Here is a 56,796-nt window from a genome sequence, read left to right as displayed (position 1 = left end):
CTACTCATTGGACCGCCGACGGGGCCGGCTCCTGTGCTGCATACCAGTCTGCTATCTGGCTGCCCGTCATGAAGCATACGTTCGGATGACTCTGCAGCAAATCGAGCATCTCTTCGAAGTAGCCGAAACGATGGGGAACGCCCACGAGGTGTGGATGCAGGCCTAGTGCTAGTACCCTGGGGTGCGTTTCGCTTTCACGTTCGAACAACTTTAGGGTTTGTTGCAGGCGCAGTAGGTACTCGTCGGATGCGTGTTTCTCGATAGCCCAAATGATCGAATCGTTCAGTTCGAGGTTGTAGGGCATCTGAAGCAACGCGCCACTTTTGACAGTCATCCAGTTGGGTAAATCGTCGACCATCCAATCGCAGACGTAATCCACGCCGCTCTCGGCCAGAATATCGGGGGTGTCGAAGGTTTCGCGCAAGCCTGGGCTGAGCCAGCCGCGCGGGCGCTGTCCTGTAAAACCTTCGATCTTTGCGAGAGCCAACTCGATGGCCTCTCGTTCGTCGCTCTGGTTGAGAGATTTTTGGTGTACGCCATGCCCGATGAACTCCCATCCTGCGTCAAGCATGGCGTGCGCGGCGCTGGGATAAGCGTCAATGACGCTAGCATTGAAACTGGTAGATGCGGGTAATCCGCGAGCGGAGATCGTATCAATCAGACGAGGTAGGCCAGCGCGCATGCCATAGTCGGCCCAGCTAAAGTTGGGCACGTCAGGCACAGTTTCTTTACCATGGGGCGGCGTTATGATGGTGCGGGGCATGCCCTGATCGAATGACCAGTTTTCCACGTTCACCACAAGGTGCACCATGATTCTGCCTTCTTTGGGTGGGGTAAGCGGCGCACGGTCGTTCGAGAAACGATAAGGAATGCGGGGGTTTGCCATAGTGTCCTCGAGTTTGTATAAATGTTGATTGGAAAGTTCAGTGTCTGATTTGCTTCAGTATTTCGCGTTTCAGACTGTTGAACGCTTCGGTGGTGGTGTCTTCGATGGTGCGCGGCCTGTCGATAGGAACGGTAATCTTCGTGGCGATTTTTCCTGGGCGTGCTGACATCACGTAAATGGTGTCAGCAAGTAAAATGGCCTCGTCGATGTCGTGCGTCACAAAAAGTATGGTCGTTCGAAGCTTATGCCACACGGACAGCAGCAGTTCCTGCATTGATAGACGCGTCTGAGCGTCAAGGGCACCGAAAGGTTCGTCCATAAGTAGTACTTCAGAACCTAGCGTTAGTACGCGAGCAATGCCCACACGCTGACGCATACCTCCCGACAACTGCACTGGTAGATGCTTCAAGAATGCTGACAGCCCGGTAATTTCAAGCATCTCCATGGCGCGATCTTCATATTCGCTTTTAGACTTACCCGCGACCTTCGGCCCAAAGGCGACGTTTTCCCATACGTTTAGCCACGGGAATAGGGCGGCTTCCTGAAAAACGACGCCACGTTCTGGGCCTGGCTTCTGCACGGGTTTGTTATTGACGAGCAACGTGCCCGAGGTGGCTTTCTCGAACCCTGCGATAAGATTCAGTAAGGTGGATTTTCCGCAGCCCGATGGTCCTAGCAGCGCAACAAACTCTCCTGGATTGATGGTGAGGTCGATGTCTTCCAGTGCGCGAACTGGCGTGACGCCAGGATAGGTTTTGTTGATTTTGTTAATCGAAATTGCTGACATGCTGGCCTCAGTGATTTTGCAAAATACGCCACACGAGTACGCGACGCTCGAGTAGAACGATTAATCGATCGCTCAGATAGCCCATGATCCCGATTGAAACCATGTCCGCCAGCACAATGTCCATGCGTCCTACGTAATAGGCATCCCACAGCACGTAACCCAAGCCAGACTTAACAGCAACCATTTCAGATACGATCACTGCCGTCCAGGCTATGCCAAGCCCCAGGCGCAGGCCGGTGAACAGGGAAGGCATGGACGATGGCAGTACGACGCGCAATAACAATTGAGTTGATGAAGCGCCCATCATGGACGCGGCGCGCACAAGGTTTCGCTCGACATCGCGTGCTCCCTGAGTTGTGTTGACAACTATGGGGTAGAAAGCACCGATGAAAATGAGGAAGATGGAGCCAAAGTCGCGAATGCCGAACAATGCTATGGAAAAAGGGAGCCAGGCAGTGATGGGAATGGGACGAAGCCCTTGAACCAGGGGGTCGATTGACAGCGCGGCCAGGCGGCTCCAGCCAATGGCGAGCCCCAAAGGGACGCCCAACAGCACCGCGAGCAAGAATCCCTCTGCCACACGCATGGTCGAATACTGCACATTGCTAAGCCATGTGCCGAGGTAGGGATTTAGCCCCATTCCGGGGTTGGCAAAGACCCAGTCGTACCATGCGTGGCCCACCTTGACGGGTGTGGGGATCACGCCATGCATGCCTGAGTACTGGCCGACAACCTGCCATATAACTAAAAGGGCCACAGGTAGTACCAACCCGATCAGCAAATGTTTTATTTTTAGCAGAGCTCCGCTTTTGCCAGAGGTGTTGCTTACTGTCGTGCTCACGTGTTTACCTCTGTTGTGTGAGTAAGAGGGGGGCGTGGCTCCCCCTGCGGGGAGCTGGTGTTGAAGTACCTGGCATGCATTTAGTTGCCCATTACCTCATTCATCAGTGAAGGATCCCAGACAGTAGCAATCTCGCCGCTCGTATCTTTTGGAATTACGCCGAGTTCGTTGAACACTTTTGCCTGACGCTGGATCTGCGCAAGATCAAGCACGCCACCAAGTTTGATGACTTTCACTGATTCTCGTGTGACGTCGATTGGTAGACCGGTGTACTTGGTGTAGGCCTGCGCAAATGCCTCGGGGTCTTTGGCCAGACGTTCTTCTGCATTTTTGTAAGACCACAAGAAGCATTTGATCGCGTCACGTTTGGTGTCAATAGCATTGCGTGTTGCGGCTAACAGCCCGAGTTCGGCACCCACTGCTTTGGATTGACTGTAGTCAATGCTGTTGACAAAGTAGGCGGTACCATCCGCAACAGCCTGGGATTCAAATGGCTCCCAAAGCGCTACTGCGTCTACATCGCCACGTTTTAGCGACTGAATGAATGCCGTGCCGCCCCCTTGAATGTTAACGGCGGTAAACGAATTGTAGGGAATGCCTTTCTCTGCCAGTGTGGCTGCCCACTGGAACCACACAGCTGAGCCAGGGGCAATGCCGATACGTTTGCCTTTGATGTCATCCCAGCCGTCTACTTTGACGCCGGTGCGCACTACCAGATGTTTGGGCGAGGATGCTACACCTGTAAGGCCAATTAAATTGTTGTTGCCTTGAGCGAGCGCAATCGCCAGATCGGCGGGTCCTACGCCAGCAACATCGACGGAACCTGACAGCAGTGCGGTGCGGGCGTCGGCGTAACGCACGAATTCTGCGCGTTGCACGTTGACGTTGCACTGTTTTAGGTCATCTTCGACAAACACCATCGGTGCAAGATGGCCGACTTTTACATAGCCGATAGTGAGCGTGACGGGTTTATCAAGTGGCGCTGGACGTGGCCCCACGGCGTAACTGGTTGAGGTTGCAAAGGCCAGAGTGATGGCCATACCGATCGTGCTCAGTGCTGTCTTCATGCGTTTCTCCTAAGAGGGGGAGCGGTTAGGCTCTGGGTGGGGGCGCTGCGATTGAGGTGGTGGTCAACGACCCGTGAACTTCGGTCTTCGTTTCTCTTTGAAAGCATGCTGTCCTTCTTGATAGTCCTGGCTGTCGAAGCATGCCTGTACTGCCTGATCGGCCGTGTTTTTGAGGCTTGTTGTTGACTCTTCGATAGCGGAACGGATAGCGAGCTTCGCCGCTTTCAGCGTTAACGGCGCGTTGCCTGCAATGGTTTGCGCAAGCGCTGACACTCTGTCATCGAACTCGTCGTCTGGGTAGGCGTCGTGAACCATTCCGATGCGTTCAGCCTCCTGACCGTTGAAAGTTCTGGCCGTAAAGAAGATATCGGTAGTGCGGGCTGCGCCCAATATGTCTACGGCTCGCTTGATGGCATTCCGCTCATAGCCCAGCCCCATTTTGGCTGCAGGCATGCGAAATCGCGATGAATGGGCGCAATAGCGCAGGTCGCAAGACAATGCAAGCCCAATGCCGCCGCCCATACAGACACCGCGGATTGCAGCAATGACGGGTTTACTGCAGTGGATCAGTGACTGCTGAGCACCAGTTACTGCCTCTTCATATTCCAGCACCTGTGCTGGTGTGTGTCGAAGCGCAGAGAATTCGGATATGTCGGCGCCAGACACAAAAGCCTTAGAACCCTCGCCGCGCAGCACAATGACTTGGGCTTTCGGATCCTGATCGGCGCGTTCAACCCACAAGCGCAGGGCGCGCCACATGGACAGCGACATTGCGTTGTAGCGACTTGCGTTAGAAATCACGATGTTGACCACGGCGGTTGCTTCGTCCAACTCATATCGGATTTCGCCACGCAAATGCTTGGTGACGGGGTTATCTGTCTGCCCGACGTCAGTACTATCTCGAGTGTTTGTCATTACACGGTCCCATCTTTGTACAGGCGGCGAATGCCCTGGTCGTCGTAACCCAAGTCGCTCAGGATTTCTTCGGTATGCTCGCCCCAGCCAGGCGCTGACCGCTCAAGATGAGCCGGCGTGCGTGTGAGGGTGACTGGCTGGGTAATGAACTGGCGTTCGCCGCCTTCCCACGCAGACAGCGTTTTCGCCACACCGAGGTGCTTGACCTGCGGATCTTCAAACACTTGGGGCACGGTGTACACGGGGCCTGCTGGGACGCCCGCGTTATTCAACTGCTCAACCCAATGGTCAACGGTCTGAGTAGAGAAAACATCTTGAATCAGCCCGTTCAGACGTGCCCGATGCTTTACTCGCAGTTTTTCATCCGCGAACTCGGGTTCGCTCAGCCATTCGGTTTTGCCTAGTACATTGCAAAAGCGTATCCAGTTGCCTTCGCCCGATGCACCAAGGTTGAAGTTGCCGTCGGACGCGGCGAACAGACCCATAGGGCTGCTGGTGGGGTGGTTATTGCCCACCTGAATGGGTATGTCGCCGTCATTCAGGTAGCGCGCTGCCTGGAAATCCATCATGGCAATTTGCGAGTGCAACAACGATGCGTGAACCCATTGTCCTTTGCCCGATTGCTGGCGCTCGATGAGCGCGGTCAGGATACCGATGGCGGCATACAGACCTGTACTCGAATCGGCGACCGCCAGACCAGCCCTGACGGGCCCTTGTCCTGGAATTCCGGTGACGGACATTAGTCCGCCCATGCCTTGGAGAATCTGATCGAAACCAGGGCGGTCGACGTATGGTCCGGTCTGACCGAACCCTGAGATACTGGCGAGAATGATGCGTGGATTAATCGCCGCCAGCGATTCATAGTCTAGGCCTAGACGGTTTTTTACGTTTGGACGCCAGTTCTCCACAACTACATCCGCATCCCTAACTAACTTAAGCAATATTTCTTTGCCTTCAGGCTTTTTGAGATTTAGAGTGAGCGAACGTTTGTTTCGGTTCAGGTTCTGAAAATCGCCGCTCCAGCGATCTGCTGCAAACATCGCCTCATTGGGATCAACACCTTTCGGGGGTTCGATGCGAATAACGTCTGCACCAAAGTCGGCCAGAATCCGTACACAGGTCGGGCCAGCCCTCACTCTGGAAAGATCCAGAACGCGAAAAGGTTGTAGGGCATTTGAGGCATGAATGCTAGGCATGTTGCTGGTCTCGACTAATTAGGTTGTGGCAAAGGGCTGGCGGCGCGGTGACAAAGCCTGCTTCGCCATAGTGCTGCCTTTCATGTTGGTGGGCCAAAGCTAGAAGTACTTGTTCAGAATGTGGGCGCCCTATGGCCTGGATACTGACTGGTCGGTTGCGAGCGTCTCGTCCGATGGGAAACACCACGGCCGGAAGACCCAAATAATTGACGAACGATGTCCAGCTGAACAGCCCAAGCAGCATTTGCGGCTTGAACCTCTCTGAGTCGGTAATAACGTCTTCCCAATCGGGTACTCCTTCTGGGAAAACCGGCGTAAGCAGTATGTCGTGGTTCTGTAAATGTGTTTCCAGGAATTTGGCCTGGTGCGTTGGCGCATGGCGTAAGGCGGAGGCATACCAAGGTGCAGGGATGACTGTGCCTGGCAGTGCTGTCGCTCGTGTGATGTGATTGATGCCTGCGCCGGACTGCAAAGCTTTGAAGTGCGTGGTTGCGGCTTCGACATGCATGACAACGTTGGCAAGACGAACCCATTCACTCATGCCATCGAGCTTGGCCGGAGCCACAGAAGAAACAGATTCAGACAGCTCATTAAGATAGTGCTCGATGACCTGCCGCTGGTCATCATGAAGCTGAACGTGTGGGCTGTTATGGGTTACACAGTAAGCAATGCGTGTGAGGGCGGGTAGCTCCAAATCTTGCGAAAGAATTTCGTGCCATCTTGAACTCTGCAGAGAAGAGTCGGTAAGCCGAAAGCCAGGCAAATAGGCGTGGCGCTCGCTTTCTGTGAGGGTTGCCGCTAGAACCTGCGCCGCGTCGCGTGCGGAGCGGGCAAGTATTCCGACGGTATCAAGTGTCGGGGCCAACGGATAACAGCCTTCGGTAGACAATAGGCCTCGTGTGGGTTTTAAACCCAATATCCCGCAGCTGGCAGCAGGAATGCGAACCGACCCGGCCGTGTCAGTGCCCAGTGAGGCGTAGCACAAGCCGGCCGCTACTGCGACGGCTGAGCCACTGGACGAGCCACCCACCATCGCACCCGGAAAGAGCGGGTTCTGAGGTAGGGGTGTGCCGGGGTTTTCGCCTGTTACGCCGCTGGCATATTCTGCCATCGTCAGCGTAGCTAAGACGCTTGCTCCACATTGTTTCAGCCGTTGAAAAAGGGGGCTAGATGGGGCCGTCGGCAGTGAAAGATGATCCGCTTTGGCGCCACAGTGAGGCCTATGTGAATCTATGATGAAAATATCTTTGTGCGCCAAGCCTACGCCGGTCAAGGAGCCTGAGTGGACAGGCTCAACAGAAGACTCGTCCAGGGTGTCGACAATGCTGTGCCAGTGTGTGGGGTCAAGATCAAGCAAAGACCGCTGTGTAGCTAAGGCTTGGGCGATCGACACTTCATCATCCACGATCTGGCGGCGTAATTCGACCAGAGTAGTGGGAAGCGACAAAATCACGAGGTTGCCTCCGGGCATATCTCTGTGGCGGGCGAAAGCCGCTTCAAAGTCTTGGCGAGCGAGGCTAGTTCCGGCTCGCTAACTTGAATATGCTGGGTATCGAGGAGGTGAACCAAGGCAGCGCGCTCGGCTGTGGGCGAAGAGGGACTGCATCCTTGATCTTTTTTTTGCATCAGCGTGGTTCATTATATTTTGCGATGCTGTATTTATATATAATTGCCATTAAGAATACAATCAAATTTAAAATTGTCTAGGGTATTCACCTATCATGGTATTTTTTATCTGCTTAATTTTGCTTTAGGCATTGAGTGAGACTGATGCGTTCAAATGTCCGTATATATAGGAAATATGACACGGCTTCGGTTGTGTAGCTCTCGTTTCAGGCTTAATAATGCGCCCACTTTATAATCACTACCCATGAAGATCAGCGAACGTATACGACAGAGCATTGAAGAGGATATCCGCATGGGGCATTTGCTTCCAGGGGATATCATTGACGAAAATGCCGTTGCCCAAAAATTTGGGGCCTCACGTACTCCTGTACGCGAAGCCCTTCTACAGCTTGAGGCACAAAGCATGCTCATCAGCCAGCCTAGGCAAGGAATGGTCGTGGCAAAAATGGATGTTCGCCAGTTGCTAGCCATTTGGGAGCTGCTGTGCGAAATAGAAGGTGTATGCGCGCGCTTGGCTTGCGAGAGAATGACTGAGCAAGAGATAGAAAAACTGGAAGAGGTACACGTGCAGGCACAGTTGGTTGTCGACAACGATGATGTAGAAGGATGGCGGGCTGTTAATCATGCGTTCCACGATGTTCTTTATCAAGGCTCACGCAACCCCTACTTGCGGCAGGAGATTTTGCGTCTCCGCGCCAGAACCGGCGGCTATCTACAGCACGCCTTTAGCGCATTGGGGCGGTTACATTCATCACAGGAGCAGCATGGCGAACTTTTGGAGGCCATAAAGGCGCGGGATCCAAAGCGTGCACACGAGAAGATGATGGAGCACATTAGCCTGGATCAAGGCGCGCGCGGACTGACCGACTTCATCATCAACCTGCCTAGTTCGCTCATTAATACTTAGCGGTTCAATGCGACGTCTTTTTTTGGATGATCGTGGAAAATTCAAACGAAATATTCAGGAACCGCATCGTCGAGAAGGCGTTAGAGAGCAGTTTCTTCCGCTTGGTAGAAAGATCCGATTAAAAAATGACTATCCCAATGAGTTAATTCGGCTCAGCACCTGTTTGACGCATTAATGCCGAACGTGTTTTGAAGCAATCCGATGCAAGAAGATAGACGCCAGACGCAATGCTAAAAGCTATGTTAGGTCACTGTACTGGGCGACTGTGTTTTATCTAATGTATGCCATTGACTCAGCACGATGTTTATGATTTCCACCAACCCCTGTGCGGCTGGCGAAAGTGATCGGTCGCGTCGACGGTAGATTCCTAAGGTTCGGGTAAGTTGAGGCTTTATTAACGGCACTGAAATCAGGGTGGGGTGATCTTTTACCGGCAAGGCAAGACAGGGCAATACGCTAATGCCAAGTCCTGCTTCTAACATGCCATGCACTGTAGATAGGTGCGAAACTGGAATCGATTTAAAAACCGCAATACGTTTTCGGAGTAGTTCGTCGTGGACGATCTGATGCATCCCGCTTGTTGTGGATAATGCGATCAATGTCTCCCCTTCCAGCTGCCTCCAAGTTATGCTCTGCATTTGCGCTATTGCATGGTCGCGTGTACACACAACAAAAAAAGGGTCTTCCATGCAAGGCTCAAACAGCATGTCTGCATCAAGCGTACTAGGCTTGACCGTCACAGCAAAATCCGCCTCGCCAGCGCGCACTGATGACAATACCTGTGTAGCCACATCATCTTTTACTATGACTTCCAGCGCTGGGTGTTTTTGTGTGCACAGCTGCATCGCTTTTGACATGACCCTGCCTGCTATTGACGAGACACTCGATACGATGACACGCCCTCGCCTTGATTGCACAAGACTTGTCGTATCTAGCATTAACCGATCCACGTCTTCCAGAATGCGTGCAGCACCTTGCAAAAAGGCTGCGCCCGAGTCTGTAAGCACGACGGAGCGTGACGTTCGATCAAATAGCGAGATACCGAGAGTTTTCTCAAGCTCTGAAATAGTACTAGAAAGCGCTGGCTGAGACACATGGATTGACATTGCCGCTCTTCGGAAGCTTAGGTGATGTGCTACCGCCATTGCCGCACGAAGTTGTCTGAGCGTGATATTCATGTATTCATTAATCAGATTGATGCATAGGAAGAATCAAATTGTCTTATTGTTCCGGGGATCTTACTCTTGATACATAATCACCACAACAATCGAGAAGAGGAACACATGTCTGTTTTAAATATTCCGGCGGATGCTAGACGAGCGTTCGACGCATTGAAGAGTGGTGGTATTACGGTGTTTCCCAACGACGTTGGCTACACCATAGCAGGGGGGTCCGCCGGCTCACTTCAGCGCATTTTCGAAACCAAACAGCGAGCTCCCACAAAGTTGAACGCTATGGTGGGAGATATGCAAATCCACAACGATGTGCACATGCTTGACTCACGCGGGCGGGAAATGGTGTCGGCGATCGTGGAGGATTATGATCTTCCGTTGGGCTGTATCGCGCCTTATCGTTCCGAGCATTTATTAATCAAAGCCCTGGATCCGGCCGCAGTTACGGGCAGCACCAAAGAAGGCACGATAGCCATGCTAATTAACGCGGGTCCATTCCATGCTGAGATCTGTAAGCTTAGTCGCGCTGAGAGTTTTCCAATTTTTGGCTCATCGTGCAACTTCACCAATACTGGAACCAAGTTCCGAGTTGAAGATATCCCACAAGAATTGCTTGCATTAGCGGATGTGGTTGTTGACTATGGCCTACGGAAGTTTCACAAGTACCAGCGTTCCGCGACATTGATTAACTTCGAGACGCTGGAAGTGGTTCGAGTAGGATCGTGCTATGAGCTGATTGCAGACGTACTGGCGCGACATTTCAATGTGCAACTGCCGGAAGCGGTTTAGATGCGATGTGACGGATTATTCTCACAACGCCCTATAAAAAAAGGAGACAAACCATGTATAAGCTAACTCAGTCAGTGTCAGTTATTTTCGCGTCCGCAACAATATCAATAGGTGTGTCACTGTCGGCAAGCGCCGCAACCTTTCCGGATAAGCCCGTGCATCTTATTGTGCCGTTCTCGCCAGGTGGTGGAACAGACATTCTAGCTCGCACTATTGCCCCCAAACTGGCTGAAGTGCTGGGCCAGCCTGTCATCATTGAGAACAAGGCAGGCGCCGGAGGCAATATAGGCGCAGCGAGAGTTGTTGAGTCGAAACCCGATGGTTACACACTATTGTTCGGCTCGAATACACTGTCCATCAATGCCTCGCTATACAAAACGTTGTCGTTTGATACTATCAAAGATCTTGATTCAGTGGGGTTGATCGCCACAGCACCGCTAGTTCTCGTGGTGAATCCGAGCACGGGTATTAAATCAGTTCGGGAGCTCATCGATAAATCGCACGCGAATCCAGGCACATTGAATTGGAGCACGCCTGGGGCAGGCACGCCTCACCATTTAGCGATGGCCTTATTCAACAAAAAGACGGGGGCCAATCTAACCCAAGTGCAATATAAAGGGGGCGGGCCCGCAATCACTGATCTCGTCGGTAATCATACTCAGGCAAGCGTACTTACTCTGGCGTCGGTGGCGTCTTACATAGAGGCGGGTCGGTTAACTGCATTGGGTGTTGCGACCACGAACCGCACTAACTTGATGCCGGATGTGCCAACAGTTGCAGAGGCCGGCGTCGAGGGTTATTCAGCCAACCTGTGGTACGGGTTATTCGTGCCTGCCAAAACTCCCGCTGAGATCGTTAACACACTAAATGCTGCGCTCAATGAGGCACTTAAATCCGCTGACTTACGCGAGACATTAAGGCGTCAGGGCTACGAAACACAATCTGGTACACCTGAGCAGCTTCACGAAATGTTAGTTAACGACGTTGAGTCGAGTGGCCAAACGATTGCAGACGCGAATATCCAGACAATTGACTAAACGTTCATCCGGCCACCTGACACGCAGACAATAGCGGCGCTGGAGAATTTTAATGTGCTTGACATTGCTCACGGAATAGGACTCGTTCGCTATGGAACACTGCTGATAGCACATCTTAGTGACGCACAGTTAAAGTCGACACTTCTCAGACACGTGTGGCAATACAACTTTTTTATGCCATTTTCGGAAGATCGGCATACTGTGCGCGTCTATCAATCACTTTGGACAGATGCCCACAGTTTCACAAGTCCTTCCATAATGGGGGGCGAGATTGAATTTCAGTCTGGCAAGAAACTTCGTGCGAAGGGGTAACTTAAGAAATTTTTCCTAATAGCCCATGGGCCTGTTTTTTGCGGCCGTAGAGCCCCGCGGAGCGTTCGTCTGCCATTATGTGGAACATCCCAGATGAGATTCGTAGTGTCGCATCGATACAGTTCTAAGGGGGGAACTAGCGATATTGTGCGCAGACGCCACTGCTACGTATCTGATCCTTCCTGAGCGCCTTGTTAACCATGCTGTCCCGACCAATATCAGGTAATCTATTCTCCTTCCTGTTACGGTGCTGTGCGGCAACATGAAAATACTCCCACATTGGGCAAATCGACACATCGGGCGCTCGCTGCTTGTCGTATGCATAACGCTGGTGGTTGCCGGGTGCAGCCCTTTGCCTGCGCTTACAGATCGCACCGTTTCTACCGCTCTGTCGCAGCAGGAAGCCCAAGAAACAAAACTGGGGCGCACCATCACGGCGCTCGAGGCCAAGCACCCTGACCAAAGTGGCATTTACCCCCTCAATGATCCGCACGAGGCTTTTGCGGTAAGGGCACTGCTCGCGGCTTCGGCCGAGCGCACGCTCGATATTCAATACTATATTTGGCATGACGACCTGACCGGCACATTAATGTTCGATGCGCTGCGCACTGCCGCTGATCGCGGTATCCGGGTAAGGCTATTGCTTGACGACAACGACACGTCAGGGCTGGACCCCACGCTTGCGGCGTTGAACATGCATGCCAATATCGAGGTGCGGGTTTTCAATCCCTTTGTGCCGCGTTCTCCTCGGTGGTTGTCTTACATTACCGATTTTTCGCGCGTTAATCGGCGCATGCACAACAAGTCTTTCACCTCCGACAACATGGCCACTATTATCGGGGGCAGAAACGTCGGTGACGAATACTTTGGTGCCACGCATGATGTGCTGTTTTCTGATCTTGACGTGTTGGCTGTGGGCCCTGTAGTGCGAGACGTCTCTGCCGATTTCGACAAGTACTGGCGCAGTGAGTCGGCGTACCCCGTTGATCTCTTGTTAGAAAAGCCAGACGAGAAAGCGCTGGAGAAGCTGCAGGCTCGAGCCGATGCGTACAGAAGCAAACCCGAGGCCGCCGCCTATATCAAGGCCCTGAAAGAATCCAGTTTGGTCAGCCATTTGCACAGCGGCGATATTGATCTGGATTGGGCTAAAACTCAAATGGTCAGTGATGACCCGGCGAAGGGCCTGGAAGATCTACCGCCCGATCAGTTGATGGCCTACGATATGAAACGTATTCTGGGCGAACCCAAATCCAGCGCTGACCTGGTGTCTGCGTATTTTGTGCCCACCAAGGCGGGCGTTGAGGGCTTTGTTCAGATGGCAGGCCGAGGTGTAAAAGTCAGAATACTGACCAATTCGCTCGAAGCCACTGACGTGGCGGCTGTGCATGCAGGGTATGCAAAGCGGCGTAAACCGCTGCTAGAAGCGGGCGTCAAGCTTTACGAGTTGCGACGCCTTCCTTCGGAAGAGGGCGGGCGGCAGCGCAGCAGCATGTTCGGCAGCTCGGGGTCAAGCTTGCATGCCAAAACATTCTCGGTTGATGACTCCCGTGTGTTTATTGGCTCATTCAATTTTGATCCGAGATCCGCAAAGCTAAACACTGAACTGGGTTTTGTCATCGACAGCCCTGTTCTGGCGAAGAAGATCAGCGAAATCTTCCTCGAGAAAGTGCCTTCTACAGCCTATGAAGTGCGGCTGTCCGAGAGCGGTGATGTCTATTGGCTGGAGCAGAAGGACGGGCAGGTGCTGCGCTATGACAGCGAACCCGGCGCTGGTCTCTGGCGTCGCACCTTGGTGGAGGTCCTGTCTTTATTGCCGGTGGAGTGGTTGCTTTAGTGGGTAGATGCGCTGTACCAGACGAAGGCTGGCCTTATGGTCTACTTGGCCGACAATTGCTGCAATGAACATCGTGTAATGAAATTTGATAGCAAGAGAATGACGTAATGAAAACAGCCTTACCCAACGTTGTAGAGGCAGTGTTTGACGAGCATGGTCGCATGAAGCCCTCAGCCTATTACGACAGGGTCGTCGACGTTATGGAAGAACTGTGCAAGTTCACCCTGCTAATTCGTGACCGTTCAGACTACCTGACCGACCGCTACAGCGAACGCAAAGAAGCAGCGCCCCAAGTTAGCTCAACGCTTATTGCGGCAGCAATGCGTCACGAAGCGGCTGATGTAGCTAGTGATGCGGGTGATGGCGAGGGTGAATAGCTAAGGCGGCAAGATGAGGCTTATGCAGCCAGTGTTTTCGACTTCTGCTGCCATGTTGTCAGTGCCCGTGACGACTAAATGATTATGATGAATCGTTCGTGATGGGCCTCAGGCACCTCCATCGCTTTTCGGTATTGTTCTCATCGTCTATTTCGATATGTCCTAGATAACACTTGTTAAGTTTACCTTTCAGTCTTAAGATAGTAATCAATTACTATCTTTCATAAAGGCAGACCGTGGACACACATTCAAAACATCTTCCCGCCGACGAACGTCGTGCAGTGACTGTCGAGTCTGTCGTGGCGCTTGCTGGTACACAAAACCCCAGCGAGATCACCACAGCGGCAATTGCCAAGCACATGAATCTGACGCAAGGGGCGCTGTTCCGGCACTTTCCAAATAAAGAGGCCATCTGGCAGGCCGTGATGGAGTGGGTGGCCGACCGCCTTCTGGCCCGAATCGATCGCTCTGTAAAAGGTATTGAATCGCCTCTGGCAGCCATGGAGGCCATGTTCATGAGTCATATTGCATTCGTGGCTGAGCATCCCGGGGTTCCCAGAATGATGTTTGGAGAGCTTCAGCGTGCAGAGCCCACGCCCGCCAAAATCGTGGTGCAGGCGTTGATCAAACGCTACGGCGAGCGTCTGAGTCGACTTCTTGACAGCGGCAAAGAAAATGGAGAGCTATCCCCATCACTGGATAACGAGGCAGCGGCCACGCTGTTCATTGGAACTATTCAGGGCTTGATCATGCAGTCGCTGCTAGCGGGCGACGTGGAACGCATTCGCCGCGACGCGCCCAAGGTGTTTGCCATCTATAGGCGCGGCATCGAGAGCGCGCAATGAAAAAACTTCCCTTGCAAGGACGCACACTGGCCCTTTTGGCTGTCATCGTGCCGTTGCTTGTGTTGTTCATCTATGTGGGCTTTCGGTCGGGGCCGCTCGCGCCCGTGGCCGTCACCGTTGCGAACGTTGAGTCGCGCGCACTGCAGCCCGCGCTGTTCGGCATCGGTACGGTCGAGGCACGCTATACCTACAAAATTGGGCCAACATTTGCCGGCCGTGTCAAAAGTCTTGATGTACATGTAGGGGATCAGGTTAGCGCTGGGCAGGTGCTCGGTGAAATGGACCCGATCGACCTCGATGACCGTGTGCGTTCACTGGATTCTGCCCTCAAACGGGCGCAGGCCGTATTGCGAGAGGTAGAGGCGCGTCACACCTATGCCCTCAGCCAGGCCAGCCGCTATAAGAAGCTTTTCGATGCCCGATCGACCAGCGAGGAAACCCTCTCTACCAAGCGTCAAGAGTTGAGTGTTGCTGAAGCGACGCTTTCGGCCGCAAGAGAAGATCTCGTCCGCACGCGCGCTGATCGTGATGGGGTGACGGCGCAGCGAAACAGCATGCGCCTGATCGCGCCGGTGGATGGTGTGGTGGCGCTGCGGGATGCCGACCCGGGAACGACGATAGTCGCCGGGCAGGCCGTGGTAGAAATCATTGATCCCAAAAGTCTTTGGGTCAACGTACGTTTTGACCAAATTAGTGCCTCTGGGTTGGCAGGTGATCTGCCGGCGCACATTGTGCTGCGCTCGCGTGATGGCCAAACTTTGAAGGGCAGAGTGCTGCGTGTGGAGCCCAAGGCTGATGCGGTCACTGAAGAGATGCTGGCCAAGGTGGTGTTTGACGCTCCGCCCGAGCCCTTGCCGCCTATAGGAGAGTTGGCTGAAGTTACGGTTGATCTTCCGGCTTTGCCCGCTACGCCTGTTATTGCCAATGCAGCCGTGCAGCGTGACGGCGACAAGATCGGTGTCTGGCGTATTGCCGATGGCAACTTGCATTTTGTGCCGGTCAAACTCGGTGCGACCGACTTAAATGGCCTGGTGCAAGTGCGTGAAGGCCTCGCGGTGGGCGACCAGATCGTGCTCTATAGCGAACAAACACTCACAAGCCGAAGCCGCTTCAATGTCGTTGACCGCATATCAGGAGTGCCACAATGATTAGCCTGGCTGGGCGCGACATACTGCATTCATGGGGAAAGTTTGTCTTTACGGGCATTGGCCTGGGCCTGCTGATTGGCGTCACACTGGTTATGGCGGGGGTGTACCGCGGCATGGTGGATGACGGCAAGGCCTTGCTCGACAACAGTGGGGCCGACCTCTGGGTGGTGCAGCAAGACACATTGGGCCCTTACGCTGAGCCTTCAAGCGTAAACGATGATGTGTATCGCACTGTTCTGGCCATGCCGGGCGTGGCCCAGGCCGCAAATATTACGTACCTGACCATGCAGGTGCGCAAGGGCGACAACGACGTGCGGGCCATGATTGTTGGCATTGCACCTGGCCAATTGGGGGCGACCCCTGGCTGGCCGCCGTATCTCGTTGCGGGTCGTCAGATCACGCGAGGCCACTACGAGGCTGTGGCTGACATCGCGGCCGGCTTCAAGCTGGGCGAGCGTATAGTCATACGCCGCAATCAGTACACCATTGTAGGTTTGACCCGACGCATGGTGTCGACCAGCGGCGATCCTATGGTGTTTATTCCGCTCAAGGACGCGCAAGAGGCGCAGTTTCTCAAAGACAACGACGCCATCTGGCGCAGCCGACGCCGCACTGAGGCCAACCCGGCCTTCAATCGACCCGGTGTGCCAGGTTTGCTCGAGGCCGTGATTGCCTCGCAAAGCACTAATGCATTTGTTAACGCAGTATTGGTCACGCTACAGCCAAGCCATGACCCCGATGACGTGGCCCAATCTATACGACGCTGGAAGCGTTTAACCGTTTATACCCGGGCTGAAATGGAGGGCATTCTTGTTGGCAAGCTTATCGCCACTTCGGCCAGGCAAATAGGCATGTTTCTAGTGATCCTGGCCATCGTGAGCGCGGCTATTGTTGCCTTCATCATCTACTCGCTCACCATGGACAAAATACGCGAGATCGCGGTGCTAAAGCTTATCGGCACGCGCAATCGAACCATTGCGGCCATGATTATGCAGCAGGCACTTGCCCTGGGCGTTATCGGTTTCGTGGTCGGCAAAATCACCGCGACCTTCTCCGCGCCCATATTTCCCAAGTACGTATTGCTGATGCCAGTCGATTCCATCGCCGGTTTCTTTGCCGTTCTTTTGATTTGTGTACTGGCCAGCCTGGTCGCCATACGCATGGCGCTCAAGGTCGATCCGGCTGAAGCCATTGGAGGTTGAGATGAGTGGTCGAGGAATTCGCATCGAAGGCGTGCGCAAGCGTTACGGCCAGGGCGACACGGCTGTAGACGCTTTAAAGAGTGTGGACATGCTGGTAGCACCGGGCGAAGTAGTGGGTTTGATTGGCCCTTCAGGGTCGGGCAAAAGCACGTTGCTTAAATGTCTGGGCGCCGTCACTGACCCGACGGGCGGTCGCATGACGCTGGGTGACGACGTTATCTATGACGATGGCTGGAAGGTGCGTGATCTGCGTGCGCTAAGGCGCGACAAGATTGGGTTTGTGTTTCAGGCACCGTATTTAATCCCTTTTCTTGATGTTACTGACAACGTGGCGTTGCTGCCGATGCTGGCCGGCGTAAACAATACAGAATCGCGGGCCAAGGCGCTGGAGCTACTTACTGCACTTGATGTGCAACACCGTGCACGTGCCATGCCTTCGCAGCTTTCTGGTGGGGAGCAGCAAAGGGTAGCCATTGCTCGTGGCCTGGTGAACCGCCCACCGGTGATTCTGGCCGACGAGCCCACGGCGCCGCTGGATTCTGAACGCGCTATGGCCGTTATACGCATTCTTAACGAAATGGCACGCAAGTATCAGACCGCCGTCATTGTGGTGACTCACGATGAAAAAATCATTCCTACCTTCAAGCGTATTTATCACATCCGCGACGGTGTTACCCACGAAGAAGTTGGCCAAGGGTTGGGTTTCGAATGATACAGCCAAGGGATTTCAGGAGCGTGACATGATCCGCAGCAACGCTGGCACCTGTTCAGACATAGCCCTCAGGATGAATGAACCTCTTTCGCAGGGTGTTTCCATTAAGCACGCCAAACTATCCAATCATGCAGTCAGGCCGGCGCGCCGACCTGCCACATCGTTACTGCTGGCAGGTATGGTGGCAGTGGGTTTGGCGGGCTGTGCAGCAGGGCCTGACTTTCAACGCCCGGCTGCTCCCGAGGTGGTGCAGTACACGCCGGCATCTGTGGCAAGCCAAACCGTGTCCGCGCCTACGCAATTGGGCCAAGAGCAACGTCTGGTAGACGTAACGTCAATCGAAGCGCAGTGGTGGCGTAGTCTGGGTTCTTCTGCACTCAATCAGTTGATTGACGACGCGTTTAAGGCTAGCCCTACGCTGGCGGCAGTTAGCGCCAATTTGCGCGAGGCACAAGAGCGTTTTGCTGCGCGTGAAGGCTCGACGTTATATCCCCAGGTGGACGCGGCGCTGGCGGGGCAGCGCCAGCAAACCAGCCCCAGCGGCCAGGGATTAAGCGGAGATACACGCCAATTTAGCCTGTATAACGCCAGCGTCGGTGTGCATTACAACTTTGATCTGGCTGGCGGCAACCGTCGCGCACTCGAAGCCCTTGCCGCCCGTACCGACTACCGTCGCTATGAACTGAACGCTGCGCGCCTTACCCTGGCTGGAAATATTGCCACCGCCGCCATCACCCGTGCGCGACTTGCCGCGCAAATGGAAACCACGTCTGCGATTTTGAATGCGCAAGATGAACAACTGCGGATGGCCCGTACGCGTGTGCGACTCGGTCAGGCCACGCCCGATGAGGTGTCAAACCTGCAAACCGAGGCAGAACAAACCCGCGCCGAATTGCCAGCCCTGCGCAAGCAGCTTCAACAAACCGAACATCTGCTGTCAGTGCTGGCCGGGCGCTCTCCCGGTGCGGGCGGCATTCCGGCGTTTGTGCTGAGTGATTTCACGCTGCCTGCCGAGCTGCCGTTGATCGTGCCGTCAGAACTGGTGCGGCGTCGGCCAGATATTCAGGCGGCTGAGGCCTTGCTGCATGCCGCCAATGCTGACTATGGCGTGGCAGTTGCCAACCTGTACCCACAGCTAAATCTAAGCGCTAATATTGGTTCTCAGGCGTTGACCACGGGGGCCCTGTTCGGTGCGGGTTCAGCTGTATGGAGTCTGATTGGTCAGCTCACCCAACCCTTGTTCAATCCAGGGCTGCCCGCTGAAAAGCGTGCTGCGCTCGCTGCATTTGATGCCGCTGCTGCCAATTATCAAAGTGTGGTGCTGGAGTCTTTACGCGATGTGGCTGACACCTTGCGCGCAGTGGAAAACGATGCGCAAACGTTAAAGGCGCTTGCCGCTGCCAATGCCGCCGCACAAGCTTCCCTGAATTCGGCACAACGACAATATCAGTTGGGTGCCACCAGCTACCTTGCATTGCTCATTGCGCAGCAACAGGCGCAAAAGGTGCAGATTAGCCTGGCTGCAGCACAGGCACAGCGCCTGGCCGACAGCGTGGCTTTGTATCAGGCGTTAGGGGGTGGGGCGGACGAGGCAGTTGAATCGACGACACGATGAGAGAAGCACCCTTAGTGTGGTGACTGTCTCAGTTGCAGGACTGGAGCGAGGAAAATACAGGGCATCTTGTGTGCTGTTGGCAATGTATTACTGTGCCCTCCACCCCAATGATGCTAGATCCAACACAGATTGGCCGGCTATTGTTCGATTTTGCCGTCGGCGATGGCTATGTCCTTAAAGCCGTCTTTATCGTGGAGGACGAATACGGCATCCATACCCCGTTCCTGCGCCATTTTAACGCCCGCCTCTTCACCCAGCACCAGCAAGGCCGTGGCCCAGGCGTCTGCCAGCATGCAGTTTGATGCAACCACAGAGACGGCAGCGAGCCGGTTTGAGACGGGTTCTTGCAGCGCACTGTTCATGGTGTGCGTGTACGACTTGCCCTCATGCTCAACCCAATGGCGATAGTCGCCCGAGGTTGCTATGGCTGCGTCGGAAAGCGTCATGACACCCATTACTTCACGAATATGGCGGACCGGCTTTTCTATGGCTACAGACCACGGGTTGCCATCGGGTTTCATACCGCGTGCGCGCACCTCGCCGTCAATACCCACCAGATAACAGGTGATGCCAAGGCGCTCAAGGCAGCGGCCAAGTTGATCGACGCCGTAACCTTTGGCGATGCCCGAGAGATCCAGTGTGATGGCCGCTCGTTTGCGAGCCTGAAGTCGTTCAGGCGCTAACTCCAGAACGTTGGTGGCGGGACGGTGAACATTACTCCGCAACGAGTTAATTTGATGTGTATCGGTGTGCCCTTTACCGGGCCCAAAGCCCCATGCCTGCACCATACTCCCCACGCCGATGTCGAACGCCCCTTGCGACTGTCGACTGACCAGAAGGGCAGTCTCGAGTACGGTGAATAGTTCTTTTGGCATAGTCAGCCATTCGTTTTCAGGCGCGCTGTTCAAGCGGTTCAGATCAGAGTCTGGCTTCCAGTTGGACATCTGCCTGTCCACAGCGTCTACCGCTGCAAATAGCCTGGCGTTGACGCAAGCCTCATCGAGGCCTGCTGCGGCATAAAACACGGCGCTGTATCGGGTGCCCATAGTTTCGCCGTGCAGGCTGTAGCGTTGCAAGGTGTCTGCCGATAGGTCGGGCACATTAGAAAACGTCTTCACGATAGCGTCCCTGTAGTTTGAGGGTTTGAACGTCCAGACCCATAGGGGCGAGGATCTCATTAATGGCCTGCATAATGCTGGCAGCCATGGCACGGCTGCCGCACACGAGGATCTGTGCACCGCTTTCTATCAATTGGCGTATCTGCGTTGCATCGCTCAGAACACGATCCTGTACATAACCACCCTTTTTAATACGCGAGAAGGCGGCGCTCAGTTGGGTCAGGCGGCGATCGGCTAGGTAGTTGTCGAGCTCCGGTTCGTAGAGGAAATCAGAAGCAGGATCGCGTCCTCCCCAATACAGATACATAGGGTGCTTGTCTGTGTTGTTGCGTATGAACCCAGCCAAGGGGCCAATGCCCGTGCCTGCGCCGATCAAGATGACAGAGCGCTCACCCGACGCGGGGCGGAAATCGGGGTTGTGCTGGATAAAGGCAGTTACGTGCTCGCCAACATGCAATCCATGCAGCATGGTTGAGCAAAGTCCGCCCGTTTGCTTGCGTACACAGATTTCCAGGAACTCATCTTTTGAACCGCTGGCCAGCGAATAAAAGCGCGGCACGGGGCTGCCCGGTGGCACAATGCCGACCAGATCACCCGCTTCAAAGCGCGGCAGGCCGTTGATGCCGAGTTTGCGAAGAATTGTAGACACACGGCTTTGAGGCGCGGTGGGCCCAAATCGCAGAATACTGGTGGGTGCCTGCACTTCTTCGCCGTAGTCCACACGGCTGATCAATACCAGCGGCTGCGTTGGTGGAGGCGTGGGCACATAGTCTAGAACCAGGTCAAGTTGAAGCAGTGCGCCCACGGTCTTTCCCCAACGGGTGAATTCCTGTGATGATTGCCGGTCGATGGTTTCCAGTTCAAGCAGCGCTTTCCATCCGTGCTCAAGCAGGCCGTTTTGTGCATGCTTGGCGAACTGACAAAACTGAGGAAACTGACGGTCGCCAAAACCCAGAACGGCAAATGCTGGTTTTTGATCTCCTGAAAATTTCTCGAGGCGTGCCATAAACTGGTTGGCTGAACTGGGTGCGTCTCCGTCGCCATAGGTTGACGTCAAAATAAACAGTTGTTGCGCCTGACGGTAACGGCTGGCCAGTTGGTTCATGGGCGCGGTATGCACGCGTTTTCCTGCCTGGCTCAGCGCATCGTGCAAAGCTTGGGCAAAGCCCCAGGTGCTGTTGTTTTCGCTACCGACCAGAATGACAATGTCTGCAGATTGTGGGTCTATGTTGCCCGCAAGGCGGGGTATGGCGCGGCGACGTTGCCACCAGATTACGACCCCAGTAATGCTCATAAACGGCACGCTCAGCGCACAGAGGCCGAGAATGATGCCCAGCCACCACAGGCCTTGACCCGTATGCAGTTTGTAGATTAGTTCGTAGGCCTTTTGGGTGCCATTGTGTGCCTGATAGGATACCAACGCGCCAGTTGCCTGATCGATATAGCCGTCACCCTGCGCAGTATGTAAAGAATAAGCATCTTCGGGGTGCCCGGGAGACGGGTAAACAAGCTCACGGAAGTCATTCAGTTCGACAGCCTTCAGGGCGGGCATAGCGCCAATGGGCAGCGCTGGCCCCGTCGCAAGTTCGGTAGGAAAGCTGGGCTCATCCTGAATGCCATCGGATACCAGCCCAAAGGTTACTGCCGACATGTATATGCCAGTGAGGGCAGAAAGTAGTAACCCCAGCGCCACGATACGTGCCAATTCAGCATGCCAGCGCTGACTGAAATTGCCACGCAGAGGGCGAGCCAATTGTCGCCATCCACCCTGGCGTTTGATCAGCAAGGCAACGCCCGATAAACACATAATCAGCATGACGACAGCGGCAAGCCCTGCCACGGCTCGCCCGGTGGTGTCCAGAAAGAACGAGCGATGAAGGTTTTTCATCCAGCGCGTAAATGATGACGCGGCATAGGGGGCGATGCCTTGTCCGCTATTTGGGTCAACCTGAACAGCATCACTTTGACCATTTTGGGTGTAATACACGATCACCGCACCCGACGGTGAGCGTTGTATCTGCTCCACGCCGGTGTAGTGTTGCCCCACCCGTTCGGCCAATGTGGCCACGCTGGTCTGGTTATTGGCAGCTGCCGGCGCACCTAGTCTCTCAAGGACCGGGCTGGTCGAGAGCACAACACCAGTAATCGCCAGCACCACCAGCAATAGGGCAGCAATAAGGCCTGGCAGGGAGTGAGTCTGGCGCAACATGATGTAAATCTCCTTTGTGGGGGGGCTAGGTGAGCCTTTCGGCCCGCCAGCTGGTGTCAGTAACCGTGGGAGGCCTACGGTTACATGTCATAGGTAAACGACTGAACATAGCCGCGTCCTGCCGTCGGTTTGCCTGCACCTGCAGCCGTCAACGGAGCACGCACTTCTGACGGAAAGTCGCGCTCATCTTCCACTGCGGTATCGATGCGTATCTCGTAGCCGGCGTCGATGAGTGCATCGGCAATGTCGGCAGTTACCTTCAGCGTGCCTCCGCTACCTACGCTCGCGCCACTTACACCATCGAACTCGCTTGCTTTCATGCCGCTGCCGCGTGCCCAATCGCGCAAATTCTTGTAGTACTTGGACTTCTTGCCCGATACCCAAAGTGTTTTCTGGTAACGACCTTGGGCGTCAGTGACGTAAATCGCCATGTAGGCGCCATCACCACTGTATTTTTTCAGTTGTGTGGTCAAGGTAACGGGCTTGGCCTGAACCAGGCCAGGCAGCACGAGGGCGCTGGCCAGACAGAGTGAAAGTGTGATTTTCTTCATAATGATTCTCCCGATTATCCGTAACAACAATGCTGTTATCTGGCTTCCTGATCAGGGGTTTTGTCCAGGTATTCAGCCGCGTCGCCGCCACCTTCCTTGAACTTGATTTCCAGTTTTCGGATTTGCAATGAGGCCGGTGAGTATTTGGCTTCGAACTTATTTCCGTTCTTGTCCACACCCTTAACCTCGTAGCAGCCGTCATCAACCTTGATGCGATTTACTGTCCATCCGTGTTGCTCGAGTTGTTGTCGCAATACTTCGCGTGGCTGCCAGTCAGCGACGGGGTCGGTGCAGTAGTCATCGGCCAGGGCGGTGCTGCTTATAATCAGGCCAGCCAATGCGGCGCCTGCAAGAGTGAGTGGTTTCATGAGTAAAGTCTCCTTGGTCAGTGTGTGAGGCAGAATGTAGAGCCGCATCCTGACACCACCCTGAAGCCCACGCTTTATTCAGACTAAACTTGTTAGAACCGAATGGTGGTGCTTGATGGGGCATTCTGAAAAAGGAAGAACATGCGGGTACTGTTGATCGAGGATACGGTCGGCTTAGGGCAGGCCGTGCGCGAGCAAATCGCCGACGATGGCCATGCTGTTGATTGGGTGCAGCGACTCGATCATGCCGCGCTCAGTGTTAAGTCAACCGTTTACGACCTGATTCTGCTCGACTTAGGCCTGCCTGATGGGCTTGGGCTTGATTTCTTGCGCAACCGGCGTGCTGCAGGCGATCTCACGCCCGTCATAATTTTGACTGCCAAGGATCAAATCTCGGACCGCATTGTGGCGTTAAATGCTGGTGCAGATGATTACCTGGTCAAACCTTTTGATTTGAACGAGTTGTCGGCACGGGTTGCCGCGGTTGCACGGCGCTACACAGGTAACCCGAATCCGCATATTCAGTTGGGTGAGTTGCGTATCAATATGGTCGATCGCACGATTCAGCGTGAAGACAAGACCATCGATCTGAGTGCACGTGAATGGGCCTTGTTTGAAACCTTTGTGCGGCGCCCCGGGGCCTTGTTCTCAAAATCACAACTTGAAGAGCGACTGTATGAGTTTGGCGCGGAAATCGAGAGCAACACCATAGAGGTGTACGTTAGTCGTCTGCGCAAGAAGCTGGGGGCTGATGTTGTGGACACTGTGCGGGGTGTTGGATACCGGCTGGGGTCTAAATGAAGGCTACAAAAAGCCTGCAAAGACAGCTTGTATACGGCCTGACACTGGGTATGGTGGTGCTGTGGCTGGTCGCAACGGCAGTCTCAGGACTGGTGCTGCGGCACGAACTGGATGAGGCGTTCGACAATGCGATGCAAGAGACAGCGCAGCGTATTTTGCCCCTGGCTGTCATGGAAATTCTTAACCGTGAAGAGGGTACAACGGCCCAGCAGGTTGCATCGCTCAATACGCAGCAGGATGGCTTTACCTATCAGGTGCGCGATAAGCAGGGCAATGTGCTTTTGCAATCTCAAGGAATAAGCGCGACAGAGTTCGGCAACCAACCCATCCTTGGCTTCACGACAACGACGACGCACAGGTTGTACGGTGCCAGTGCTTTAAGCGACACGGTTTTCCTGCAACTGGCAGAGCCGCTTTCGCATCGCCGCGAAGCGGCCCTGGATGCCGCCATCTCGCTGCTTTGGCCTTTGGCTTTTCTGATCCCGTTCAGCCTGCTCGGTATCTGGCTGTTTGTGCGTTTCAGTTTGCGCGGCGTGTTGTCATATCGCCATGCGATTGAAGCACGTGGCGCAGGTAATTTGTCCCCCATTCATACAGAAGAGTTGCCCACAGAAATTACACCGATTGCGGATGCCGTTAACCGTTTGATTGAGCGCTTGCGCAATGCACTGGAAACTGAGCGACGGTTTACGGCAAATAGCGCCCATGAGCTGCGCACGCCTTTGGCTGCAACGCTGGCACAAGTTCAGCGCTTGCGGCGTGAAGCGCCTGAAGGCCCACTGCAGCTTCGCGCGGCTCAGATTGAGGCATCTCTAAAAGAATTATCGCGTTTGTCAGAAAAATTGATGCAGTTGGCCAAAGCCGAAGGAGGGGGGCTGCTGTCCGAAGTGCCCCAAGACCTGGCGGTGCTTTTGGGTCATGTGGTGCATGATCTGCAGCGAATTGCCAATAACCCTATCCACTTGACGTTGCCATCGACCGGCGCGGTGTTTTCTCTGATAGATCCTGATGCTTTCGCCATTCTTGCACGCAACCTGATCGAAAATGCGTTAAAGCACGGAGCGGATGGCTCTGCGGTTGAGGTTGGCCTGTCTGATGGGGCTTGCTTTAGTGTGGTGAACGCGGGCCACATTGTGCCAGCATCCGAATTAACACAGCTGACCCAGCGTTTTGTGCGCGGTGGAAGCCGCGCCGAAGGCTTTGGTCTGGGCCTGGCAATCGTCTCTACCATTGCCCAGGGTGTTGGTGCTGAACTCACTGTTGCATCACCCGCGACCGGCAGGGCTGAGGGGTTTGAAGTGTGTGTGCAGTTCGCTCGCGCATCGTCTGAAGCAATTTGACGCGTGTGAAGTTTATCTCCCTAAAGTCGGGATCACTCTGAAAGCGTAATGGCTTGCCAGATCTGGCTTCAACGAGCAGCCAGCACATCAGAGCCGATTGCGATGAACACTGGCAAACTAGCTCTGATGATAAGACACCTGCACCTTAAGGCTTTCCATAAAATTGTTTCAAGAACGGCTTGCGAAAACTCTGATGGCACGCCAAACAGGTTTGCTGCACTTTGGCAAATGCATTGATGACGGCTTCTCCATCGCCGCGTGTGGCGGCTTCTCCCATGGCAGTCGCTTCTTCATGAACCTGAACGTCGAATCCCCGAAACTTGCCCGCATCTTTGCCAAGCCAGGTCACAATGCGTACTTTTTCCTCGGGCGGCGGCTCGGCATGACGGGCGATCTTGGGTGCCAGTTCGGCTACGAGCGCCCAATCTTCGTTGGAAATGGCCCCCGTAACGGCTTGCATGTCTTGCCCGAGTTTTTCCATTACGCCTTTCAAGGCCATGGGGTTTTCAGGCGCTGCCGTTTGTGCGCTTAGGAGCGTAGTCGTGCTGACCAGCGCCACTAACACGGCACAAGCAAGCATTGATGCAGGTTTGATGGCGTAGCCCATGAGTTTTCCTTGGTTGCCCGTGAAAGGCGCAAGTAATGTACGGATGTATGTCCGCCTTGCGCCATGACGTAATTCACCCAAAGCGGGTGCTTGCGGTGTTTGCCAGAAAACATTAGCTTGCGACTTCAAAGGTAAGGACAAGAAGCCTGAATGTGAATATGGCCTTTATGCCAGGCGATTACAACTTGCGCTGCATTGCGTCTTGCATCGGCTTCGTTGCCTTGCTCAGGTTAGCGGCATAAATATCAAGCATCTGCCAGCTGTAGTCACGCATAAGATCGTTTACCCGACGCAGGTGCTCGACCATGCGCTCAGAGCTTTCACGCAGTTGTTGGTTGTAGGCACCTAGCGCCTCACCTGGTCGGCCGCTGGCCGCTGGCGTTGCAAATACCTTGGCACCTTGCTGTGCCTCTACCTGCAGCAGTCTGGTTTGAGCTTCCCAGAGCTCGCGGCTCATCGTTGTCATCAGCTCAGTGGTTTGGGCAAGCATATTGGTGGCATGCGCTTGCGCCTGGGTAATGTTGGGCGAAAATAGCGCATTGATAGGAAAAATCTGGGCTTTCGCTTGGTTTTCTGCGGACATGGCGTCCTCCATAATAGTGGGACGGATGCCGTTGGGCTGACTTCTGAGCACTGATCCGTCACTTTTGACTATAGCCCCCTTATCGCAAATCGGCTTGATTCTAATCAACGAGGCTGCAAGTTCAGTGGGTGGGAGCTTGTAACAAAAATGTTAAAAATCAGTAGCTTATCTAATCAAGCCATTGTTGTATGCATGACGTGTATGCAGCACTGGCGGCCAGGGGCAGTCGTCTTCCGTGCGCGGTCGAGTTAAGATGATTCCTTTCGCTTAGTCTTCCTTAAATACAGTAACGCTGTACACGTTAGCCAGGGAAGGCATTGCCATGCTGTCTGGGATCTATTCCGGCATTACCAAGACAATCCGCATGTAACCGCCTAGTCGGACCAAGCATACAAATGACCCCAACGGCCACAGATTCATCCATTGTAAAAACTGATTTTCTTATTGTTGGCGCAGGCATTGCGGCCGTTGAAGCCGCACGGGCGCTACGACAGGAAGGCGCTGATGGGTCAATAGTTATCTTGGGCGCAGAAACGGGCTACCCCTATAACCGTCCGCCACTGACCAAGCGGTTTTTTAGTGGTCGCATGACGCCGGAGCAGTTGTTAATGGAGAAGCCAGAGTTCTTTGGCGACAACCGTATCGACTTGCGACGCGCTACAGAGGTGAAATCTGTTGACCCGTTCGCACATATCGTCATCGACAAGAAGGGTGTGGCGTATGCCTACGGCAAGCTGCTGCTTGCTACAGGTGCCCGGGCAACTCGGCTGCATGTTCCTGGGGTAGGGCTAAAAGGTGTTTTTACCTTCCGCACCATGGCTGACTCGTCGTTATTACGTCAGTGGGCTGAAGCCAATCAAGGCCCGGTGGCTATTGTTGGTAGCAGCTTTATTGCCATGGAACTTGCGACGTCGCTCCTGGCGATGGGCCTGAAGGTTACGTTAATAGACCGTGCGTCGACGGTCTTTCCCAGAATCCATTCCGAGACCTTGTCTAAATATTTTCTGGAGCGCAGCAAACGTCACGGCATTGATGTTTGGAGTGATACATCGGTCAAGCAGATCTACGGGCCCGAAAAGGTCAGTGGGCTTGTGACGAAGGACGGCCGCAAACTCGATTGCGTCACCGTTATTATTGCCATTGGAGCCACGCCGAACACAGACTACCTTAGCCATTCAGGCATCGAGGTTGATGACGGTGTTCTGGTCGATGAGTTTCTGCAAACCAACCAGGCAGATGTGTTCGCGGCGGGTGATGTTGTCAGCTACATGGACAGGTACGGCCATCGTCATCGTGCCAGACACTGGGAAAACGCCCGCAAGCAGGGGCGTATTGCGGCCAAGAATATGCTTGGTCAGCGCGTTCCGTATAACAGTGTGCTGCACTATTTTTCTGATTTTCTCGACTTCAGTTTTACGTTTCTTGGCACGAGCGAGAGTGCTGATCGTCGTATTGCACGAGGAAGCCTTGCTGAAAAATCGTTTGCCGAGTTTTATATACACGCAGATCGAGTTATAGGCTTTTTCTCGACCGGACGGCCTCCGGAAGAAACGCAGGTTGTCGAGACGTTGATTCGCGATCAGGTCGACGTCAGTGCCGCTTATGCACAACTTGCCGATGCCAACGCCGACATTACCGCATTGGCAAGAGAAACTGTTCTCATACTGCAAGGCGGTGGAGCCTTGGGCGCCTTTGAGTGCGGGGTTGTGCAAGCCATGGATGAGGCCCGGATCAAACCCAGGGTTGTTGGGGGCGTATCCATCGGCGCGATTAATGGCGCCATCATCGCCGGCAATCCACATAATTACAGCGCTGCCCTAAACGCCTTCTGGAAAGACATCAGCGTAGAGGGGCCTCAAATGGCCCCATCTTCCCTGGCCAATGCATTTGCGGTGGGGGCTACCATGACCATGGGGATCCCCGATTTTTTCAAACCAAGGTGGCTCTCGCCTGTTGTTCGTGAAGAATACTGGCCTTCTCAATGGACCAGCCTGTATGACGTTAGCCCGCTCAAACGATTGCTCGAAAAATACGTTGATTTCCCCAGTCTTGCTGAGAGCCCGATCAGGCTGATCGTTACCGCCGTCGAAGTCGATAAAGGCGAGCTGGTCGTGTTTGACAGTCGTACCGATAACATTACAGCTGAACACATCATGGCCAGCGGCAGTCTTCCACCCATGTTTCCATGGACAACCATAGACGGGCGCCACTACTGGGATGGTGGCATTATCAGCAACTCGCCGCTTGAGCACGTACTCAATCGCAGCGGTGCTGACAATAAACAGGTCTTTGTGGTGAACCTTTTCCCAGGCGAAAGGCCTCTGCCCACCAACCTTTCTGAGGTGTTTACGCGTCGTGACGAGATCATTTATGGCGAACGTGTTCGCAATGATAGTCAGACGCTTGAATTGACACAGGACTTTCGGGCGTTGGTTAACGAGATCATGGCCACGGTTGATCCTGAAGACGCCGCACGGCTGCGGCAACGACCACGCTATGTGCATTTAATGGGCAGGGAGTCCACAACGTCCATTGTCACCATCGCGCGTGACGGTACAGCCAAAGAGCCCTTTGCGGCACACTATGATTTTTCTGCGCAGGGAGTCAGCCGTCAGCAGCGGGAAGGGTATCTGACGGCGCAAAGATGCCTGGCTTCGCTGGATCCACGTGCCGAGCGCGTCGATGCTTGAGCGCTTCAAATCCAGCGATTACGTCCAACAATTCTTCGGTAATCGCTGACTGCCTGGTGGTACGGGTGGTCGACGCTAGCTCATCGAGCTGGTCATCAATGTTTTTTTCAGCCTGCTGCATGCGGGCGAATCGGGCTGCGTTTTCGGTTACCAGTGCCTCGGCACATGCGTAAAACAGACTGGCAAACAGGTAATGACGCAAGAGGGCGGCCAAAATAGCTGTGGGTGTCGTGTCAAAATGCGGCAAGCTGCGGGAAGTCCACGGGCGGTTTGTTAATGCCACCAGTACCTCTGGGGCAAGCGGCAAAACCTGACGCAAGACGGCGGTCTGTTGTCCATGGGTCTTGCGCTCGGTAAAGGCCAGTGTCACGGTAATGCCGTGTGGCTGGTCGGCGCGCACGGCATCTATGCGTGTTATCAGGTCACTAACTACCCTGCCCAGGCCGTCGACGCTGGCGGGTGTCAGCAAGGCGCGCTCCGTTTTCAAACCGACGTCATGGATGGCGTCCTGCATCTCCGCGCCTATGCAAAGAATGGCGTGCTGTTCATGTGTTGCCAGGTGGGCAGCCAGGGTCTGGGCAACAGTCTCGTTGTAATTGCCGCAAAGGCCTTGATCCGAACCTAAGGCCACGACTACCGGCAATGCCCTGGCGTCCGCTGATTGCTTCAGAGCGCCATGAGCCTTGGCAAAGGCGTGCAAACCGTCCAGTATTGTGTCGCGCCAGTCATTAATTGAACGTGCTGCCTGTTCGTAGGGGTAGCGGTTAATGGCCGACAGCGTCTTCATGGTATGAACAATGCCACGAATGCCCTGCATGGCTTCGGTGCGACGCACCAGGCTTTCAAGCGTCTGCGTCATGGTCGCCTCGTGCTGCCGCCGCCAGCTCCAGAAACAGACGGCGATCGGCGTCTGTGAGGGTTTCGTTCTTGGCAATACGGGTGGAAATCTCCTCGACGGGTGCTTGCTCCAGTGCAACAATTAAACGCTCCATGCTGCGCACAATCAAGGTTTCTGGCAGGCCATCAAAACAACCCTCGGTGGCGGCGGTGAGTATGGCGAGCTGGGTTACCGCATTCAAAGGCTGGCGCTCTGGCTGACGCAACACCGCGCGCACGGCTGCGCCGCGAGCCAGCCGCGCCTCAGTTTGTGCGTCAAGCCGCGTCCCAAAACGCGCAAAATCTTCCAGCTCTTCGAATTGCGACAGGGTGACACGCAAATTGCCGGCAATATTGCGAAAGGCACGCGCTTGTGCTTTGCCGCCAACACGCGATACCGACACACCCAGATCAACCGCCGGAAACTGATTGCGACGCACCAAGCGCGGAGACAAATAGATTTGCCCATCGGTGATGGAAATAAGGTTGGTGGGAATATACGCCGACAGGTTTTCTGCTTGTGTTTCGACGATGGGCAGGGCCGTGATAGACCCACCTCCGGCATGGTTGGCAAACTGGCCGGCACGCTCCAGCAGTCGGGCATGCACATAAAAAATATCGCCCGGGAATGCCTCCCGTCCTGGCGGACGGCGCAGCAACAGAGACAGTTCGCGGTAGGCACGCGCATGGTGGGTCATGTCATCAAGCACAACCAGCACGTCATGGCCTTTATCAGAAAAGCTCTCAGCAATGGACATGGCCGCATAGGGTGCAATAAATGAAAGGCCTGGCGCATCCTCGTCACCAGAAACCACCACGACACTGCGGTCTTGCATACCGCCTTCTTTTAGCGCACCCACCACCTTGGCCACGGCGTCACCGCGTTGGCCCACAGCGCAATAGATGCAGATGACATCGGAGTCCTTCTGATGCAATATAGTGTCAACCGCCATCGACGTCTTGCCGGTTTGCCGGTCGCCAATAATGAGTTCTCGCTGACCCAGGCCTACCGGCACGGCGGCATCCACTACCTTGAGGCCTGTCGCCAGGGGGCGGGTGACCGGCGCACGGTCCAGTATGGGCGCAGCCCTGGCTTCGACAGGCCGGGTGGGCCCAAAAATAGGCGCTCCACCATCAAGCGCAGACCCCAGCGCATTAACCACCCGGCCCAGCAACGCCTTGCCCACGGGGACGCTCACCACCTTATGTGTGCGGCGTACCTCTTCACCCACGCGCACGCCAACATAGGGGCCAAGTAGTGCAACACCCAGTCGCCCAGGCTCCAGATCAAGCACCAGACCACGCATGCCGCCGGAAAACTCCAGCATTTCGTCGGATACTGCCCGGGCCAGCCCCGTGACCGTCGCAATGCCGGCACCCACCTGCGTAACGCGGCCAACTTCTTCAATACGGAGCGGTGGTGTGGGTGCCTGGACGAGTGTTTCAATCAGACAGGCAATGGGGTCGGTGATGGAATCGTCGATGGACGAAGTCACGGAGCCAGAATTTTTGCCAGGGGTTAGGTCAGGGATGGGTCCAGGGACTGGGTCAGGGATAGGGTCAACCACGGGATCAGCCACCGGATCAATGGCAGACCCCGCCGTTGGGTTCTTGGTAGCGCTAACTTTTGGTGAAGCAGGCAAACTGGAGTCATTCGGCTGCATTAGCCGCTCCCTTGGCATGGCCCTGGCTGGCAACCTGGTCGTCAACCATTTGTGCCAGCGACTCTACATAGCTGTCGAGCGTCCAGCTAACTTGGGCGCCGCCGATGCGCATGATCAGACCCGGGGATTGCGCCGGGTTGGTTTCAAAGCGCAGTCTGACGCCGGGAAGTGTTTCTGATATCTGCTTGGTCAGACGTTCGCGCGCGCCATCAGAAAGCGTATCCTGAGTGATCACAATGGCTATCTCGGCGCCGGTGGCAGCAGCTCGTAGCTCAGTGCCAGCCGCCTTGATTTGCTGGCCTGCGTGCATCACGATCTGCTCCTCCAGCGACTGATCTGCCAGATCGCTGAGTGCCTTGTGCAAGAGTGCCAGCAAGGCCTGTGATCCCGACTTTTGCAGCATGGCGGCGAACCGTCTGGCCTCGGCCTGCCTCTCGGTCGCCGCAGCCACACGTTTCTCACTCATCTGTTCGCGAGCCTCTGCGATTAATTGGCTGCGCGCTTTTTCTGTGTCGGCGCGCATAGCTTCAAGTACGCCTGATTGTTCAGATTCAAGCGCGGCCCGTCGCTGTGTGAATTCGGCCTTCTCGGCTTCAGCCAAATCTTGCACACGCTTAGCTTCGCCCATCTGCCGGCTGATCTCCGCTTCTCGTGCGTCAATACCGTCAAGAATAGGCCGATAGAGAAATCGCTTGAGCAGCCACACCAGCACCAGAAAATTACCGATCTGGGCCGCGACGGTGATCCAGTCGATGGACATGAGCGTTAACCTCCGGCCTTCTGTGCGGCAAGTAGCGCGGCGTTCCAGAACGGGTTGCCAAAGATCAGAATCATGGCAACCACGAAACAATAAATGGCCGTCGACTCAATCATCGCAAGGCTGACAAACAGCGTTCGTGAGAGGGTGGCAGCGGCGTCGGGTTGTTGTGCGATGGCTTGCAGTGCAGCGACCGCTGCGCGGCCTTCACCCAGAGCCGGGCCGAGAGCACCGAAGGCGACTGTCAGGCCCGCAGTAAAAATAGAGATAGCGGCAATAAGACCAAGATCAGTCATGAGGCGTCCTTTTTCTTGCTTGGATGTTGTGAAGGGTCGGCCATGGCAGAAGAGATATAAACAGTTGCCAGGACGGCGAAGATATAAGCCTGAATCACCCCGGCCAGCAGACCCAGCATTTCCATGAGCACGGGAAAAAAGAAAGGGGCAACGCCCAGCAATATCGCGACGATCACGGCACCACTCATGATGTTGCCATACAGCCGAATGGCCAGCGACAGCCCGCGTGTTACCTCGCTGATCAAGTTAAACGGCAGCATGATCCAGGAAGGTTCCACATAGGTTTTCAGATAGCCACGAACCCCACGGCTGCCGATGCCAAAAATTGGCACTGCCACCAGCACCGCCAGCGCCAGTGCCGTCGTGGTGGATAGCGAACCTGTTGGGGCGTGAAAGCCGGGCACGACGGCTAGTACATTGGAAACGAATATGAAGAGAAATAGCGTGCCGGAAAAATACATGACCTGCCGCGCTGGCCTGCCGGTAATCTCGGTAATCTGAGCCTGTATGCCCTGAACGATGACCTCCAGTGCCGTGCGCCAACGTGTAGGGGGCACGTCGGCGCGCAGAGAGCGAGTCATTAACCAGGCAATTCCGGTCAGAATCGCCATGATGATCCACGTAAAGAAGATGGTCGCGTTTATCGGGATGCCCGCTACGGTAAAGACAACAATCGCATCCGGTGTCAGTTCCATTACCCCCCCCCAGATTGCGTTGCACGCAGACGGCTGAGCAATATCGTGCGCAGTACGATAAACGCAGCCGCAAACCCAACCGCCCCAGCAATACCCAGCCAGGCTGCCGCCAGCCATCCGCCTGCCAGCAGCGCCGCAATTCGCAACGCGGCACTGGAAAGCAGAACGACTACCGAGTTGGTACGCCGCAGAGCCAGTTTCATACCCCAGGCCAGACCTGCGAAAAACAGGGCGCTGAAAACCAAGCCCACCAGCATACCGAGCAAAAACCCACTCCAGTCAATGTTAATCATTGATCTTGGCCCTCTTTGTTGACCCATCCCCAGGCAATCATGGCGCCCACCACGACACCTGCCAGAATGAGTGCAATCGTCCATGAAAAATGTTGCGGTGCGACGCGGTCAAGCCAGTGCCCCAGGAAAGCACCGCCCACCGTGGGCACGACGACCGACCAGCCTATCATCCCGAATGTGCCTATGCCTCGCAATGGACTGGGGCCGGGGTGGTCTCGCATTGCCTTCATCCGCTTCGCGCGTCGATCGATCTCATCGCTCACCTCGTGTCTTGGGTCGGTCATGGCTGCATTCTCTTAAATTGCCCGAGTCGGCGCACCATATCGGCTTCAAGGCGTGAAAGGGCGCTGCGAGCCACACGCTCATCGTCCTCGGCCTCGATGAAAGTGTCGCGAACCTTTTTATGCAAGGTTTCAAGATCATCGCCCAGCACGCCGCGCCGTACGACCACCGACACGTGCTGGTCTCGTTTAACCAACAGGCCTTCGTCTATGCCGAAGAAGCGTTCTGTGCCGTCTTCGGCAACCAGCACCAGAACAGACGGCACCAGTGCAGTGACCAAATCAGCATGGTTGGGCAAGACACCGAAGCTGCCTGCCTGCCCATCGGCACGCAAGCGGCTGGCCAGCCCCTGATACAGCACGCGTGAAGGCAGGCGGATGGTGACATCCATGCAGGTCGCTTGCGTCATGAGGCCCCGTCCTTGAGCTCTGACAAGTTGCCAATCATGTAATACGCGCTTTCGGGGGCTTTGAATTCGGTCTGCTCCAGGATAGTTTCACAGCCATCCAAGGTGTCGGCCATGGACACTTGCCTTCCCTCAGCACCCGAGCCCGAACTTACGGTCACGAAGGGTTGGGTCAGAAATCGCTCAAGCCGCCGCGCACGGGCAACTGTGGCGCGATCTACCGACGAAAGCTCTTCTATGCCCAGCATCGCGATGATGTCACGCAATTCTTCATACTCTGCCAGGGTGCGGCGCACACCCCGTGCAATCTCATAATGCCGCTGCCCAACCACAGCGGGCGTAAGCATTACCGAGTTTGATGCAAGCGGGTCAACTGCCGGGTAAAGCCCTTCGCTAGCTCGCTTGCGCGACAATACGACTGAAGCGGACAGATGCGAGAAAATATGCGCGGCCGCAGGGTCTGTGAAATCATCCGCAGGTACATACACAGCCTGTATCGACGTGATCGCGCCTGCCTTGGTCGAGGCGATACGCTCCTGTAAGGCAGCAATCTCAGTGGCCATGGTGGGCTGATATCCCACACGCGACGGCATCTGGCCCATTAGCCCCGACACCTCGGAGCCAGCCTGAACAAAACGGAAGATATTGTCGATCAGCAACAGTACATCTTGGCCTTTTTGGTCACGAAAGTATTCGGCCATGGTCAGCGCCGTATGGCCTACGCGAAAGCGCACACCGGGCGCTTCGTTCATTTGCCCAAATATCATCACCATCTTGTCGCGCACACCGGCCTCGCCCATTTCGCGATAAAGCTCTTCGCCCTCACGCGAACGCTCGCCAATGCCGCAAAACAGGCTGACCCCCCGGTAATGTTGCACGGTGTTGTGAATAAGCTCGGTAAGAAGCACCGTCTTGCCGACGCCAGCCCCACCAAACAGTCCTGTCTTGCCACCGCGCTCTATGGGCGAAAGCAAATCAATCGCCTTGATTCCGGTTTCCAATACTTCAGCAACCGGCTTGCGATCAAGTAATGTTGGCGGGGCTGCGTGAATGGAATGTCGCTCTGTACCTGTAATGGCTGGCAAGCCGTCGATAGGGTCGCCAAACACATTGAGCATTCGACCTAATACGATATCGCCCACAGGAACCCTGATGGGGCCACCCGTGGCCTGAACGACGGCTTCTAGCGCGAGCCCCTGGGTAGGGGAGAGCGCAATGCAACGGACGGTATCGGCACTTTCCAGTGACGCAACTTCAAGTGGCAGTTCGCCTACGTAAAGTAGATCATTAATGCGTGGCACCAGGGTGTCGAAGCGCACATCTACCACCCCACCTCGAATCGCCACGACCCGACCCTGGGCAAGTTCAGAAGCTGACGGATGATCAGAGGTCATCCGCTCAAGCACAGTCATGGCAACACCAAACAGAATGTAGTTGCCCTTAGTTAATCAGAGTGGGGTTGAATGAATATTGAGCTAGATCAAGTATTTACCCGATTGTATGGATACTGCAGAGTGGTGAACGCATCCGCACCTGCTAACTCTCCTGCACCTAGCATGTTGTTGGGGCCATGATGGGCAGTGCGCAAAAGCGGTTTGCTCGAGTTGGGCACCTTTCTGCCGATAAACGATGACCAGCAATACTTTTCTAAGTCAACCTGCTGTCTAAGAAGGCCTGGTCGACTCACGCGTCATAGCGCTGCGGGCCACGCCCTGTTCAGAACACTTTGCTTGTGTTACATCAAGCCATGGAACCGCGAATGTTATAGACTTGAAATAGGTGTTACACAATAACCACGAATGGAGGCTGCCAATGCTTGGACGTATTGCTCTTGATCTATCCATCGATGCCAATCTTAAACGTCGTGTGCAGGCGGCCGTCAAGCTTGCCGCACAGCATGACGCCGAATTGATCGGTATCTGCACCGACCCACCCGTTCCGCAATACTTGTCAGGGGGTACCGCCTCCGCCGCTGGTGTACTCAACTCGCTGCTTGCCCGCATCGACGAAGACAAAATCCAGGCCCGCGACATGTTTCTGGCCGAGGCAGCAGCGGCTGGCGTTAAAGCACAGTGTCGTATGCCCAAAGGCCCCGTGGAAGAAGTACTGGCAACGCACGCTCGCCTGTGCGACCTGATGGTCATGAGCCAAAACAGACAGCATGAGTCATCATGGTCGATTCCGTCCACCATGGCCGAAACCGTCATCATGACGGCCGGCCGCCCGGTGTTGATGATTCCGTTTGCAAATATTGCTGATTACCCTATCGGGAAGAATGTGCTGTTCTGCTGGGACTACGGCCGCAGGTCTGCCCGTGCGCTTGCCGACGCAGCACCGATTCTTTCCCAGGCCTCGTCATTGACCATACTGACGGTAGACCCCCAACCCGCTATGCTGAGCGAGCGCGATGTACATCCCGATGACCTGCTGGCTTACTGCGCTGCACACGGTTACCCCGTGCCAAAAGAAGTCACGAAACTGAGCGAGCATATGAATGTGGGCGACACTATTCTCAACACCGTGACTGATCATGGTTGCGATATGGTTGTCATGGGTATCTACAACCGTAGCCGCGTGCGTGAATGGATACTCGGAGGCACCTCTAAAACCTTGATTCAATCGATGACAGTACCGATTATGTTTTCGCACTAGGGGCGTTTGAGAAATTTGCGAGTCGGTTAGATGTTGAGGGGGCCATTGTGGCCCTCTCTTCGTCATGTTGCCTTTGTGGTGCGGGTTGTGAGCAGTTCAAGGTCGCCAAAGTGTCCGCTACACATCGGGCCTGCCGTTTGGTAAGGTCATCAGAATGCAGCAGGCAGCGAAGGACAGCACGCAATGTGGGGGCTGATAATGTTTGCATGACTAAGTGCGTACGGCCCGACGATACATGCAAAGCCAGACCTTGGATGTCTAATGTATTAAGGCTGCTGAAGTCTATCCATGTTGGCTTAAAGAACACGCCTCCTGGCACGCCGATAAAATGCCCCGCTCTTGGCGGACCGACATTGCATGCAGGGTTCTCGCTCTAGCCGTTAGGTCGCGAAGTAAACACTGCAGTAATTGGATCACCACCAATATCGACAGCTAAAACCAGAAAGTATTTTTTATGGCACTTCTTGATGATGCTATCCAAGTAGTAGCACTCGTCTCGCCAAATCTGGCCCGAAGTAACTTGTACCTTAGCCATTTGCCTCAGCGGCACTACGGGCCGCATGCAGTGCTGCCTTGTACATCTCTTGTTCGGCAGCGATGGCAAGTAGTGCTTCGCGGCCAGGCTCATCATTGCGACGAGTGCGCCATCAGTTAAGCTTACGTGTTCAGCTTAAATAACAACATGAACGATACCTTCCTAATCATCACTTTCATTGCTGTCGGCGTAAGTACTACGGCTCTTGTTTTTTGGGGATTGTTCCGGCTTACGCGTACAAAGTTGCAGCGCGCGGGTGTTTCGGAACTAACTTCGTCAAAAGACGCGGGTGTTTCAGAACTAACTTTGTCAAAAGATAAGGATGGCGTAAACGTATTATTGGTTGCTGCATTTGCAGGTTGGAAAGCGATCCCTTGGGTGGCTTGGGCTCATTCAGATATCAGCCCGTTGCTGCTTCTTCAAAAGCATCACGTTACATGCCGAGTGGTTCGCAAACGACGCCATGCTTATGACGAAATTGAGTATGTCGATTTTCGAAAAACACTTGGGACGACGAACATAGTTCTTGTCTTTAAAGAAAAATTGACAACATTCTCTGGCAATACAGCAAATGCGAAATTGGCTGCAGAAGCACTTGAAATATTTCGGCAGAAAGGGTGTCGGCTCTCGCAACGCGCTCAGCAATTACTGGAGCAGAACGCAATGGATGGTTCGTTTTGAACTGGCCATTACTGGCCAGCCCATCGCATATTCACACCATGCTGTCACGTTGCTACCGCCGCCTGTCGGCGTCTGGTCAAACGAATTAGCAGTGCCGCTGCCACGATCAGAACGCTGCCGACCACCAGCAATTCAACCGGCCCATACGGAATGTGTTTACCACCCCCCGGTATGGCAAACGCTAGCCCACCCATGCCCATTAACAATCGCCCCAGCCAATCCACCGGGCTATCGCGGAAATCGCCTACGAAAGGCAAATAGCCTTCAATCGCATAGCCAATGAAAAAGATGCCAATAAAGGCCGTGGTAATGGCCCACGTTACGGTCCAGGCAGACCCCTCGAGTATCAGTGCCGGATTGAGTACAAACAGAAACGGCACGAGGTACATGGATATGCCCAGGAAAACCGAACTTAATGCCACCTGCATTGGGCGTGCGCCAGCGATACCGGCTGCCACAAACGAGCCTATGGCAACTGGCGGGGTAATGTATGAAACCATGCCCCAGTACATGACAAAAAGATGGACTGCCAACGGGTTGAAACCAGAATTTATGAGAGATGGAGCAAGGACAATTGCCAGGAAGATATACACAGCAGTAATTGTCATCCCCATGCCAAAGATAAAACTTGTCATCGCACCCATAACAAGCAACACGTAAACATTGTCTCCGGCAAGAAACACCAGATCGGTTGCCAGCGTGCCCGCCAGCCCCGTCACGGAAAGCGCGCCAACAATGAATCCAACCCCCGCAAGTAAGGCAGAAAGCTCAACTAATGCGCTTCCGACTCCAGTTATTAATGTGGCCAGGCTTTTCAGGGTAAGTCGATATCGTTTGGAAATTTGATTAATAACTAACAGCACAACGGTTGCATAGAAAGGCGCCATCGCTTCGCGTTGCAAGACCACCAGCATCCAGACCAATACCGCGAAGACAAAAATATAATGCCATCCTTCGATGAGGGTTTTTTTGACGGAAGGCAGCTCAGCCTTGGGTAGGCCCCGCAGCTTGTGACGTGCAGCGTAGCCATCAATCTGAATAAACAGGCAGAAGTAGTAAAGCAGGGATGGAACCGCAGCGGCCACCGCAATGGTGACGTAAGGTATGCCGAGAAACGATGCCATTACGAACGCCGTCGCGCCCATGATGGGTGGCATGAGCACGCCGCCCGTTGACGCACAGGCCTCAACCGCCCCAGCAAAGCGCGGTTTGAATCCAGTGCTTTTCATGGCGGGGATTGTTACAACCCCCGTGGTAAGAATGTTGGAGACCACACTGCCGCTGACCGATCCCATGAGCCCACTGGCAAATATGGCGACCTTGGCGGGGCCACCACGCACCCGCCCAAACAGTGCAAATGACAGATTATTGAAAAAAGGCGCGGCACCGGTAAATTGCAATGTTGCGCCGAACATGACAAAACCAATGACGAGGCTGCCAAAGGCTTGCGTCGGTATGCCAATCACACTCTCAGAGCTGGCAAAATGGTAAGCACTTGTGGTTGAGAAGTCTTGCGGAAAACCGGCAATCGGGCCAGGCATGACTCCAGCAAAAATTGGGTATACAGAAAACAAGGCAACAACGACAAAAACGGCAGTGCCGCCGGCACGACGTAGCGCCTCCAGGATCAGGATCCAGCCAACGGTGGAAATCCATACAACATGAGGCGGTGGAGAAAATTCCCATCCCTCTTCAACAATCTGCTGTCCATGAAAGGCAAAATACATCAGCACGGCCAGTAGCATGACAAAAGCCGCTGCGTCGTACCATGGCACATGCTCGCGTGCCGCCTTCGCATTCATAGGCAAGATCAGGAACACCGCACTTGTCAGCAACGCGCACAGAGAGTACAGATAAGAGTTCTCGAGGATGGGGCGCCCGGTAAGGTGCAGATTAAGAATTTGATTGATCGATAGCACGATGGCCAGCGATGTTACCGTAATCAAGACTATGCGCCAGAAGCCTTTCAAGGGCCGGTAACGCGACTCTGATTGTTCGGCTTTTTTGACTGCGGCCTGAGCCTTCATCTGTTCAGCGTCAGTCATGTCTAGCTGCGTTTTTCTTCTCATTGATTCTGTCACGACGCGGGCGCGTCATACCTCATTCAAAGTGTTCGGAGAACCTGGGTAACGCTTGCTGATTGTCCCTGCGACGTTGCCGTGTCACATTAAACTGAAATACAGCGGCAATCCAGACTGAATAAATTCTGGACGTAAGCACGCAGACAGCAATGGTACTGAACACTGGGTATCTCGAATTGTCAGTTTGCGACATGCCGTAGGGTACTCATCGCTTTCGTTTGATAGTGGAGTGTTCAAGACGGCCGTGTGATGAACATGAGCCGCAGCGCCGGTCAATTGTGACCGGCGCTGGGTACACAGCTTCAGTTCAGTGAAATACCATACAGAACCAGTCCATATCGCAGGCACTTAAGTTAGCCCAAGGTATGCACTAATTATGTCGCCGCCGCATCAACATGGGGTTACCAACTTTCCACCGCGACATCAAAGCCCGCTGCCCGCAGTGCGTCAGCGCGCGCTTTTTGCCACGCGGTCATGTGCTCCTTCGGGTCAGTATCTGCTTTCAGGCCTTTCCATGCCTTGGCTAATACTTCTTGCCGTTTGATGAGGCTATCGTTGTGCTTTTGATGTGCCTCTGTCCATAGCCCTTTTTCCTTGAAGAAACGGATTGCGCCTTCGTGGTAGGGGATCACCCACTCCAGGTTCTGATTTTCAAGTGCCCATCCGCTTGAGCCCGGTGCTGCGTCTTTATAGTCGGGATACGCATCCACCATCGCCTGCATCATCGCGTAGACCTCGTCGGCTTTGCGGTCGGCCATCGTATGAAGAATTGGATACGGGTAGGCTGAGGTCTCGACACCGTGGTCTTTTGACAACCCGGCACCTTCAGTGGCAAGAACGGGGACGAAATAGGGCGCATGGGCTTTAACACGCTCCCAACCTGCTGTATCTGACTTGGGTATCGTTGGCCAAACAAGGCCCCGCGGTGATTTCTCAAGCTCGTAAGCTTTGCCGGACACGGTTACGCTGAACCCGACGTCTACCTGGTCATTGACGATTCCTGCCAGCGAGGCACCATAGCCACCGAATTCGACTTTTTCGACATCATCCCATGTCAGGTTGGCAAACTTTAGCAATGCAGAGATGTTCTGATTAAGGGCCGGGGCACCAACAACCCAGGCGACGCGCTTTCCTTTAAGGTCGGCAATGGTTTTTACACCCGTGTCGGCCGCCACAATCACGGTTAGCGCCTGGCTTGAAATGTTGGTCATAAGCAGGCGCAACGGCTGTGGCCCCCACGTTTCTGCGCCGAATTCGAATAGGCCTTCTTGGGCCATGTAAGAGCCCATGCCGTTGGCGACGAAATCAAGGCGTCCGGCTTTCAGCGGTAGCAAGCGCGATACGTCGTTTTTGCCGGGGATAACGCGCAGGTTGACGCCGTATTTGTTTTTGAAGGCACTGCCTATAGCAACAGCCTGGTTGTATCCCCCCGAGCCAACGTCGTAGGCGCTCCAGGCCAGAGTTTTGGGCAAATCAGGTGCGGCTGCAAATGCAGCTTGTGCGATGAGCGCGGTCGTAGCCAATAAGGCACCTGCGGTAGCTAACTTGAATTTCATAAAGTGTCTCCTCTTGTGAAAATCGACGTATACAACCGGGCCAGCAAAGCGCTTTCTGAAAGCGCATTTATCATTCAATTTTTAGAGCGTGACCACAATGGTTGCAACGATTGTTTTTATAGATTCCCCAGTCTTGGTGCCAGGGGTTTTGGCAATGATTCAGAGCGAACACTAGCATAATTGGGCCGTGCAGGCTATTTTTTTGAGCTTTTGAGTGGCGTACCTAATAGAGTCGCGCATCCCCATGCCCAAGGCATGCGGTGAGGCCATTATGTGTTCGGTATTAAATAAGGTTATCTTCGGCTTGACTCTTTTTATGTGGTGGTAGATAGCTGCCGTTATCTGGTGTGGGCTCAGCTAAGTCCCTGACTGGTTTCGTTGCGGATTCATCCGAGTCAAAAGCCGCAGTAATGTTCTGGCCACCATAGAGTATTCCGAGAATGGTCACAACCTTGTCGTTCACGGTGAAGGCTATGATCGTACGTTTTTTGTGATGGGTTAATCGTAGCCCCGGTCGGATGTCTTCTCGTGCCACGCCACACATCGGAAAGCTGGCCAATCTCTCGCAAGTTGAAACGATGGCGTCTGTATAACGCTGTGCTGTTAGTGGTGCACCCTGTAGCGCAATGTAGCGGTACAGCGCCTGTAGTTGTTGTTGTGCTTCAGGAGTGAAGACAACGGTATACGTTGACATCAGCCCGCCTTGTGTGCCTTTTTATATTCGGCGGTAAGGTTCGCGCGCACATCCTGAGCTGAAATACTGCGTGTTGGGTCTGCCTTGATTGCATCGTACGCTGGCGCCACTTCATTAAGTAACCAGTTTTGTACCGCCTGGTCGCGGGCAAGTAGTGCTCGCAGACCATCGCGGATGACTTCACTCTCGCTTGCATACTCTCCAGATGAAACTTTGCCGCGCACCAATTTAGCCATCTCATTTGGTAGGGTAATGCTGAATTGTTGTGTGGTTCGCATGGAACTCTCTAGACTTGATTGAATAGGATTTAATCATACTGAAGTATGGTGCGTCGGTCTATCTCCGGACGCGGTTGGTGCACGCTTACTCGCTACATTACAGCTGATCAGGCTCAGCACCAAAAGCTGCTTAGGGGGCCGCGATCAGCAGTTTTCTTGGAGGTTTGTAACGTCCTGACCCCTCCCCAGCAACGAAGCGGGCCTTCCTCTTCCTGGGCTGAAACAAACGATTGACACAGGCCGAAGACCGTGGGAAGGTTCGACGGAATCTTTCCCGAGGATAATCTGATGTCTGAACGCAATCTTGCCACGCTTGAAACACCGTGCCTGTTGTTGGACGAAGCGCGTATGCAGAATAATATTGATCACATGCGTGGCCGAATGCAAGCGCTGGGCGTCAGCTTCCGTCCGCATGTCAAAACCAACAAAAGCATCGACGTTTCACGCCGGCTAATGGATACCAGCGAAGGCCCCATCACGGTCTCGACCTTGCGCGAGGCAGATTATTTTGCCAGCCATGGGGTCAAAGACATTCTTTACGCCGTGTGCATTGCTCCCAATAAGCTCGCGCATGTATCACGTCTTCTGCAAGAGGGTGTGCAGCTCTCCCTGATTCTGGACAGCATGGAAGCCGCGCAGATGCTGGCTGATGCTGCACCAACTATGCAACATCCTCTTGATGTGCTGATCGAGATCGATTCAGACGGCCATCGTTCAGGGCTCGTCCCCGATGCACCGGAGCTTACCGAGATTGCTTGCTTTCTTGATGCCGCCGGGGTCAACGTGAAGGGCGTTCTCACCCATGCAGGCGGTTCTTACGATTGCCGCTCCGTCGAGGCAATACGGGCCATGGCTGAACAAGAACGGCTGGCGGCCGTGACCGCTGCCAATCGTTTGCGAGCTGCAGGCTTGGCCTGCCCTGTGGTGAGTGTCGGGTCGACACCCACGGCGCTATTCGCCGAGCATCTTGAAGGCGTCACAGAGGTCCGGGCAGGGGTTTTTGTTTTTTTCGACCTTGTGATGGCCGGTTTGAACGTATGCCGCACCGACGATATTGCGATCAGCGTGTTGGGCACAGTTATTGGCCACCAGGCTGCCAAAGGATGGACAATCATTGACGCAGGATGGATGGCAATGTCGCGCGATCGCGGTACCTCCGGGCAGGTCACTGACCAGGGGTATGGTCTGGTTTGCGATGAAGAAGGAAGGCCATTAGAGGGTTTTATTCTTGTGGGCGCAAACCAGGAACACGGCATCATCGCGCATCGCTCAGCAGACCCATCAATCAGCCCGCAACTGGCAGTCGGCGATCAAGTTCGCATTTTGCCCAACCATGCCTGTTCGACGGCGGCGCAATATGCCGAGTACAACGTGTTAAATAAATCTAACCAAGTCGTCGCCGTGTGGCCACGGTTTAATGGGTGGTAATGAGCAGATTATGAAATCGACAGATTCGCTTAAATCGACAGATTCGCATGAGTCGAAAGATTCACTTAAATCGACAGGTACGTTTAACTCGACAGATGCACTTAAATCGATAGATTTTCCGAAATCGATAGACTTGCGTAGTGATACGGTTACCCGGCCCAGTTCAGGGATGAGAGCCGCCATGGCCGCCGCCGAAGTCGGTGACGATGTGATGGGTGATGATCCCACGGTTAACCTGTTGCAGGAACGGGCGGCTGCACTCTTTAATTATGAGTCTGCGCTGTTCGTGCCCTCGGGTACCCAAAGCAACTTGCTTGCACTCATGACCCACTGCGATAGGGGCGACGAGTTCATCGCGGGGCAAGAAGCGCATCTTTACAAGTACGAAACCGGGGGTGCGGCTGTGCTGGGTAGCATTCAGCCACAGCCGATAGCTCATGAGGCGGATGGCACGTTGGCGCTTGAAAATATCCGGCGCGCGATTAAGGCAGATGACGTTCACTTTAGCCGCACGCGATTGCTCGCATTGGAAAATACCTGGCAAGGCCGGGTACTGCCGCTGGATTATGTGGCTTCGGCCACGGCGCTTGCACATCAAAAGGGTTTGTCTACACATCTGGATGGTGCCCGCGTCGTGCATGTCGCGACAAAACTCGGCATCAGTCTGCCTGACGCTGTACAAGGGTTTGATAGCCTGTCGTTTTGTCTTTCCAAGGGCTTGGGTGCGCCCGTCGGCTCGCTTCTGTGCGGAACCGAAGAGTTTATTGGACGCGCGAGGCGTTGGCGCAAAATGTTGGGGGGCGGTATGCGCCAGGCCGGCATTTTGGCTGCGGCAGGCTTATATGCTTTGGATCATAATATTTTACGCCTGCAAGAAGATCATGAGAACGCCACCCGGCTTGCCAGCGGCCTTGCCGATATTACGCAAATCACCGTGCGGCAGCCTGAGACTAATATGGTCTATGTTGATATTCCCGAGCCCAACTGCGCGGATCTTGCAGTATTTCTAAGAAAGTGCGGTATTTATGCCGGCATCGCACCGACTACCCGTCTCGTAACGCATATGGACGTGACCACAGCCGACATCGATGAAACCATCGCTGCGTTCAAAGAGTTTTATTCAGAGGTGTTTAGCCGAAAAGCTCGCTGTGCGAACCAAGTCGAGCCAGTCTGAGCGTGTCTGGATCAGACTTGCGGTAGATGAGTAGCAGATCAGGTTTGACATGGCATTCACGGTAGCCTGCCCAATCGCCGGACAGGTCATGATCGCGGTGCCGTGTTTCTAAGGGCTGGTCGGTTGCCAACAGAATTAACACTGACTTAAGCGTGTCATCTAGTGTGGCACGGTGTCGTCCTTTGGACTCACGCTTGTCATCTCGTTTGAAGGCCGATTAGCGATCAATCGTCCGCATGCAGGTCAGTCATCAGTTCGTCAATGCTGGAAAACGTCTTTCCTTTACCTGCTTCTAGCTCGGCAATAGCTTTTTTTGTTTTGACGTTCGGTACCTTAACGTCGAAGGGGAGGCGGTGTTCGTCGGCGATGCGCAGCATTAGTAGACGGATTGCATCGGATATCGTTAACCCCATTGCTTCGAGCGCACAGGCAGCACGCTCCTTGGTGTCTGTGTCTATGCGAGCGCGGACGTAGGTGTCGGCGGTGCTCATGGTGATTCTCCGAAAATGGCATGTAAGACTAGGTTGTAGTCACAATAGAACTACATTACAAGAAGCGCGTCACTGTTGAAGTTTCTGCGCGTGGTCGGTGTTCCAGGCATTTTCGCCCATTTCGGGTGGCGTTTAGCCCCGAGGCGCTCAAGCGCGCTGTGCTGTAAGCGCACAGTTGCAACAGCGCAACGTGCTCCACGCGTCAAACCAGGCTTAGTTTCCCGGCCAAATAAATTCCACCCGAATGCCACTGGGCTCGAAGCACATCATGTGCTTCGCAGGGCCTAGCCCCACCTGTTGCGGTGCAAACTCTATTGGCGTCCCGCTTTTTTTCAGACGCTCGTGAACTTCGTTTAACGAGGCTTCGCTTTCGACGAGTAATGCCAGATGATGCAGGCCCACATTGCTTTTTCTATCGAATGGCGTAGCTGGCAGCCCTTTTACTGCCCATAGCGTCAGCACGACACTGCCGTCGCCCACAAAAATGGCTGGGTACTCGTTATTTCTGCGCAACTCTTTCCATCCGAGAATGGAAACAAAAAAGGCCGCACTCTCTTCAATTTTTGATACGGTGAGCCCGATGTGATTGGCGCCTTTGGTGATGGGTGTGGTCATTATTCCCTCATGCGTTGAGTCTGTTGCTGACGCAACTGTACGCCTTGATCTGACGCGCAAATTGGGCCAGTTGCCCCACAGCACGGATAAAACGAAACCCAAAATTCACCGCTGTGGCCTATTCCTTAAATCTCAATTTACAGCGTTTTGCATCGGCGCGCTGTAATTCTCAGCGGTGGTGGCGCTCCGCGCCAAGCTGGCGTATGCAAACAGAGAAATGGGTTTGGAGAAACAGCTGAATCTCAAGCGTGATAAGGACGTAGTCGCGCTACCGTCGAACGGGATGGTAGCGGTGTCGATCGATATGAACGCGTTGTTATGGCTCAGAAAACATGAACACACTTCCCCGTGCGGAGATTAATGATTCAGAATCTGCCCCAAGAAGCTGCGCGTTTTTGGATGTGTTGGCGATGTAAAGAATACTTCGGGTGGTGCCTGCTCGACGATATTGCCGTCAGCCATGAAAATGACTCGGTCGGCCACGCTTCGGGCGAATCCCATTTCGTGAGTGACGCACAACATGGTGATGCCATCGTCGGCCAACAAAATCATCGTATCCAGAACCTCTTTGACCATCTCAGGGTCCAGTGCCGAAGTGGGTTCATCAAAAAGCATGATCTCTGGTTTCATGCATAAGGCTCGTGCAATTGCGACGCGTTGCTGCTGGCCACCTGATAACTGGCTGGGGTATTTGTTGGCCTGATCAGGAATACGCACGCGCGAAAGGTAATGCATAGCCACTTCTTTTGCCTCGGCCTTGCTGGCTTTCTGGGATCGTATTGGCGAGAGGGTGCAGTTTTCAAGCACCGTCAAGTGCGGGAACAGGTTAAATTGCTGAAACACCATGCCAACGTGCCGACGAATTTTTTCGGCGTTATGACGGTTGGCGGTAATATCGATCCCCGCGACAACGATATGACCAGACTGAATGCTCTCGAGGCCGTTGATGCAACGAATAAGGGTAGATTTTCCCGAGCCTGAAGGCCCGCAGATCACAATACGTTCACCGCGAGCGACATTTAGGTCGATACCGTGAAGCACCTTAAACTGGTCGTACCATTTTTCCACGCCGGAAAAGGTAATAATGGGCTGTACGTCTGTCATCGAAGCGTTATCCATAATGACGCGCGCCGCCGGCGCGCGTACTGAGCCGTTTGTATTAGTTCGACGGGTTGGTGACAGAGGCGGGCAGGGGCATGTCAAGCCATTTTTCGAACGAAGCATTCAGCTTGCCGCTGGCCACTTCAGAGGCTATGAATTCGTTCATGGCCTTGAGCAGTTCTGGTCGGTCTTTGCGCATTGCGATGGCCATTACTTGTTCGTTGATGACATACAGAACCTTGAATTTACCTGGGTAGCGCTTTTGAATACTCGCGGCTATCACGGAGGACGTGCCCACAGCATCGATCTGCCCTACCAGCATTGCCTGCAAGGCTGACGCATCATCATCAAAACGGTGCAGCTTGGTGTCCTTGGGTGCCACTTTGGTTAACCCGATATCCGTCGTGCTCGCACGAGGCACACCGATTCGGTAGTTAGGAAAGTCTTTGGGTTCGGATATTTTCACATTGACCGGCCCAAGCAACACCATACTTGCTGCCGAGTAAGGGTTGGAAAACTGAACCTGTTCTTTTCGCTCGGGGGTAATTGCCAGCGATCCCACCACGACATCGACCTTGTCTGTTAGCAGGAACGGGATGCGATTGGGGCCGGTCATAATGACGAACTCCAGATTCAAACCAAAATGCTTGGCCAAAAGCTTGGCTACATCTGCATCGTAGCCATCGGGCTCGTTTTGGGCAGTGGCAGCAGCATAAGGCGGCCAATCAACAAGCACACCCACCTTGATGGCGCCGCGGTCCTTGACGGATTGCCAGTAATTGCCAGAATCGGCGGCATGCGATGCGCCGGCCGATGCTATGAGCAGCGACCCCATCATTGGTACGAGGCAGCGCTTTAAAAGCTTCTTCAGAAAATTGTTATACATGGTTATCTCCTTGAAATTATCGTATGTACATACTTATGGTTGAGTTACGCGTCTTAGCGTAACGACGCAGAAAGGCGTCGCTCCAGACGACGTGACCACTTTGACAACGGCCAGCAAATGCAGAAGTAAATAAATGCCACCAGCGCGAAAACTGGCATCGGCGAGAACGTCGAGTTGTTGATAATCTGTGCAGTACGGGTTAATTCAGAAAAGCCGATAATTGCGGTCAACGAGGTACCCTTGATGATCTGCACCATAAAGCCCACTGTTGGGGGCACCGCAATTTTCGCCGCCTGCGGCAAAATCACATCTTTAAGTCGATGAAAGGTCGACAAGTTAAGTGCGTTTGCCGCCTCGACCTGACCCGCTGGAACGGCCTCAATGCAGCCGCGCCAAATATCGCCCAGAAATGCGCTGGTGTTAAGTATCAACGCCACCCCAGCCGCAATCCAAGGGTTCACCGTTATGCCAAGTACTGGAAAGCCGAAGAAAACCAGAAAGAGCTGCATCAACAGCGGTGTGCCCTGGAAGACCATAATGAATGTCCGTGCCGGCACAATTAACCATTTGGACGGGGATGTGCGTGCCAAGGCAACGATTAGCCCGCCTATGGCGCCTCCCGTTAGAGCGATAGCCGCCAATGCCAGCGTCCAGCGGGCAGCAAGCACAATGGTCCACAGGTCGGTCACTGAAAGTTCACGCATTTCAACGACCCTCCGGGTAGTACAAGAAACGACGCCACGCCAGCCTGAATAGCCCCATGAACGAAAGAGACAGAAGAAAGTAGATAATCGTCACCACAATATAGATTTCAAAGCTGCGGAACGTTAGCGACTGAATATTCGCAGCTACTGAAGCCAGATCGTCTGCCGAGATCGTCGAGACTATGCTTGACGTAAGCATTAGCAAAATGAATTGGCTAGATAAAGCAGGAAAGATTTTTCGCAATGCGGGACGTAGCACGATGTGAATAAACACCTGATAACGCTTGAGGTTCAGAGCCAGGCCGGCCTCCACTTGTCCTTTCGGAATCGCTTCGACCCCAGCACGCAAAATTTCAGTGGAAAAGGCGCCCAGATTCACAAACATGGCTACCAGTGCAGCGGTCGTCGCCGACATTTGCAGCCCCACCGTGGGCAGTGCAAAGTAAAAGAAAAAGAGTTGAATCAAGAAGGGCGTATTTCGAATAGTCTCTATGTACGCGTCAATAAACCAATGCAACGGGCGTATCGTGCTGCTCTTGCCCCATGAGCAAAAAACGGCGATTAAAAAGCCAATGACCATGGCGGCCAGCGAAAGCTCAATGGTGTTTATTGTGCCGGTCAATAAAAGTGGCCAGGCGGCAAAGACAGCATCGAATTGAAAGTGATAGTTCATGCGGCTATCCGACCCAATCAGCGTCATCGTGCGCTACCAACTCATTCGGGCGGGAGGTGCTCATCCCGTCCCGAAGTGCGTTGGTAAGGCAGTCAGTCAAGTAACGCAGCATCCCAAGCGGATACACGCTGGCTTTGTTCACCCAGGCCCTGTATACCCAACGTGACCGTATCGCCATCTCTCAAATAGACGGGCGGCTTTTGGCCCAGGCCTACTCCGGGTGGTGTGCCCGTAGAAATCAGGTCACCCGGGTACAGCGTAGTGAACTGACTGATGTAGTGAACCAACGATGCAATGTTGAAAATCATTGTTCGCGTGTTGCCGTTCTGGTAGCGCTTTCCGTTGACGTCTAACCACATATCGAGGTTTTGCGGGTCGCCCACTTCATCAGCCGTTACGAGCCAGGGGCCGATTGGGCCGAACGTATCGCACCCCTTGCCCTTGTCCCAGGTGCCGCCACGCTCAAGTTGATACTCACGCTCGGACACATCGTTGATCACGCAATAACCAGCCACGTATGACAAGGCGTCGTCCATCGATACATAGCGTGCCTTGGTGCCGATGATGACACCAAGCTCGACTTCCCAGTCTGTTTTAGTGGACGTGCGTGGCAGCACAATGGGATCATTAGCCCCTGAGGGTCGAGACCATTTGTTGAAGAGAATGGGTTCCTCTGGCACGTCGGCTCCCGTCTCGGCAGCATGATCGCTATAGTTCAGCCCAACGCACAAGAATTTGCCTGGGGTGCGCAGTGGCACACCAATACGCCCCGTGTCTGCGACCTTTGGCAGTGTGTTCGGGTCTATGGCACGCAAGGCAGCCAGACCAGCGGGTGAGAGGGTCTCGGCAGTGATGTCGTCGATCACTGATGACAGGTCTCTGCAGATTCCGTTGCTATCGAGCATTGCCGGTTTTTCTTGACCCACTGGGCCAAAACGAAGAAGTTTCATGTTTTTCTCCTGCTGAAATTAAAAATGACGTTAGTTTGACCAGCCACCATCGATGATCTGGGCTGTGCCCGTGGTGAATGCGGCCTCGTCAGAAGCCAGGTATGCCGCCAGTGCAGCGATTTCAGCTGGCGAGCCAATGCGCCCCATGGGCTGGCGAGCGATAAACGCGTCACGCACCTGGGCCACGGAAAGGTTTTGTTCTTTTGCCTGGGCTTCAATACGGCCAACCAGTGACGGGGATTCGATGGTGCCCGGGCAAATCGCATTACAACGAATTCCTGCGTTGACGAAATCGGCCGCAATGGCTTTCGTCAGCCCAATGACGGCCGCCTTGGTGGTCGCGTATACAAAGCGGTTCGATACCCCCTTCAGGCTGGATGCGACGGACGACATGTTGACGATTGATCCGTGCTGTCTATCCAACATGCCTGGCAATACTGCGCGGCACATTTCGTACATGGACGATACGTTCAGTTCGAACGAAAAGTCCCACGCCTCGCGGCTGCACTCCAATATGGAGCCACTGTCGACGAAGCCCGCGCAGTTGAACAGCACATCGATGCGACCTAGGCTTTGAACCAGCGCATTGATTGCCTTGGTATCGGTGACATCCAGGCGTAATGTCTCGCACCCCTGTAGCCCTTGCAAGGCAGATTCATTGATATCGGTAGCGATGACTCGTGCACCTTCCTGTTGGAAGCGCAGCGCTGTTGCTCTGCCGATTCCGTTTCCTGCCGCCGTCACCAATGCGACTTTGTTTACCAGACGTCCCGTCATGATGCTCCTTGATTTATCGACAATCGGTCAGACTCATTCCACAAAAAAGCCTGCTCGCTGACCGATCGGGCATGCATGGCTACTACTGCTACTTTTTCTGGGTATATATTCAAATTATGTTTTGTATATAAAATAGAATTTCTTATTTAGTATGAAAGAATGATATCGACAAAAACCCAATAGAAATAGGGCTATTTATGAATATTTGGTAAGTGATTACCCGTATCTCTAGTGAATACCCTAATAAAATCATTTTATTTAATTTCATCTGTAAAATAGTTATTTTACGTTAGAGGTTAAACAGGCAAGAGCGCTTAATGTCCTCGCCTTTTTTCACAGAAAACATTCAATGAACCCAAATTCAGACCGCCTGCCGCCCTCAACGCCGCAGGGTGATACAGCGACGCGTTACAACGCGCCCGCCCTGGAAAAAGGGCTAGATATACTCGAAGCGCTCAGTGGTTCGTCAGAGGGCTACACCCTAAATCAACTGGCTAAGGCAATGGATCGCAACGTCAGCCAGATATTTCGCATGGTGGTTGTCATGCAGCGGCGTGGCTATATCCAAGCCGACGACAATGACCGCTATACGCTGACGCTCAAAATGCTTCGCCTCGCACACCAGCAACCGCCCATTAAACGCATTACACAGGCGGCGTTGCCCTTGCTCAACGAGCTGTCCGAACGTACGCGACAATCTTGTCATCTGGCCGTATATGAGCAGGGTCGAATGGTCGTGGTGGCGCAAGTAGACAGCCCTGAACGATGGTCCTTCGGATTGAAGCTGGGTTCGCTTATGGGCCTGACAGACACGTCGTCCGGGCATGTGCTGCTTTCGTATCAGGATGAGATCGGGCGATCGCGCATGCTTAACGACCATATCAAGATTGAAGGTGAGCTTGAAATGGATCCCGGGCACCTGTTTTCGCTGCTGGCCGACGTACGACGCGTTGGCCATTCTGTCATGCCCAGCATACAGATCCAGGGGGTTACCAACGTGGCGTTTCCGGTTCGGGGCCTGGGGCAGCAGGTCGTTGCTGCAATCAACGTACCTTATGTCGCCCGCATAGATGGTGGGCCATGCCCATCCATTGAGCAAGTAAAACTGGTGCAAATGGACATATGCAGGCGACTGTCACACCAGTTGGGCGCTGACGATACCTCGGAGGCATAGCGCCACGTATTTCGGGCTACCAAATTCTTCACAGCAGTACACTGGTTTATCAGAATGATGAACACTAAATCAGCGGGAGTACCTGCCAAATGACACCTAACCGCAACCAAATGGTCACACTCGCCAGGCGACCACAAGGCAAGCCCCAGCGCGAAGACTTTCTACTGGTAGAAGCCGTGATCCCTAAACCGGCTGATGGCGAGATGCTTATACAAACGCTGTACTTGTCGGTTGACCCTGGCATGCGCGGCATGATGGAAGAGCCCAAGTCGTATTCAGCCGGCTTTAAAGTGGGGCAGCCACTCACCGGCCGTTCTGTCGGCCGCGTTGTTGTGTCGCACCATGCGGATTTCGCCGCGGGCGATTTCGTCTATGAGCGACTGCCCTGGCAGCTTTACTCTGTTTCCGACGGTCGCAAGGCCAAGAGGGTGGATCCTAACGTCGCGCCGCTGTCCACGTATCTGGGTGTGGTGGGTGTTCCGGGCTTCTGCGCCTACTTCGGGCTTAAAGAAATCGGCAAGCCTCGCGCCGGCGAAACCGTGGTTGTTTCTGGTGCCTCGGGTGCTGTCGGCATGACGGCTGTGCAACTGGCAAAGCTCGAAAGCTGTCGGGTAGTGGGCATCGCTGGCGGTGCAGAGAAGGTGGCTTACCTGCGCGATGAGCTCGGGCTAGACGCGGTCGTCAACTACCACGCCACCGATGACTTGCGCACAGCGCTAGACCAGGCTTGCCCAGACGGCATCGACGTGTATTTCGATAATGTTGGCGGTGATATCACTCAGGCCGCGCTGTCGCTGATCAACCACCACGCACGCATTGTCATCTGCGGGCAAACTTCGCAATACAACCACCCGTCAGAAAGCGGCAAGTTTGCGCCAGAACGGTTGATCCAGAAAAGCGCGCTGATGCAGGGCTTTGTGGTGTATGACTACGAAGATCGCAACGATGAGGCCGTCGCCCGATTGGGTCAATTAATCAGGGACGGCAGACTGCAGCATCGCGAAAACATTATTGAAGGCCTGGAAAACGCGCCGCAAGCATTTATTGATTTGTTCGAAGGGAAAGGTTTCGGCAAGCAGCTCGTCAGGCTTGCACATATTACGGAGTAGGGCCCGGATCCGTGATGCATGCGTCGTTTTATGTTCAAGAGGACGGTAGCGTTAGGTTGTTGACATCTTGGGGAAAGACACCTAACTTGGGTCTGATCGTTTGAGTTTCCTAACGCAGAGGACACGGGCATGGCACGAACCGTCTACGCGCTTGTGGTTGGCATTGATAAATACCCCGCACCCGTGCCCCCTTTGGCTGGGTGCGTAAACGACATTGAAGCGTTTGAGTCGTTCCTGCATGCGTCAGCGTCGACCGAGGGGGCACAGATCGAGGTCAGGAAGCTCGTAGACCAACAGGCGACACGCGCGAACATTATTGCGGGTTTCATCGAACACCTGAGCCGCGCCGGCCCTGACGACGTGGCGGTGTTTTACTACAGTGGTCACGGTTCTCAAGAGTACACGCCGCCAGAATTCAGTTACCTTGAACCAGATGGCCTGGACGAGACACTGGTGTGCTACGACAGTCGCCAGCCAGACCAGTACGATCTGGCCGACAAAGAACTCGCCAAACTCATTGCCCATGTGTCCAGGAACAATCCGCACGTATTGGTCGTCCTCGATGCTTGTCACTCGGGCTCTGGAACTCGGGCAGTTAGCGAAGCGTTGCAACTGCGAGTGCGTCACGCGCCCGCCGATACGCGATTGCGCGATGCCAAGACCTTCCTGGTGACGCCCCATGAAGTTTCGCAGCTGGGCGCGCAGGGCTTTGATGGGCGTGCCAGTAAGCAATGGCTGTTGATACCAAACGGTCGTCATGTCGTTCTTTCTGCCTGCCTAGACGATGAGGAAGCCAAGGAAACATGGGTTGACGGGCAGGTGCGAGGCTGCTTTTCAAGCGCTTTGATGCAGGCTGTTCAGTCGTCAGGCGATGCGATTACCTATCGCGACGTATTCAAGCGCACGAGCGCGCTCGTGCGTCTTCGCAGTAGCCGGCAATCGCCAGTAATTCATGCCACCAACGTCCAAGATCTCGACCGACCGTGGTTAGGTGGAGCAATTGGTCGACACGCGGCATACTTCACCGTTTCGTACGACCGTAAGGCTGGCTGGTTGATCGATGGCGGTGCGGTGCACGGCATAGCGCCAGTAACCGAAAACGAGACTACCGTCTTCAGGGTCTTCCCGTCTGCCACGTCGTCCGAAGCACTTGCTGACGTCACTCGTGCGATCGGTCTGGCCACGGTGTCAGAACGCTACCCTGGAAGGAGTTGGGTTGTGCTCACACTCGATAGTGTGGAACCCGATCCTGAACTGACCTACAAGGCCGTCATCATCAGCCTTCCGATTGCGCCGTTAGGTGTCCAGATCTGCGGCGAGGCAATCGCGGCCGCGAGGCTGCGCACGGCGCTCACGGAGGGGGGGCCCGGGAGGCACTCGATATTTACGGTGGAAGAGAGCAAAAAGGCGCCAGAGCTGCGTGTTACCGCGACGCAGAACGGCTATACCATCGCTCGTATTGACGATACGGGTGATCTCGTGAGCGAGGTGAGCGGTACCGACGATGCGAGTGTCTGGCTCGTGGTCGAACGACTGGAGCACATCGCTCGATGGCTGCGCGTGGCGGCACTCGATAACCCGGCAAGCGCGCTACCGCGCGATGCGGTAGCACTCGAGGTTTTCACTGTCGACGATAACGGAAACGCAACCCTGGTATCAGCTGATCTTGCCCAGCAACCGATCCGGTTGAATTACCACCTGCGCGACGGGGAGCGCATCGCGCCACGGTTCAGACTGCGCGTTACCAATCGATCTGCGCGCCGACTCTTCTGCCTGCTTCTCGACTTGCCGGACACCTTCGGCATCTTCACCGGCCTGCTGTCGGGCTGGATTGAACCTGGCCGCGAAGCCTGGGCAACCTTCACGAATAGCGACGGTGTCCTCGATCCGAACATCCCGCTCACGATCCCCGACCACCTCGTCGATCAAGGTAAGACCGAATTGCAGGACATTCTCGCATTGATCGCGAGCACGGAGGAGTGCGATCCCGCGTTGCTTTATCAGGACGATCTGGACGTACGCTACGTGCAGCCCCCAACCGCGAGCAGGGGTGTAGCATTCGATAACACGCTGCAGAACATGCTGGGCCGGGTCCAGTCGCGCCATGCGGGGCAGGCACAGGCCAGGGTAATTGCCGACTGGATCTCGACAGCAGTGACGCTCGTCGTGCACTGTCCTCACGACGGTGTCGCGATTCCTCCGGTCGGCGAACTCGCTCAGTTGCTGCCGGGTGTTTCAATTTTGGGTCATGCTGCGTTCCGGGCTACTGTCAGGTTGGCGAGTTCGCTTTCCACCAGCCGTGATCCCACGCTAAGACCGGTCCGTCCCCTACCCCCGTGGCTCGTGGATGACCCCACCGTGGTTCAGCCGTTTGCGTTATCGACAAGTCGTGGTCAAGGTGGTGTACTTGACGTGTTACAGATCGAAGGTTTC

General features: G+C 54.4%; 54 protein-coding genes and 2 pseudogenes (1 of these 56 cut by a window edge). 20 read left to right on the top strand and 36 right to left on the bottom strand.

The window, feature by feature from the left end; all coding sequences use genetic code 11:
* Positions 1-4: 4 nt before the first annotated feature.
* From FQ179_RS11055 to FQ179_RS11025, 7 genes are all read right to left on the bottom strand, one after another.
* Positions 5-886, bottom strand: a complete 882-nt coding sequence (locus FQ179_RS11055) for a polysaccharide deacetylase family protein (protein WP_149397347.1) — start codon at positions 884-886, stop codon at positions 5-7.
* Between the two features lie 37 nt (positions 887-923).
* Complete coding sequence (locus tag FQ179_RS11050) at positions 924-1,673, bottom strand: ABC transporter ATP-binding protein (protein WP_149397346.1); 750 nt, start codon at positions 1,671-1,673, stop codon at positions 924-926.
* A 7-nt stretch (positions 1,674-1,680) separates the two neighbouring features.
* Positions 1,681-2,514 carry an ABC transporter permease gene (locus tag FQ179_RS11045; RefSeq protein WP_255474950.1) on the bottom strand — a complete coding sequence of 278 codons (834 nt, stop codon included), beginning with the start codon at positions 2,512-2,514 and terminating at the stop codon, positions 1,681-1,683.
* Positions 2,515-2,594: 80 nt separating this feature from the next.
* Positions 2,595-3,581, bottom strand: a complete 987-nt coding sequence (locus FQ179_RS11040) for an ABC transporter substrate-binding protein (RefSeq protein ID WP_149397345.1) — start codon at positions 3,579-3,581, stop codon at positions 2,595-2,597.
* Positions 3,582-3,644: 63 nt separating this feature from the next.
* Positions 3,645-4,496, bottom strand: coding sequence for an enoyl-CoA hydratase (locus tag FQ179_RS11035; RefSeq protein ID WP_149397344.1), 852 nt, complete (start codon positions 4,494-4,496; stop codon positions 3,645-3,647).
* On the bottom strand, positions 4,496-5,692 hold the full coding sequence (locus tag FQ179_RS11030; RefSeq protein ID WP_149397343.1) for a CaiB/BaiF CoA-transferase family protein: 1,197 nt from the start codon (positions 5,690-5,692) through the stop codon (positions 4,496-4,498). The genes FQ179_RS11035 and FQ179_RS11030 overlap by 1 nt, the downstream gene beginning before the upstream one ends.
* Positions 5,685-7,145: an amidase gene (locus FQ179_RS11025; protein WP_188074584.1), complete on the bottom strand. Its 1,461-nt coding sequence runs from the start codon at positions 7,143-7,145 to the stop codon at positions 5,685-5,687. The genes FQ179_RS11030 and FQ179_RS11025 overlap by 8 nt, the downstream gene beginning before the upstream one ends.
* 417 nt (positions 7,146-7,562) lie before the next feature.
* Between FQ179_RS11025 and FQ179_RS11020 the strand changes: the two genes are divergently transcribed.
* Positions 7,563-8,225, top strand: coding sequence for a GntR family transcriptional regulator (locus FQ179_RS11020; protein WP_149397341.1), 663 nt, complete (start codon positions 7,563-7,565; stop codon positions 8,223-8,225).
* Between the two features lie 242 nt (positions 8,226-8,467).
* Here FQ179_RS11020 and FQ179_RS11015 read toward each other — a convergent pair whose 3' ends face one another.
* Positions 8,468-9,403 carry a LysR family transcriptional regulator gene (locus tag FQ179_RS11015; RefSeq protein WP_149397340.1) on the bottom strand — a complete coding sequence of 312 codons (936 nt, stop codon included), beginning with the start codon at positions 9,401-9,403 and terminating at the stop codon, positions 8,468-8,470.
* A 105-nt stretch (positions 9,404-9,508) separates the two neighbouring features.
* Here FQ179_RS11015 and FQ179_RS11010 point away from each other — a divergent pair, with 105 nt between their 5' ends.
* The 9 genes and pseudogenes from FQ179_RS11010 to FQ179_RS10970 all read left to right on the top strand — a co-directional run bounded on the left by FQ179_RS11010 (position 9,509) and on the right by FQ179_RS10970 (position 19,268).
* Positions 9,509-10,186, top strand: coding sequence for a Sua5/YciO/YrdC/YwlC family protein (locus tag FQ179_RS11010; protein ID WP_149397339.1), 678 nt, complete (start codon positions 9,509-9,511; stop codon positions 10,184-10,186).
* Between the two features lie 53 nt (positions 10,187-10,239).
* The gene (locus tag FQ179_RS11005; protein ID WP_149397338.1) at positions 10,240-11,223 is read left to right on the top strand and encodes a tripartite tricarboxylate transporter substrate binding protein; all 984 of its coding nucleotides are present in this window, start codon (positions 10,240-10,242) and stop codon (positions 11,221-11,223) included.
* 574 nt (positions 11,224-11,797) lie between these two features.
* Complete coding sequence (locus tag FQ179_RS11000) at positions 11,798-13,369, top strand: phospholipase D family protein (RefSeq protein ID WP_149397337.1); 1,572 nt, start codon at positions 11,798-11,800, stop codon at positions 13,367-13,369.
* Between the two features lie 143 nt (positions 13,370-13,512).
* A pseudogene (locus tag FQ179_RS10995) lies at positions 13,513-13,746 on the top strand (arsenical resistance protein ArsH); the annotation flags it as partial.
* Between the two features lie 236 nt (positions 13,747-13,982).
* A complete protein-coding gene (locus FQ179_RS10990; RefSeq protein ID WP_149397336.1) occupies positions 13,983-14,591 on the top strand; it encodes a TetR/AcrR family transcriptional regulator in 609 nt (202 codons plus the stop codon).
* Positions 14,588-15,739: an efflux RND transporter periplasmic adaptor subunit gene (locus tag FQ179_RS10985; RefSeq protein ID WP_149397335.1), complete on the top strand. Its 1,152-nt coding sequence runs from the start codon at positions 14,588-14,590 to the stop codon at positions 15,737-15,739. Before FQ179_RS10990 ends, FQ179_RS10985 begins: the two co-directional genes overlap by 4 nt.
* Positions 15,736-16,941 carry an FtsX-like permease family protein gene (locus FQ179_RS10980; protein ID WP_149397334.1) on the top strand — a complete coding sequence of 402 codons (1,206 nt, stop codon included), beginning with the start codon at positions 15,736-15,738 and terminating at the stop codon, positions 16,939-16,941. Before FQ179_RS10985 ends, FQ179_RS10980 begins: the two co-directional genes overlap by 4 nt.
* 1 nt (position 16,942) lies before the next feature.
* The gene (locus tag FQ179_RS10975) at positions 16,943-17,653 is read left to right on the top strand and encodes an ABC transporter ATP-binding protein (RefSeq protein ID WP_149397333.1); all 711 of its coding nucleotides are present in this window, start codon (positions 16,943-16,945) and stop codon (positions 17,651-17,653) included.
* A 103-nt stretch (positions 17,654-17,756) separates the two neighbouring features.
* Positions 17,757-19,268 carry an efflux transporter outer membrane subunit gene (locus FQ179_RS10970; RefSeq protein WP_370459870.1) on the top strand — a complete coding sequence of 504 codons (1,512 nt, stop codon included), beginning with the start codon at positions 17,757-17,759 and terminating at the stop codon, positions 19,266-19,268.
* Between the two features lie 137 nt (positions 19,269-19,405).
* Here FQ179_RS10970 and FQ179_RS10965 read toward each other — a convergent pair whose 3' ends face one another.
* The 4 genes from FQ179_RS10965 to FQ179_RS10950 all read right to left on the bottom strand — a co-directional run bounded on the left by FQ179_RS10965 (position 19,406) and on the right by FQ179_RS10950 (position 23,514).
* Positions 19,406-20,386 (bottom strand): FAD:protein FMN transferase, encoded by a 981-nt coding sequence (locus FQ179_RS10965; protein ID WP_255474948.1) that lies wholly within the window; start codon positions 20,384-20,386, stop codon positions 19,406-19,408.
* A complete protein-coding gene (locus FQ179_RS10960) occupies positions 20,370-22,595 on the bottom strand; it encodes a PepSY domain-containing protein (protein WP_149397332.1) in 2,226 nt (741 codons plus the stop codon). The genes FQ179_RS10965 and FQ179_RS10960 overlap by 17 nt, the downstream gene beginning before the upstream one ends.
* An 80-nt stretch (positions 22,596-22,675) precedes the next feature.
* Complete coding sequence (locus FQ179_RS10955) at positions 22,676-23,146, bottom strand: DUF2271 domain-containing protein (protein WP_149397331.1); 471 nt, start codon at positions 23,144-23,146, stop codon at positions 22,676-22,678.
* 35 nt (positions 23,147-23,181) lie between these two features.
* Positions 23,182-23,514, bottom strand: a complete 333-nt coding sequence (locus FQ179_RS10950; RefSeq protein ID WP_149397330.1) for a PepSY domain-containing protein — start codon at positions 23,512-23,514, stop codon at positions 23,182-23,184.
* Positions 23,515-23,655: 141 nt separating this feature from the next.
* Here FQ179_RS10950 and FQ179_RS10945 point away from each other — a divergent pair, with 141 nt between their 5' ends.
* Together FQ179_RS10945 and FQ179_RS10940 are read left to right on the top strand one after the other, a co-directional pair.
* On the top strand, positions 23,656-24,315 hold the full coding sequence (locus FQ179_RS10945) for a response regulator transcription factor (RefSeq protein ID WP_149397329.1): 660 nt from the start codon (positions 23,656-23,658) through the stop codon (positions 24,313-24,315).
* Positions 24,312-25,655: an ATP-binding protein gene (locus FQ179_RS10940; RefSeq protein WP_149397328.1), complete on the top strand. Its 1,344-nt coding sequence runs from the start codon at positions 24,312-24,314 to the stop codon at positions 25,653-25,655. The genes FQ179_RS10945 and FQ179_RS10940 overlap by 4 nt, the downstream gene beginning before the upstream one ends.
* 145 nt (positions 25,656-25,800) lie before the next feature.
* Here the strand turns inward: FQ179_RS10940 and FQ179_RS10935 are convergent, their stop codons facing one another.
* Both FQ179_RS10935 and FQ179_RS10930 read right to left on the bottom strand, forming a co-directional pair.
* Positions 25,801-26,262 carry a cytochrome c gene (locus tag FQ179_RS10935; RefSeq protein WP_255474947.1) on the bottom strand — a complete coding sequence of 154 codons (462 nt, stop codon included), beginning with the start codon at positions 26,260-26,262 and terminating at the stop codon, positions 25,801-25,803.
* Between the two features lie 178 nt (positions 26,263-26,440).
* Positions 26,441-26,845 (bottom strand): hypothetical protein, encoded by a 405-nt coding sequence (locus FQ179_RS10930; RefSeq protein ID WP_149397327.1) that lies wholly within the window; start codon positions 26,843-26,845, stop codon positions 26,441-26,443.
* A gap of 395 nt (positions 26,846-27,240) precedes the next feature.
* Here FQ179_RS10930 and FQ179_RS10925 point away from each other — a divergent pair, with 395 nt between their 5' ends.
* The gene (locus FQ179_RS10925; protein WP_149397326.1) at positions 27,241-29,535 is read left to right on the top strand and encodes an FAD-dependent oxidoreductase; all 2,295 of its coding nucleotides are present in this window, start codon (positions 27,241-27,243) and stop codon (positions 29,533-29,535) included.
* Here FQ179_RS10925 and FQ179_RS10920 read toward each other — a convergent pair.
* From FQ179_RS10920 to atpD, 9 genes are read right to left on the bottom strand one after another with little or no spacing between them, the layout of a single operon-like run.
* Positions 29,450-30,394, bottom strand: coding sequence for a F0F1 ATP synthase subunit gamma (locus tag FQ179_RS10920; protein ID WP_149397325.1), 945 nt, complete (start codon positions 30,392-30,394; stop codon positions 29,450-29,452). The genes FQ179_RS10925 and FQ179_RS10920 overlap by 86 nt on opposite strands.
* Positions 30,378-32,075: a F0F1 ATP synthase subunit alpha gene (locus tag FQ179_RS10915; RefSeq protein ID WP_149397324.1), complete on the bottom strand. Its 1,698-nt coding sequence runs from the start codon at positions 32,073-32,075 to the stop codon at positions 30,378-30,380. Before FQ179_RS10915 ends, FQ179_RS10920 begins: the two co-directional genes overlap by 17 nt.
* Entirely contained in the window at positions 32,062-32,835 is a 774-nt protein-coding gene (locus FQ179_RS10910) for a F0F1 ATP synthase subunit B (protein ID WP_149397323.1), read from the bottom strand. The genes FQ179_RS10915 and FQ179_RS10910 overlap by 14 nt, the downstream gene beginning before the upstream one ends.
* 5 nt (positions 32,836-32,840) lie before the next feature.
* The gene (locus FQ179_RS10905) at positions 32,841-33,128 is read right to left on the bottom strand and encodes a F0F1 ATP synthase subunit C (RefSeq protein ID WP_149397322.1); all 288 of its coding nucleotides are present in this window, start codon (positions 33,126-33,128) and stop codon (positions 32,841-32,843) included.
* A complete protein-coding gene (locus FQ179_RS10900; RefSeq protein WP_149397321.1) occupies positions 33,125-33,823 on the bottom strand; it encodes a F0F1 ATP synthase subunit A in 699 nt (232 codons plus the stop codon). Before FQ179_RS10900 ends, FQ179_RS10905 begins: the two co-directional genes overlap by 4 nt.
* The gene (locus FQ179_RS10895; RefSeq protein ID WP_223146242.1) at positions 33,823-34,116 is read right to left on the bottom strand and encodes a hypothetical protein; all 294 of its coding nucleotides are present in this window, start codon (positions 34,114-34,116) and stop codon (positions 33,823-33,825) included. The genes FQ179_RS10900 and FQ179_RS10895 overlap by 1 nt, the downstream gene beginning before the upstream one ends.
* Positions 34,113-34,400 carry an AtpZ/AtpI family protein gene (locus FQ179_RS10890; RefSeq protein WP_149397320.1) on the bottom strand — a complete coding sequence of 96 codons (288 nt, stop codon included), beginning with the start codon at positions 34,398-34,400 and terminating at the stop codon, positions 34,113-34,115. The genes FQ179_RS10895 and FQ179_RS10890 overlap by 4 nt, the downstream gene beginning before the upstream one ends.
* The gene (locus tag FQ179_RS10885; RefSeq protein WP_149397319.1) at positions 34,397-34,807 is read right to left on the bottom strand and encodes an ATPase; all 411 of its coding nucleotides are present in this window, start codon (positions 34,805-34,807) and stop codon (positions 34,397-34,399) included. Before FQ179_RS10885 ends, FQ179_RS10890 begins: the two co-directional genes overlap by 4 nt.
* Positions 34,804-36,216, bottom strand: coding sequence for a F0F1 ATP synthase subunit beta (atpD, locus tag FQ179_RS10880; protein ID WP_304654096.1), 1,413 nt, complete (start codon positions 36,214-36,216; stop codon positions 34,804-34,806). Before atpD ends, FQ179_RS10885 begins: the two co-directional genes overlap by 4 nt.
* Positions 36,217-36,616: 400 nt before the next feature.
* Between atpD and FQ179_RS10875 the strand changes: the two genes are divergently transcribed.
* Together FQ179_RS10875 and FQ179_RS10870 are read left to right on the top strand one after the other, a co-directional pair.
* The gene (locus FQ179_RS10875) at positions 36,617-37,456 is read left to right on the top strand and encodes a universal stress protein (protein WP_149397318.1); all 840 of its coding nucleotides are present in this window, start codon (positions 36,617-36,619) and stop codon (positions 37,454-37,456) included.
* Positions 37,457-38,138: 682 nt separating this feature from the next.
* Entirely contained in the window at positions 38,139-38,672 is a 534-nt protein-coding gene (locus FQ179_RS10870) for a hypothetical protein (protein ID WP_223146241.1), read from the top strand.
* A 44-nt stretch (positions 38,673-38,716) separates the two neighbouring features.
* On the opposite strand, the gene FQ179_RS10865 is transcribed toward FQ179_RS10870, so the two are convergent.
* The 4 genes from FQ179_RS10865 to FQ179_RS10850 form a co-directional block, all read right to left on the bottom strand.
* Complete coding sequence (locus FQ179_RS10865) at positions 38,717-40,717, bottom strand: TRAP transporter fused permease subunit (protein WP_223146240.1); 2,001 nt, start codon at positions 40,715-40,717, stop codon at positions 38,717-38,719.
* Positions 40,718-41,154: 437 nt separating this feature from the next.
* Positions 41,155-42,309 (bottom strand): TAXI family TRAP transporter solute-binding subunit, encoded by a 1,155-nt coding sequence (locus FQ179_RS10860; RefSeq protein WP_149397317.1) that lies wholly within the window; start codon positions 42,307-42,309, stop codon positions 41,155-41,157.
* A gap of 283 nt (positions 42,310-42,592) precedes the next feature.
* Positions 42,593-43,003 carry a type II toxin-antitoxin system RelE/ParE family toxin gene (locus FQ179_RS10855; RefSeq protein ID WP_149397316.1) on the bottom strand — a complete coding sequence of 137 codons (411 nt, stop codon included), beginning with the start codon at positions 43,001-43,003 and terminating at the stop codon, positions 42,593-42,595.
* Complete coding sequence (locus tag FQ179_RS10850; RefSeq protein WP_149397315.1) at positions 43,003-43,281, bottom strand: type II toxin-antitoxin system ParD family antitoxin; 279 nt, start codon at positions 43,279-43,281, stop codon at positions 43,003-43,005. Before FQ179_RS10850 ends, FQ179_RS10855 begins: the two co-directional genes overlap by 1 nt.
* Before the next feature lie 288 nt (positions 43,282-43,569).
* Here FQ179_RS10850 and FQ179_RS10845 point away from each other — a divergent pair, with 288 nt between their 5' ends.
* Together FQ179_RS10845 and ltaE are read left to right on the top strand one after the other, a co-directional pair.
* Positions 43,570-44,709 (top strand): DSD1 family PLP-dependent enzyme, encoded by a 1,140-nt coding sequence (locus FQ179_RS10845; protein ID WP_149397314.1) that lies wholly within the window; start codon positions 43,570-43,572, stop codon positions 44,707-44,709.
* A 10-nt stretch (positions 44,710-44,719) separates the two neighbouring features.
* Positions 44,720-45,883, top strand: a complete 1,164-nt coding sequence (ltaE, locus tag FQ179_RS10840) for a low-specificity L-threonine aldolase (RefSeq protein WP_149397313.1) — start codon at positions 44,720-44,722, stop codon at positions 45,881-45,883.
* On the opposite strand, the pseudogene FQ179_RS10835 reads toward ltaE, so the two are convergent.
* The 9 genes and pseudogenes from FQ179_RS10835 to FQ179_RS10795 form a co-directional block, all read right to left on the bottom strand.
* Positions 45,840-46,121, bottom strand: a pseudogene (locus FQ179_RS10835) (type II toxin-antitoxin system YafQ family toxin). The gene ltaE and the pseudogene FQ179_RS10835 sit on opposite strands and share 44 nt — an antisense overlap.
* Positions 46,108-46,374 (bottom strand): type II toxin-antitoxin system RelB/DinJ family antitoxin, encoded by a 267-nt coding sequence (locus FQ179_RS10830; protein ID WP_149397312.1) that lies wholly within the window; start codon positions 46,372-46,374, stop codon positions 46,108-46,110. The pseudogene FQ179_RS10835 and the gene FQ179_RS10830 overlap by 14 nt, the downstream one beginning before the upstream one ends.
* A 213-nt stretch (positions 46,375-46,587) precedes the next feature.
* Positions 46,588-46,989: a VOC family protein gene (locus FQ179_RS10825; protein ID WP_149397311.1), complete on the bottom strand. Its 402-nt coding sequence runs from the start codon at positions 46,987-46,989 to the stop codon at positions 46,588-46,590.
* A 357-nt stretch (positions 46,990-47,346) separates the two neighbouring features.
* Positions 47,347-48,093, bottom strand: a complete 747-nt coding sequence (locus FQ179_RS10820) for an amino acid ABC transporter ATP-binding protein (RefSeq protein ID WP_304654095.1) — start codon at positions 48,091-48,093, stop codon at positions 47,347-47,349.
* Positions 48,094-48,148: 55 nt separating this feature from the next.
* Positions 48,149-48,976, bottom strand: a complete 828-nt coding sequence (locus FQ179_RS10815; protein ID WP_149397309.1) for a transporter substrate-binding domain-containing protein — start codon at positions 48,974-48,976, stop codon at positions 48,149-48,151.
* 53 nt (positions 48,977-49,029) lie between these two features.
* The gene (locus FQ179_RS10810) at positions 49,030-49,680 is read right to left on the bottom strand and encodes an amino acid ABC transporter permease (RefSeq protein WP_149397308.1); all 651 of its coding nucleotides are present in this window, start codon (positions 49,678-49,680) and stop codon (positions 49,030-49,032) included.
* 1 nt (position 49,681) lies between these two features.
* Positions 49,682-50,353, bottom strand: a complete 672-nt coding sequence (locus tag FQ179_RS10805; protein ID WP_149397307.1) for an amino acid ABC transporter permease — start codon at positions 50,351-50,353, stop codon at positions 49,682-49,684.
* A 92-nt stretch (positions 50,354-50,445) separates the two neighbouring features.
* Positions 50,446-51,303 carry a fumarylacetoacetate hydrolase family protein gene (locus FQ179_RS10800; RefSeq protein WP_149397306.1) on the bottom strand — a complete coding sequence of 286 codons (858 nt, stop codon included), beginning with the start codon at positions 51,301-51,303 and terminating at the stop codon, positions 50,446-50,448.
* A 30-nt stretch (positions 51,304-51,333) separates the two neighbouring features.
* Positions 51,334-52,080 (bottom strand): SDR family oxidoreductase, encoded by a 747-nt coding sequence (locus FQ179_RS10795; RefSeq protein WP_149397305.1) that lies wholly within the window; start codon positions 52,078-52,080, stop codon positions 51,334-51,336.
* A gap of 349 nt (positions 52,081-52,429) precedes the next feature.
* Between FQ179_RS10795 and FQ179_RS10790 the strand changes: the two genes are divergently transcribed.
* The 3 genes from FQ179_RS10790 to FQ179_RS10780 all read left to right on the top strand — a co-directional run.
* Positions 52,430-53,254 (top strand): IclR family transcriptional regulator, encoded by an 825-nt coding sequence (locus FQ179_RS10790; RefSeq protein WP_149397304.1) that lies wholly within the window; start codon positions 52,430-52,432, stop codon positions 53,252-53,254.
* Positions 53,255-53,343: 89 nt separating this feature from the next.
* Complete coding sequence (locus FQ179_RS10785; RefSeq protein ID WP_149397303.1) at positions 53,344-54,363, top strand: NADP-dependent oxidoreductase; 1,020 nt, start codon at positions 53,344-53,346, stop codon at positions 54,361-54,363.
* Between the two features lie 129 nt (positions 54,364-54,492).
* A protein-coding gene (locus FQ179_RS10780) for a caspase family protein (RefSeq protein ID WP_149397302.1) crosses the window boundary here: on the top strand, positions 54,493-56,796 show its 5' portion. It continues 1,230 nt past the right edge of the window; 2,304 of the gene's 3,534 nt are visible here — the first part of the coding sequence; it begins with the start codon at positions 54,493-54,495; its stop codon lies off the right edge, out of view.

Origin of the sequence: Pusillimonas sp. ANT_WB101 (genome assembly GCF_008369125.1) — a bacterium.
Lineage (GTDB): Bacteria > Pseudomonadota > Gammaproteobacteria > Burkholderiales > Burkholderiaceae_B > Allopusillimonas.
This window is presented reverse-complemented; position numbering and strand designations above follow the sequence as displayed.

What these genes read in the sequence shown, in the direction of transcription:
- FQ179_RS11055 (WP_149397347.1), bottom strand. Translation starts at nt 886, where the DNA reads ATGGCAAACCCCCGCATTCCTTATCGTTTCTCGAACGACCGTGCGCCG.
- FQ179_RS11050 (WP_149397346.1), bottom strand. Translation starts at nt 1,673, where the DNA reads ATGTCAGCAATTTCGATTAACAAAATCAACAAAACCTATCCTGGCGTC.
- FQ179_RS11040 (WP_149397345.1), bottom strand. Translation starts at nt 3,581, where the DNA reads ATGAAGACAGCACTGAGCACGATCGGTATGGCCATCACTCTGGCCTTT.
- FQ179_RS11035 (WP_149397344.1), bottom strand. Translation starts at nt 4,496, where the DNA reads ATGACAAACACTCGAGATAGTACTGACGTCGGGCAGACAGATAACCCC.
- FQ179_RS11030 (WP_149397343.1), bottom strand. Translation starts at nt 5,692, where the DNA reads ATGCCTAGCATTCATGCCTCAAATGCCCTACAACCTTTTCGCGTTCTG.
- FQ179_RS11020 (WP_149397341.1), top strand. Translation starts at nt 7,563, where the DNA reads ATGAAGATCAGCGAACGTATACGACAGAGCATTGAAGAGGATATCCGC.
- FQ179_RS11015 (WP_149397340.1), bottom strand. Translation starts at nt 9,403, where the DNA reads ATGAATATCACGCTCAGACAACTTCGTGCGGCAATGGCGGTAGCACAT.
- FQ179_RS11010 (WP_149397339.1), top strand. Translation starts at nt 9,509, where the DNA reads ATGTCTGTTTTAAATATTCCGGCGGATGCTAGACGAGCGTTCGACGCA.
- FQ179_RS11005 (WP_149397338.1), top strand. Translation starts at nt 10,240, where the DNA reads ATGTATAAGCTAACTCAGTCAGTGTCAGTTATTTTCGCGTCCGCAACA.
- FQ179_RS11000 (WP_149397337.1), top strand. Translation starts at nt 11,798, where the DNA reads ATGAAAATACTCCCACATTGGGCAAATCGACACATCGGGCGCTCGCTG.
- FQ179_RS10985 (WP_149397335.1), top strand. Translation starts at nt 14,588, where the DNA reads ATGAAAAAACTTCCCTTGCAAGGACGCACACTGGCCCTTTTGGCTGTC.
- FQ179_RS10980 (WP_149397334.1), top strand. Translation starts at nt 15,736, where the DNA reads ATGATTAGCCTGGCTGGGCGCGACATACTGCATTCATGGGGAAAGTTT.
- FQ179_RS10975 (WP_149397333.1), top strand. Translation starts at nt 16,943, where the DNA reads ATGAGTGGTCGAGGAATTCGCATCGAAGGCGTGCGCAAGCGTTACGGC.
- FQ179_RS10960 (WP_149397332.1), bottom strand. Translation starts at nt 22,595, where the DNA reads ATGTTGCGCCAGACTCACTCCCTGCCAGGCCTTATTGCTGCCCTATTG.
- FQ179_RS10955 (WP_149397331.1), bottom strand. Translation starts at nt 23,146, where the DNA reads ATGAAGAAAATCACACTTTCACTCTGTCTGGCCAGCGCCCTCGTGCTG.
- FQ179_RS10950 (WP_149397330.1), bottom strand. Translation starts at nt 23,514, where the DNA reads ATGAAACCACTCACTCTTGCAGGCGCCGCATTGGCTGGCCTGATTATA.
- FQ179_RS10945 (WP_149397329.1), top strand. Translation starts at nt 23,656, where the DNA reads ATGCGGGTACTGTTGATCGAGGATACGGTCGGCTTAGGGCAGGCCGTG.
- FQ179_RS10940 (WP_149397328.1), top strand. Translation starts at nt 24,312, where the DNA reads ATGAAGGCTACAAAAAGCCTGCAAAGACAGCTTGTATACGGCCTGACA.
- FQ179_RS10935 (WP_255474947.1), bottom strand. Translation starts at nt 26,262, where the DNA reads ATGGGCTACGCCATCAAACCTGCATCAATGCTTGCTTGTGCCGTGTTA.
- FQ179_RS10930 (WP_149397327.1), bottom strand. Translation starts at nt 26,845, where the DNA reads ATGTCCGCAGAAAACCAAGCGAAAGCCCAGATTTTTCCTATCAATGCG.
- FQ179_RS10925 (WP_149397326.1), top strand. Translation starts at nt 27,241, where the DNA reads ATGACCCCAACGGCCACAGATTCATCCATTGTAAAAACTGATTTTCTT.
- FQ179_RS10920 (WP_149397325.1), bottom strand. Translation starts at nt 30,394, where the DNA reads ATGACGCAGACGCTTGAAAGCCTGGTGCGTCGCACCGAAGCCATGCAG.
- FQ179_RS10915 (WP_149397324.1), bottom strand. Translation starts at nt 32,075, where the DNA reads ATGCAGCCGAATGACTCCAGTTTGCCTGCTTCACCAAAAGTTAGCGCT.
- FQ179_RS10910 (WP_149397323.1), bottom strand. Translation starts at nt 32,835, where the DNA reads ATGTCCATCGACTGGATCACCGTCGCGGCCCAGATCGGTAATTTTCTG.
- FQ179_RS10905 (WP_149397322.1), bottom strand. Translation starts at nt 33,128, where the DNA reads ATGACTGATCTTGGTCTTATTGCCGCTATCTCTATTTTTACTGCGGGC.
- FQ179_RS10900 (WP_149397321.1), bottom strand. Translation starts at nt 33,823, where the DNA reads ATGGAACTGACACCGGATGCGATTGTTGTCTTTACCGTAGCGGGCATC.
- FQ179_RS10895 (WP_223146242.1), bottom strand. Translation starts at nt 34,116, where the DNA reads ATGATTAACATTGACTGGAGTGGGTTTTTGCTCGGTATGCTGGTGGGC.
- FQ179_RS10890 (WP_149397320.1), bottom strand. Translation starts at nt 34,400, where the DNA reads ATGACCGACCCAAGACACGAGGTGAGCGATGAGATCGATCGACGCGCG.
- FQ179_RS10885 (WP_149397319.1), bottom strand. Translation starts at nt 34,807, where the DNA reads ATGACGCAAGCGACCTGCATGGATGTCACCATCCGCCTGCCTTCACGC.
- atpD (WP_304654096.1), bottom strand. Translation starts at nt 36,216, where the DNA reads ATGACTGTGCTTGAGCGGATGACCTCTGATCATCCGTCAGCTTCTGAA.
- FQ179_RS10875 (WP_149397318.1), top strand. Translation starts at nt 36,617, where the DNA reads ATGCTTGGACGTATTGCTCTTGATCTATCCATCGATGCCAATCTTAAA.
- FQ179_RS10870 (WP_223146241.1), top strand. Translation starts at nt 38,139, where the DNA reads ATGAACGATACCTTCCTAATCATCACTTTCATTGCTGTCGGCGTAAGT.
- FQ179_RS10865 (WP_223146240.1), bottom strand. Translation starts at nt 40,717, where the DNA reads ATGACTGACGCTGAACAGATGAAGGCTCAGGCCGCAGTCAAAAAAGCC.
- FQ179_RS10860 (WP_149397317.1), bottom strand. Translation starts at nt 42,309, where the DNA reads ATGAAATTCAAGTTAGCTACCGCAGGTGCCTTATTGGCTACGACCGCG.
- FQ179_RS10855 (WP_149397316.1), bottom strand. Translation starts at nt 43,003, where the DNA reads ATGTCAACGTATACCGTTGTCTTCACTCCTGAAGCACAACAACAACTA.
- FQ179_RS10850 (WP_149397315.1), bottom strand. Translation starts at nt 43,281, where the DNA reads ATGCGAACCACACAACAATTCAGCATTACCCTACCAAATGAGATGGCT.
- FQ179_RS10845 (WP_149397314.1), top strand. Translation starts at nt 43,570, where the DNA reads ATGTCTGAACGCAATCTTGCCACGCTTGAAACACCGTGCCTGTTGTTG.
- ltaE (WP_149397313.1), top strand. Translation starts at nt 44,720, where the DNA reads ATGAAATCGACAGATTCGCTTAAATCGACAGATTCGCATGAGTCGAAA.
- FQ179_RS10830 (WP_149397312.1), bottom strand. Translation starts at nt 46,374, where the DNA reads ATGAGCACCGCCGACACCTACGTCCGCGCTCGCATAGACACAGACACC.
- FQ179_RS10825 (WP_149397311.1), bottom strand. Translation starts at nt 46,989, where the DNA reads ATGACCACACCCATCACCAAAGGCGCCAATCACATCGGGCTCACCGTA.
- FQ179_RS10820 (WP_304654095.1), bottom strand. Translation starts at nt 48,093, where the DNA reads ATGACAGACGTACAGCCCATTATTACCTTTTCCGGCGTGGAAAAATGG.
- FQ179_RS10815 (WP_149397309.1), bottom strand. Translation starts at nt 48,976, where the DNA reads ATGTATAACAATTTTCTGAAGAAGCTTTTAAAGCGCTGCCTCGTACCA.
- FQ179_RS10810 (WP_149397308.1), bottom strand. Translation starts at nt 49,680, where the DNA reads ATGCGTGAACTTTCAGTGACCGACCTGTGGACCATTGTGCTTGCTGCC.
- FQ179_RS10805 (WP_149397307.1), bottom strand. Translation starts at nt 50,353, where the DNA reads ATGAACTATCACTTTCAATTCGATGCTGTCTTTGCCGCCTGGCCACTT.
- FQ179_RS10800 (WP_149397306.1), bottom strand. Translation starts at nt 51,303, where the DNA reads ATGAAACTTCTTCGTTTTGGCCCAGTGGGTCAAGAAAAACCGGCAATG.
- FQ179_RS10795 (WP_149397305.1), bottom strand. Translation starts at nt 52,080, where the DNA reads ATGACGGGACGTCTGGTAAACAAAGTCGCATTGGTGACGGCGGCAGGA.
- FQ179_RS10790 (WP_149397304.1), top strand. Translation starts at nt 52,430, where the DNA reads ATGAACCCAAATTCAGACCGCCTGCCGCCCTCAACGCCGCAGGGTGAT.
- FQ179_RS10785 (WP_149397303.1), top strand. Translation starts at nt 53,344, where the DNA reads ATGACACCTAACCGCAACCAAATGGTCACACTCGCCAGGCGACCACAA.